The organism is Alkalihalobacterium alkalinitrilicum, assembly GCF_002019605.1.
Lineage (GTDB): Bacteria > Bacillota > Bacilli > Bacillales > Bacillaceae_F > Alkalihalobacterium > Alkalihalobacterium alkalinitrilicum.
The window spans coordinates 147,152-204,822 of the sequence record NZ_KV917368.1; the positions used below are offsets into that span (position 1 = coordinate 147,152).

Annotated in this window: 53 protein-coding genes and 3 pseudogenes; 32 read left to right on the plus strand and 24 right to left on the minus strand. The window is 36.5% G+C overall.

Features of this window, described 5'->3' with window-relative positions:
- Positions 1-323 precede the first annotated feature (323 nt).
- The 4 genes and pseudogenes from BK574_RS00735 to BK574_RS28025 form a co-directional block, all read right to left on the minus strand.
- A complete protein-coding gene (locus tag BK574_RS00735; protein ID WP_078427071.1) occupies positions 324-1,064 on the minus strand; it encodes a metallophosphoesterase family protein in 741 nt (246 codons plus the stop codon).
- A 71-nt stretch (positions 1,065-1,135) separates the two neighbouring features.
- Positions 1,136-1,936 (minus strand): S1C family serine protease, encoded by an 801-nt coding sequence (locus BK574_RS00740; protein WP_078427072.1) that lies wholly within the window; start codon positions 1,934-1,936, stop codon positions 1,136-1,138.
- A gap of 422 nt (positions 1,937-2,358) precedes the next feature.
- Positions 2,359-4,844: pseudogene (locus BK574_RS00745) on the minus strand (U32 family peptidase).
- A gap of 142 nt (positions 4,845-4,986) precedes the next feature.
- Positions 4,987-5,163, minus strand: coding sequence for a hypothetical protein (locus tag BK574_RS28025; RefSeq protein WP_218970521.1), 177 nt, complete (start codon positions 5,161-5,163; stop codon positions 4,987-4,989).
- Positions 5,164-5,233: 70 nt separating this feature from the next.
- On the opposite strand from BK574_RS28025, the gene BK574_RS00750 reads away from it, so the two are divergent.
- Positions 5,234-5,596, plus strand: a complete 363-nt coding sequence (locus tag BK574_RS00750; protein WP_078427073.1) for a DUF2512 family protein — start codon at positions 5,234-5,236, stop codon at positions 5,594-5,596.
- A 164-nt stretch (positions 5,597-5,760) separates the two neighbouring features.
- Here the strand turns inward: BK574_RS00750 and BK574_RS00755 are convergent, their stop codons facing one another.
- Entirely contained in the window at positions 5,761-7,356 is a 1,596-nt protein-coding gene (locus BK574_RS00755; protein WP_075386180.1) for an ABC-F family ATP-binding cassette domain-containing protein, read from the minus strand.
- A 130-nt stretch (positions 7,357-7,486) separates the two neighbouring features.
- Positions 7,487-7,651, minus strand: a complete 165-nt coding sequence (locus tag BK574_RS27230; RefSeq protein WP_158211468.1) for a hypothetical protein — start codon at positions 7,649-7,651, stop codon at positions 7,487-7,489.
- Positions 7,652-7,874: 223 nt separating this feature from the next.
- Here BK574_RS27230 and BK574_RS00760 point away from each other — a divergent pair, with 223 nt between their 5' ends.
- Positions 7,875-8,186, plus strand: coding sequence for a hypothetical protein (locus tag BK574_RS00760; RefSeq protein ID WP_078427074.1), 312 nt, complete (start codon positions 7,875-7,877; stop codon positions 8,184-8,186).
- Between the two features lie 51 nt (positions 8,187-8,237).
- On the opposite strand, the gene BK574_RS00765 is transcribed toward BK574_RS00760, so the two are convergent.
- From BK574_RS00765 to BK574_RS00785, 5 genes are all read right to left on the minus strand, one after another.
- Entirely contained in the window at positions 8,238-9,392 is a 1,155-nt protein-coding gene (locus tag BK574_RS00765) for an acyl-CoA dehydrogenase family protein (RefSeq protein ID WP_078427075.1), read from the minus strand.
- Positions 9,393-9,458: 66 nt separating this feature from the next.
- The gene (locus BK574_RS00770) at positions 9,459-9,971 is read right to left on the minus strand and encodes a CBO0543 family protein (RefSeq protein ID WP_078427076.1); all 513 of its coding nucleotides are present in this window, start codon (positions 9,969-9,971) and stop codon (positions 9,459-9,461) included.
- Between the two features lie 69 nt (positions 9,972-10,040).
- Entirely contained in the window at positions 10,041-11,750 is a 1,710-nt protein-coding gene (locus tag BK574_RS00775; RefSeq protein WP_078427077.1) for a GMC family oxidoreductase N-terminal domain-containing protein, read from the minus strand.
- 152 nt (positions 11,751-11,902) lie between these two features.
- Positions 11,903-12,640, minus strand: coding sequence for a hypothetical protein (locus tag BK574_RS00780; protein WP_078427078.1), 738 nt, complete (start codon positions 12,638-12,640; stop codon positions 11,903-11,905).
- A 489-nt stretch (positions 12,641-13,129) separates the two neighbouring features.
- Positions 13,130-14,686 carry an ABC-F family ATP-binding cassette domain-containing protein gene (locus tag BK574_RS00785; protein WP_078427079.1) on the minus strand — a complete coding sequence of 519 codons (1,557 nt, stop codon included), beginning with the start codon at positions 14,684-14,686 and terminating at the stop codon, positions 13,130-13,132.
- A 392-nt stretch (positions 14,687-15,078) separates the two neighbouring features.
- Here BK574_RS00785 and recQ point away from each other — a divergent pair, with 392 nt between their 5' ends.
- Positions 15,079-17,187: a DNA helicase RecQ gene (recQ, locus tag BK574_RS00790; RefSeq protein ID WP_078427080.1), complete on the plus strand. Its 2,109-nt coding sequence runs from the start codon at positions 15,079-15,081 to the stop codon at positions 17,185-17,187.
- Between the two features lie 161 nt (positions 17,188-17,348).
- On the plus strand, positions 17,349-18,041 hold the full coding sequence (locus tag BK574_RS00795; protein WP_078427081.1) for an AEC family transporter: 693 nt from the start codon (positions 17,349-17,351) through the stop codon (positions 18,039-18,041).
- Positions 18,042-18,085: 44 nt separating this feature from the next.
- Here the strand turns inward: BK574_RS00795 and BK574_RS00800 are convergent, their stop codons facing one another.
- Positions 18,086-18,565 carry a CarD family transcriptional regulator gene (locus BK574_RS00800; protein ID WP_075386188.1) on the minus strand — a complete coding sequence of 160 codons (480 nt, stop codon included), beginning with the start codon at positions 18,563-18,565 and terminating at the stop codon, positions 18,086-18,088.
- A 143-nt stretch (positions 18,566-18,708) separates the two neighbouring features.
- Between BK574_RS00800 and BK574_RS00805 the strand changes: the two genes are divergently transcribed.
- From BK574_RS00805 to BK574_RS00825, 6 genes and pseudogenes are all read left to right on the plus strand, one after another.
- Positions 18,709-20,892 carry a DNA topoisomerase III gene (locus tag BK574_RS00805; protein WP_078427082.1) on the plus strand — a complete coding sequence of 728 codons (2,184 nt, stop codon included), beginning with the start codon at positions 18,709-18,711 and terminating at the stop codon, positions 20,890-20,892.
- Between the two features lie 144 nt (positions 20,893-21,036).
- Positions 21,037-21,803, plus strand: a pseudogene (locus BK574_RS00810) (thiazole synthase).
- Positions 21,804-21,814: 11 nt separating this feature from the next.
- A complete protein-coding gene (locus tag BK574_RS00815) occupies positions 21,815-22,549 on the plus strand; it encodes a radical SAM protein (protein WP_238457907.1) in 735 nt (244 codons plus the stop codon).
- A 42-nt stretch (positions 22,550-22,591) separates the two neighbouring features.
- The gene (locus BK574_RS28145) at positions 22,592-22,927 is read left to right on the plus strand and encodes a hypothetical protein (protein ID WP_238457908.1); all 336 of its coding nucleotides are present in this window, start codon (positions 22,592-22,594) and stop codon (positions 22,925-22,927) included.
- Positions 22,924-23,187 (plus strand): prenylated flavin chaperone LpdD, encoded by a 264-nt coding sequence (gene lpdD, locus BK574_RS28030; protein ID WP_078427083.1) that lies wholly within the window; start codon positions 22,924-22,926, stop codon positions 23,185-23,187. Before BK574_RS28145 ends, lpdD begins: the two co-directional genes overlap by 4 nt.
- A 147-nt stretch (positions 23,188-23,334) precedes the next feature.
- Positions 23,335-23,787, plus strand: a complete 453-nt coding sequence (locus BK574_RS00825) for a hypothetical protein (RefSeq protein WP_142247848.1) — start codon at positions 23,335-23,337, stop codon at positions 23,785-23,787.
- 59 nt (positions 23,788-23,846) lie between these two features.
- Here BK574_RS00825 and BK574_RS28650 read toward each other — a convergent pair whose 3' ends face one another.
- The gene (locus BK574_RS28650) at positions 23,847-23,975 is read right to left on the minus strand and encodes a hypothetical protein (protein WP_274379384.1); all 129 of its coding nucleotides are present in this window, start codon (positions 23,973-23,975) and stop codon (positions 23,847-23,849) included.
- Between the two features lie 71 nt (positions 23,976-24,046).
- A complete protein-coding gene (locus BK574_RS00830; RefSeq protein WP_075386194.1) occupies positions 24,047-24,307 on the minus strand; it encodes a DUF2524 family protein in 261 nt (86 codons plus the stop codon).
- Between the two features lie 133 nt (positions 24,308-24,440).
- Between BK574_RS00830 and BK574_RS00835 the strand changes: the two genes are divergently transcribed.
- The 4 genes and pseudogenes from BK574_RS00835 to BK574_RS00850 all read left to right on the plus strand — a co-directional run bounded on the left by BK574_RS00835 (position 24,441) and on the right by BK574_RS00850 (position 28,771).
- On the plus strand, positions 24,441-25,739 hold the full coding sequence (locus BK574_RS00835) for a DHH family phosphoesterase (protein ID WP_075386195.1): 1,299 nt from the start codon (positions 24,441-24,443) through the stop codon (positions 25,737-25,739).
- A gap of 145 nt (positions 25,740-25,884) precedes the next feature.
- Positions 25,885-26,817 carry a DUF4349 domain-containing protein gene (locus tag BK574_RS00840; RefSeq protein ID WP_078427085.1) on the plus strand — a complete coding sequence of 311 codons (933 nt, stop codon included), beginning with the start codon at positions 25,885-25,887 and terminating at the stop codon, positions 26,815-26,817.
- A gap of 207 nt (positions 26,818-27,024) precedes the next feature.
- Positions 27,025-27,369, plus strand: a pseudogene (locus tag BK574_RS00845) (manganese catalase family protein); the annotation flags it as partial.
- Positions 27,370-27,907: 538 nt separating this feature from the next.
- Complete coding sequence (locus BK574_RS00850; protein ID WP_078427087.1) at positions 27,908-28,771, plus strand: CvfB family protein; 864 nt, start codon at positions 27,908-27,910, stop codon at positions 28,769-28,771.
- Positions 28,772-29,086: 315 nt separating this feature from the next.
- Here the strand turns inward: BK574_RS00850 and BK574_RS00855 are convergent, their stop codons facing one another.
- Positions 29,087-30,319: an MFS transporter gene (locus BK574_RS00855; RefSeq protein WP_078427088.1), complete on the minus strand. Its 1,233-nt coding sequence runs from the start codon at positions 30,317-30,319 to the stop codon at positions 29,087-29,089.
- 311 nt (positions 30,320-30,630) lie between these two features.
- Here BK574_RS00855 and BK574_RS00860 point away from each other — a divergent pair, with 311 nt between their 5' ends.
- From BK574_RS00860 to BK574_RS00875, 4 genes are all read left to right on the plus strand, one after another.
- Positions 30,631-30,981 carry a hypothetical protein gene (locus BK574_RS00860; protein ID WP_078427089.1) on the plus strand — a complete coding sequence of 117 codons (351 nt, stop codon included), beginning with the start codon at positions 30,631-30,633 and terminating at the stop codon, positions 30,979-30,981.
- A 552-nt stretch (positions 30,982-31,533) separates the two neighbouring features.
- Positions 31,534-32,385: a 5'-3' exonuclease gene (locus tag BK574_RS00865; protein ID WP_075386236.1), complete on the plus strand. Its 852-nt coding sequence runs from the start codon at positions 31,534-31,536 to the stop codon at positions 32,383-32,385.
- A gap of 194 nt (positions 32,386-32,579) precedes the next feature.
- The gene (locus BK574_RS00870) at positions 32,580-33,623 is read left to right on the plus strand and encodes a 2,3-butanediol dehydrogenase (protein ID WP_078427090.1); all 1,044 of its coding nucleotides are present in this window, start codon (positions 32,580-32,582) and stop codon (positions 33,621-33,623) included.
- Between the two features lie 169 nt (positions 33,624-33,792).
- Entirely contained in the window at positions 33,793-35,082 is a 1,290-nt protein-coding gene (locus tag BK574_RS00875; protein WP_078427091.1) for a glycoside hydrolase family 18 protein, read from the plus strand.
- Positions 35,083-35,191: 109 nt separating this feature from the next.
- Here the strand turns inward: BK574_RS00875 and BK574_RS00880 are convergent, their stop codons facing one another.
- Both BK574_RS00880 and BK574_RS00885 read right to left on the minus strand, forming a co-directional pair.
- Positions 35,192-36,046 carry a DegV family protein gene (locus BK574_RS00880; RefSeq protein ID WP_078427092.1) on the minus strand — a complete coding sequence of 285 codons (855 nt, stop codon included), beginning with the start codon at positions 36,044-36,046 and terminating at the stop codon, positions 35,192-35,194.
- Positions 36,047-36,343: 297 nt separating this feature from the next.
- Positions 36,344-36,862: a hypothetical protein gene (locus tag BK574_RS00885; RefSeq protein ID WP_075386202.1), complete on the minus strand. Its 519-nt coding sequence runs from the start codon at positions 36,860-36,862 to the stop codon at positions 36,344-36,346.
- 642 nt (positions 36,863-37,504) lie between these two features.
- On the opposite strand from BK574_RS00885, the gene BK574_RS00895 reads away from it, so the two are divergent.
- The 5 genes from BK574_RS00895 to BK574_RS00915 all read left to right on the plus strand — a co-directional run bounded on the left by BK574_RS00895 (position 37,505) and on the right by BK574_RS00915 (position 40,454).
- Positions 37,505-38,353, plus strand: a complete 849-nt coding sequence (locus BK574_RS00895) for a patatin-like phospholipase family protein (RefSeq protein ID WP_078427094.1) — start codon at positions 37,505-37,507, stop codon at positions 38,351-38,353.
- A 99-nt stretch (positions 38,354-38,452) separates the two neighbouring features.
- A complete protein-coding gene (locus BK574_RS00900) occupies positions 38,453-39,118 on the plus strand; it encodes a hypothetical protein (RefSeq protein WP_075386204.1) in 666 nt (221 codons plus the stop codon).
- A gap of 131 nt (positions 39,119-39,249) precedes the next feature.
- Entirely contained in the window at positions 39,250-39,558 is a 309-nt protein-coding gene (locus BK574_RS00905; protein ID WP_078427095.1) for a hypothetical protein, read from the plus strand.
- 75 nt (positions 39,559-39,633) lie between these two features.
- On the plus strand, positions 39,634-39,828 hold the full coding sequence (locus tag BK574_RS00910) for a hypothetical protein (RefSeq protein ID WP_075386206.1): 195 nt from the start codon (positions 39,634-39,636) through the stop codon (positions 39,826-39,828).
- Entirely contained in the window at positions 39,807-40,454 is a 648-nt protein-coding gene (locus tag BK574_RS00915) for an HD domain-containing protein (protein ID WP_078427096.1), read from the plus strand. The genes BK574_RS00910 and BK574_RS00915 overlap by 22 nt, the downstream gene beginning before the upstream one ends.
- Here BK574_RS00915 and BK574_RS00920 read toward each other — a convergent pair.
- Genes BK574_RS00920 through BK574_RS00930 form a run of 3 tightly spaced genes read right to left on the minus strand, consistent with a single transcriptional unit; the run spans position 40,451 to position 43,160 of the window.
- Positions 40,451-41,452 carry an aromatic acid exporter family protein gene (locus BK574_RS00920; protein WP_078427097.1) on the minus strand — a complete coding sequence of 334 codons (1,002 nt, stop codon included), beginning with the start codon at positions 41,450-41,452 and terminating at the stop codon, positions 40,451-40,453. The genes BK574_RS00915 and BK574_RS00920 overlap by 4 nt on opposite strands.
- Before the next feature lie 44 nt (positions 41,453-41,496).
- A complete protein-coding gene (locus BK574_RS00925; RefSeq protein WP_078427098.1) occupies positions 41,497-42,342 on the minus strand; it encodes a deoxyribonuclease IV in 846 nt (281 codons plus the stop codon).
- A 14-nt stretch (positions 42,343-42,356) separates the two neighbouring features.
- Positions 42,357-43,160, minus strand: a complete 804-nt coding sequence (locus tag BK574_RS00930; RefSeq protein ID WP_078427099.1) for an Fpg/Nei family DNA glycosylase — start codon at positions 43,158-43,160, stop codon at positions 42,357-42,359.
- Positions 43,161-43,431: 271 nt separating this feature from the next.
- On the opposite strand from BK574_RS00930, the gene BK574_RS00935 reads away from it, so the two are divergent.
- The gene (locus BK574_RS00935; RefSeq protein WP_078427100.1) at positions 43,432-44,199 is read left to right on the plus strand and encodes an SDR family NAD(P)-dependent oxidoreductase; all 768 of its coding nucleotides are present in this window, start codon (positions 43,432-43,434) and stop codon (positions 44,197-44,199) included.
- A gap of 358 nt (positions 44,200-44,557) precedes the next feature.
- Positions 44,558-46,006, plus strand: coding sequence for an IS1182 family transposase (locus tag BK574_RS00940; protein WP_078427101.1), 1,449 nt, complete (start codon positions 44,558-44,560; stop codon positions 46,004-46,006).
- Positions 46,007-46,163: 157 nt separating this feature from the next.
- Here the strand turns inward: BK574_RS00940 and BK574_RS00945 are convergent, their stop codons facing one another.
- The 4 genes from BK574_RS00945 to BK574_RS00960 form a co-directional block, all read right to left on the minus strand.
- Positions 46,164-47,126 (minus strand): ABC transporter permease, encoded by a 963-nt coding sequence (locus BK574_RS00945; protein WP_075386212.1) that lies wholly within the window; start codon positions 47,124-47,126, stop codon positions 46,164-46,166.
- On the minus strand, positions 47,127-48,182 hold the full coding sequence (locus BK574_RS00950) for an ABC transporter permease (RefSeq protein ID WP_078427102.1): 1,056 nt from the start codon (positions 48,180-48,182) through the stop codon (positions 47,127-47,129).
- On the minus strand, positions 48,179-49,708 hold the full coding sequence (locus BK574_RS00955) for an ABC transporter ATP-binding protein (RefSeq protein WP_078427103.1): 1,530 nt from the start codon (positions 49,706-49,708) through the stop codon (positions 48,179-48,181). The genes BK574_RS00950 and BK574_RS00955 overlap by 4 nt, the downstream gene beginning before the upstream one ends.
- A gap of 113 nt (positions 49,709-49,821) precedes the next feature.
- Positions 49,822-50,937, minus strand: coding sequence for a BMP family lipoprotein (locus BK574_RS00960; RefSeq protein ID WP_078427104.1), 1,116 nt, complete (start codon positions 50,935-50,937; stop codon positions 49,822-49,824).
- A 432-nt stretch (positions 50,938-51,369) separates the two neighbouring features.
- On the opposite strand from BK574_RS00960, the gene BK574_RS00965 reads away from it, so the two are divergent.
- The 7 genes from BK574_RS00965 (at position 51,370) to wrbA (ending at position 57,534) form a co-directional block, all read left to right on the plus strand.
- On the plus strand, positions 51,370-51,777 hold the full coding sequence (locus BK574_RS00965) for a VWA-like domain-containing protein (RefSeq protein ID WP_078430744.1): 408 nt from the start codon (positions 51,370-51,372) through the stop codon (positions 51,775-51,777).
- Positions 51,778-51,948: 171 nt separating this feature from the next.
- On the plus strand, positions 51,949-52,185 hold the full coding sequence (locus tag BK574_RS00970; protein WP_078427105.1) for a hypothetical protein: 237 nt from the start codon (positions 51,949-51,951) through the stop codon (positions 52,183-52,185).
- Positions 52,185-53,297, plus strand: a complete 1,113-nt coding sequence (locus tag BK574_RS00975; protein WP_078427106.1) for a GerAB/ArcD/ProY family transporter — start codon at positions 52,185-52,187, stop codon at positions 53,295-53,297. The genes BK574_RS00970 and BK574_RS00975 overlap by 1 nt, the downstream gene beginning before the upstream one ends.
- Positions 53,294-54,868 carry a spore germination protein gene (locus BK574_RS00980; RefSeq protein ID WP_078427107.1) on the plus strand — a complete coding sequence of 525 codons (1,575 nt, stop codon included), beginning with the start codon at positions 53,294-53,296 and terminating at the stop codon, positions 54,866-54,868. Before BK574_RS00975 ends, BK574_RS00980 begins: the two co-directional genes overlap by 4 nt.
- A gap of 1 nt (position 54,869) precedes the next feature.
- Positions 54,870-56,075 (plus strand): Ger(x)C family spore germination protein, encoded by a 1,206-nt coding sequence (locus BK574_RS00985; RefSeq protein ID WP_078427108.1) that lies wholly within the window; start codon positions 54,870-54,872, stop codon positions 56,073-56,075.
- 141 nt (positions 56,076-56,216) lie between these two features.
- Positions 56,217-56,663: a MarR family winged helix-turn-helix transcriptional regulator gene (locus BK574_RS00990; protein ID WP_075386240.1), complete on the plus strand. Its 447-nt coding sequence runs from the start codon at positions 56,217-56,219 to the stop codon at positions 56,661-56,663.
- Between the two features lie 259 nt (positions 56,664-56,922).
- Positions 56,923-57,534 carry an NAD(P)H:quinone oxidoreductase gene (gene wrbA, locus BK574_RS00995; RefSeq protein WP_078427110.1) on the plus strand — a complete coding sequence of 204 codons (612 nt, stop codon included), beginning with the start codon at positions 56,923-56,925 and terminating at the stop codon, positions 57,532-57,534.
- Positions 57,535-57,671: the final 137 nt, after the last annotated feature.

Consider the following 57,671-nt stretch of genomic DNA (forward strand, 5'->3'; position numbering starts at 1 on the left):
TTAAGACCCTCTCTTGTCGGTCTAGACCTTTCCATTTTAATTTCATTAGAACTACCTCCAAAATGGTTTGTTCTAGCCTATGAGGAAATCTAGCATATTATTCCTGCCTACAAGAAATCAAGTGAATTTACTAGTATTTAAGGTGAAGCTTATATTGCAATGGAAAATAAAGTGAATGAATGTCAAGAAAGAAGGTGTTTGCATAGCTGTTTCCTTAATGAAGCTAATTCAAGAGGAGTTGATGAAATTCGAGATTATCAATTCAAAATGGGGGATTAGCAAAAAAGATAAGTGGCTAACCACTTATCTTATCAGTTATATTTTCAATCTTTTAAACCGCGATAACGTGCTGTTGTGAGCTCTTTAATATAGTCTTCGAGTTCTGGCATATTTACATCTTTCGCTTGTTGTATCGCTAGCTCAATATCATAGGGAACTCGTACAAACTGAATTGAAAAGCTACTTAATTGCTCCGACTGATATTCTCCTTCTAAGATGGCATAAGATGCTTGCGTAATTTCTAATGGATTTCCGACACTACCACAATTAAATAATGTTTTTCCTTGTAAGTTTTGCACATAGGCATTATGAACATCACCATATCCGACAACATCTGGTTCTTTTTCACCTTTGATATTATCTGTTAGCTCGGAATTATTAAATAACGACAATCGCTTATCTAGTTCATCCCAAGGCTGAATTCTTTCATATAAACTTCTAGGAGACGCATGGAATAAGCGAACGAGTCTGCCGCTCATATAAAAATCAACAGAGAAAGGAAGCTGTTCTAGATAGGTCACCTGATCTTCCCTTAATTGTTGCTGATGCCAACGAAGTGTATCAAATTTTGTTTCCTTCGTAATAAAATCATCCCAGTTTCCCATTACGACAAGTTCACACGTTTCTTTTACTTTATCAATAGAATGACTAGAGTGAGGACCTTTTCCAACTAAATCACCAAGACAAATAATGTGAGTAATATGACGCTTGTTAATATCCTCCAAAACAGCATCCAACGCAGGTGTATTTCCATGTATATCTGATATAACTGCAATTTTATCCATCGTATCTCCTTTCCCACTTATCTAATTATCCCGTTAAACTGGCGCTAAGATTCCCACTGAATGAAATTACTTTATTGAGTAATCACTTTTTCTAATTCCTCGTTTACGTATTGAATTGGTATAGCTAACCCGACTGAGTCTTCATCATCCATTAACCGTGGAATCGTACGTGCATAAACTACACCAATCACTTTTCCATTTTCGTTGATAACGGGACTACCGCTATTACCACTATAAATAGGGGCAGAAATTTTTAACACATGTAAGCGCTCTTCGTTTTCTACTATTTGTCCGTCTGTCACGATTTGTGAGTGCATTAATGGATTCCCGATAACATAAATGTTGTCTCCAATCGAACCACTTTTATCGTCTAACGTCAGATAGGGGACATCACTAGTAGAAACCTTTACAAAAGCAAGGTCTAATTCCTCATTTGAGTCAATGATTGTTCCTTCATATAAATCACCATTTGGAAAGCTCACCACGAGTTGGCCTTTACCGTCAATCACATGATGATTTGTAATGATCATCCCATCAGGTGAGACCGAGAATCCAGTTCCTCTTGACTGATTCCCTTGGATAGTAACGACTGCCTCTTTATACCGTTGGATATCTTCTTGTTGAGAAAGCTCATTCGACGAACGTAAAAACTGAAGAGCATCTAAATTAAACATATTTAACCAGACACCTAACACATTGATAACTAGGAAAAAGGAAATGCCGATAGCGATCGTTTTGATAACAAATGCTTTACGCTTTTTTTGTTTTTCAATAACTTCTGGGTCTTCTTCCTCTTCTTCAAACAAGAAGTCCTCTGGTGAGGGTTCCTCAAATTTATTTTCTTCTACATTCTCCTGATCTCTATCGCTCATTTAGACCTCCACCCTTTATAAATACTATTCATATCATACCATTTTTATTAGACAAACAGAATTGATCATCATCGCTTTAACGGAAAGAATGTCCACTTCAACATCGTGCGTGTGTGTAAAAGAAAAAGAGACGAAAACAGTGTGATTTCCGTCTCTAAATATCATGTTATCCCGCAACAACTGGCAGTAATACTCCACTTCAAGACTTCGAAGAATTATAGAAGGATAAGTGGGGGGATAAACTGCCAGAAACAACTAAATGACCTAAATGAACACAGATTAAATGCGCCACATCCTGTGGACCTCAACTACCATCAGTGGGGGAAGAGGAAAATCCCTCACTGTGGAAGTTTCACTTTATACGATTTTTCTCCACAGTATCCCAGATCGTTAGTGGAGTATACTGGATATTTTATTCTACTTTATTTCTTAATTAGTTGCCCTCGTGTAACGCCAAGCTGATTCGTTGCCTTTAACTCTCTCCATACACTACTTCCAGACCGCTTTCCGTCTAAAGCTTCACGGTATAACGATAGAACTTCTATTACTTTTTCGCCTGTTTCTTCTAGAAATTCAACGCGATAATGTTGAATACCTAATTGTAAAAATTGGGGTAAATATTCAGCTCCAGATTGCTCAATTGCATTATATACTGTGTTTCTACAACCAATATCGACACGAACAGGGTGTGAAAAACCAACACGGTCTTGTAAAGAAATGCGATGCTCTTCACAAGGACGTCCGCAGTTTGTAAAATCGGTTCCTTCACTTAAGAAGGTACAATACACACAATGTTCTGTATGGAACATCGGTAAATGCTGATGAATAACAAGCTCCATTTGATCAGTTGGAGCCATCTCAAGCATTTCGACCATCTGTTGGATGTTTAAATCATAAGATGGTGTAACGCGATCTAACCCACGTCTTAAGAATAGTTCTGCCGCCTTATGATTAGCGATATTTAATGAAAAATCACCAAAAAGCGGCAGATTGATTTGTTGAGAAGTATAATACTGAACCGCTCCTAAACTTCTTACAAGAATGGCATCAGGTTTTGCTTTTAAGATACCGTTTAAGATTCCATTTTCACCTGGCATATGAATACGCGGTGTTGCAAGGGCGATCGGCTTATTATATTTTCTTGCTACTTTTACTGCATCAGGATAATCGGTCGTAAACTCAAAGTCTGCATAGACATAATGAACGTCTGTCTGACAAGCAGCTTCTACTTGTTCCATCGTACGACATAAAGCGATTAACTCACTATTTGTTATTTTTCGTGAGTGATTAGTACTTGCTGAAACAGTATTTTTTTTTCATTTATTTTATATTGACGGGGCTGTTCTCGAAGTTGTAGTAATTGATCAGCTGCCACACGACGCATGCGATTAAGTTCTTTTACAGGGACAATTAATACATCTTCTAATTTGAGCTCTAAATAGCTCAATTCAAAGATCGTTCCGCCTAAACGACCCCATTGTTCAGCTAAATACTCTTTCGTTAATGGGCGTTTCACCGCTTTCTCAAGTTCAACTTCTGAACGAACAATAACAGAATGACCATTTACAACGTCCGTCCATTTAGTCACAAGAGGTTGGCCCATTTCACCAGTTGCTTCGATAGTGACAGGGAATAGTTGATATGTTAATTCACCTTCATACGTTTTACGAAGACGATTTTCAAGTTCTTGGTCACTTGTTTTCCAAATTTTATTACCGACTTTAACCTTCGTTAAATTCACATCGTGACGTCCAGGGACAATTTCAATTAAACCAGAAGGAATTTCACCTGCCACTTTTTCGCCACGTATACGAAGGTCATATACTCGGCCACCTTCTTCTTTTCCTTCAGGTCGACCTGCATCAAAAACAATGCCATCGCCACGTTTCAAAGGAGCTTCTAAGTCACAAATGACCGCATCTTTTAGTACTTTCTTAACAGTCCCTAAATAGACGCCGCGTTTTTTGGGGAATGTCCCATCTAGAAGTTTTTTATGATTAGTCCCTTCTAAAAACCCATGTGTGAAGCCACGACTAAAGCTTTGTTCTAATTCACGAATATCTTCAACAGAAGGGCGATAATCTGTTCCTGCCATATATTCATCAATCGCTTTACGATATTTACTTACAACATTGGCAACATACTCAGGAGATTTAAGGCGTCCTTCAATCTTAAACGATGATACGCCAGCTTCGATTAACTCTGGAACTAAGTCGATCGCTGCGAGGTCTTTAGGTGATAGAACATAAGCAATGTTACCCATTTCTTTTCGTTCACCATCAACGATTAAGTCGTAAGGGAGACGGCAAGCTTGTGCACATTCCCCGCGGTTCGCTGAACGACCACCCCACATTTCAGACGTTAAACATTGACCAGAATAGGATACGCAAAGGGCCCCATGAACAAATACTTCTAGCGGCGTTTCGGTTTTATTCGAAATCGATTTAATTTGTTTTAAATTATTTTCGCGACCTAACACAACAACTTCAATGTCATAAGGAGCTAGGAACTCAACGGCTTCTGCTGATGTTACCGTCATTTGTGTAGAACCATGAATAGGGAAGTCTGGAGACATTTCACGAATCATTTGCATGAGTCCCATATCTTGTACGATTAGCGCATCAACTCCAGCTTCTATACAAGCAGTTACTAATTGTCTTGCATCTTCTAATTCATTTTCGAATACTAAAATGTTAAACGTTACATATCCACGTACATTATATTTGTGTAAATATGCCATAATATGAGGGAGCTCTTCCATTTGAAAATTATCCGCGCGAACGCGGGCGTTATATTTTCCAATACCAAAAAAAACAGCATCTGCTCCATTGGCAACAGCTGCACGTAAACATTCCCAATTTCCAACAGGGGCTAATAATTCAACAGTTTTTTGTGAAAAAGGATTCAAGAGTGAATCATCCTTTCGTTTCTATCCAATAATTTTTAATAATTAATCATTACAAATAGACAAGAATTCGTTGTCACTTTATATATGGAACCTTTTAGAAGAAGTTCAACATAATTAAAGTATTAACAAAGACTTTTCTATTTTAAACGAAAATCAGTGTATGTGTAAGCTTTTTTATTAGCTTCTTAAAGTATGCCAACAACGCCATCGCAGAATACGGGATCCGAGTGGAATTACCAACTTTTGCCAAGATGCAACCAACAAAGCGTTCGTCTTTTTCTGCTACTAGTATGGTCGAGTTTCCTTCTGTTATAAACATGTTTCGGTAACAATTGTACATACTAACGGTATTGAAAAAGATCTAAGGAGTGGTTATCATTTTTAAACATTTGAATCCTATCCTCATTAAAATGGCTATGACCATTATTGTATTACTAATTGTTATGTCGCTTGTCTATAACTACCCAGTATGGACACCAATTGGTATCGGCTTACTCGTTGCCGCTGTAAGTTATTCTGTTGGGGATTTGTATATTTTAAAAATTTCAAATAACGTTATTGCTACTTTAGCAGATTTGTTCATCGCGACTTGGCTTATTTGGATCATTGGCCCGTTATTTCAAGGCTTGAGAATACCATTTTTTGTTGCATTTATTTCGGCTCTTCTCATCACAGGAGGGGAGTGGTTCTTCCATAAATACATGGTAAACTATAGAAAAAATATTCACCACAACCCAAAATATCCTAATTAATGAAAAAGAAGACTACCCTTTAGCTAGGCACCCTCCATAAAATGAGTTCTATCTATCATTATTTATGGGAATGTCTGGTTTGGGGGTAGTCTTTTTTAATTCATTACGAGACGATAACTCTGTTTCAAGATATCTTTTATAAAATTTTATTAATAAGGTAGTTCTTAAGCTCCTACAGTTTCTAGGTACTCATCATAAGTCATCATCTTATCAATAATTGTTCCTTCAGTTGTAATGTCGATAATTCGATTAGCAATTGTTTGAATAAATTGATGGTCATGAGAAGTGAAAATCATCGAACCTTTATAATTAATAAGGCCGTTGTTCACAGCTGTAATTGATTCTAAGTCTAAATGGTTTGTCGGTTCATCTAATAAGAGAACGTTAGCACCGCTAAGCATCATTTTTGAAAGCATACAACGGACTTTTTCTCCTCCTGATAATACACTCGCTTTTTTCATGACTTCTTCACCAGAAAAGAGCATTCTACCAAGGAAGCCTCTTAAAAAGCTCTCCGTTTGGTCGTTTGGTGAAAATTGGCGTAACCAATCAACGAGGTTCAAGTCGCATCCTTCAAAATACTTAGAGTTATCTTTCGGGAAATAGGCTTGCGATGTAGTTAAGCCCCATTTGTACGTCCCACTATCCGCTTCCATTTCACCCATTAAAATTTTAAATAATGTTGATTTTGCAATTTCGTTCGTACCGACTAAAGCAATTTTCTCATCTTTATTCATTGTAAAGCTAATATTATCTAATACTTTAACACCGTCAATCGTTTTAGTTAAACCTTCTACACGTAATAAATCATTTCCGATTTCGCGCTCTGGTGTAAAGTGAACGTAAGGATAGCGACGAGATGAAGGTTTAATGTCATCTAACGAAATTTTCTCTAATGACTTTTTACGTGAAGTTGCTTGTTTCGATTTTGACGCATTCGCGGAGAAACGAGCAATAAAGTTTTGTAACTCTTTAATTTTTTCTTCTTTTTTCTTATTTTGATCTTGAGCCATTTTTTGTGCTAACTGGCTTGACTCATACCAGAAGTCATAGTTACCAACATAAACTTGGATCTTGCCAAAGTCTAAGTCAGCAATATGTGTACAAACTTTATTTAAGAAGTGACGGTCATGGGAAACAACGATAACAGTGTTTTCAAAATTCATTAAGAATTCTTCTAACCATTGAATCGCTTGGATGTCTAGATGGTTTGTCGGCTCATCCAGTAATAAAACATCAGGCTTACCGAATAAGGTTTGTGCAAGTAGTACTTTCACTTTGTCGCCACCTGTTAGCTCTGCCATTTTCTTATAATGAAGATCTTCACCAATACCTAGACCTTTTAATAGGATCGCCGCTTCAGACTCTGCTTCCCAACCGTTCATTTCAGCGAATTCGCCTTCGAGTTCAGCCGCTTTAATTCCATCTTCATCACTGAAGTCTTCTTTCATGTAGATAGCATCTTTTTCTTGCATGACTTCGTAAAGACGAGCATGTCCCATGATGACAACTTTTAGAACTTCAAACTCTTCATACTCAAAGTGGTTCTGTTTAAGAACCGCGAGACGTTCACCAGGATTCATATGTACATCACCTGATTGAGGTTCGATTTCTCCAGAAAGAATTTTAATAAACGTCGACTTTCCAGCTCCGTTTGCCCCAATTAGGCCGTAACAATTACCAGGTGTAAACTTAATATTTACTTCATCAAATAGTTTTCTATCTCCGTAACGTAAACCTACATTTTGTACTGTTATCATTTATTTAAAACCCTCCAAAAACAATGTCAATAAAATTATACCATTAATTAGTTCGATTAAAAACTAATGTTCATTAAGAGTGATATCTTTAAATGATATCGAGGACATTGAACTTGAATACTATATATTGTCAAAGAATGATTTCTAAAATTCCTGAATAAACGCCAAGAACCACTTTTACACGTAATGGTGAAGAAGGAGAGAGTGCACGATCTCTATTTAAATAACCTGCAATGAAAATAAATGAGGCTAAAATTGCTACATTGGCAAACATTTTGTGGATATAATGATACATTCGAATTCAATTTTCGCTTTCTTTGGTTAACATACACTAATTTCTATTATAGCCATATCTTTCTTTTTTTATAAAAAGTTCTAATTACAAGTTGACAGGTAGGAATTGTTTGAATAATATAGAATTATATAAATAATACGAGGGATTTAACTTTATGTATACTTGAACTTATACATTTGGTATATCATATAAGAATACTATGAATTAAAAGGGGATGGTTGTAATGTTTAAAGCGGTACTGACAAATTTACAAAAAATGTTTGTTGATCACTATTCTTCAATGGTTGCGCCATATCATCTTTTATTCAATGAACAGTTTATGGAACGTTATACGTCGTTTTATTCGTGGAAGCAGTTTATTCGGAATAGTTACTTAGATGCCGAGAACATTCAAGCGATGATAGAATCAAATAAAGAAGAGTGGGAACAATTTATTGTTAGAACGACACGTTTTAGCTCGTGGCGTGAAATGTTAGATAAGGCCGAAGAACAATACTTGTTAGAACGACCGCCTGGACCGTATCAATATATGTAAGAAAAAAAGCAAGACAACTCTTTTTTTTTTAAGTCGGTCTTGCTTTTTTGTTTACTTCTCAGAAAAAGACTTTATAGCACTTTGAGCGAGTAAGTGAAGGGTCGCATCGTCCATCGGGGGATTATGGAGTCCAGCTCGAACATCGCGATAGTAGCGCTGAAGCGGATTTTTCTCAGACAAGCTTCTTGCTCCAACAATGCGCATTGCTTTGTCAACGACAGTAATAGCCGAATTGGTCACGACATGTTTCACAGCAGCGAGGTCAGGAATTATTATTGTTTTATCCTGTAATTGCTCCCATTTGTCTGCGACAGACAACAAAAAGTGCCGAGCTTGCATCAGCTCAAGTTCCATTTCACCAATGTGTCTTTGGATGTTCGGTAGTTCAATAATAGGATGGCTAAGGCTATTGGGTTGATAAGAATTGGCAAACTCAATTGCATAATGACTAGCAGCTTGTGCAATTCCTAAATAGCAGGCAGGGATATGAAGCAACCAACCGTTTGCTCTTTGTTTAGGTCTTGCTGAAACAAATTCTAACAAGTGATCTTCACCAATTCTTACATCGTTGAGGATAAGATCATGACTTTCCGTTGCCCTCATGGCAATACTATCCCATGTTTCTTCAATCTGCACACCTAAAGTATCGCGTGGGATTAAAAACTCACCAACATCCTCAGTTTTGTCTATCGATGCCGACACTAAAAAGTAATCGAGTACAGGAGCCATCGTCGTAAAGGTCTTTCTCCCGCTAATTCGCCACTGATTTCCTTCTTTATAAGCTGTTGTTTGCGGCTTGCCGCCACGAGTAGGTGAACCTGTTTGCGCTTCGCTAGCCGCACGGTTTAATAATGCATTATCATTTACTTTTTTCATGATTTCGGCGTATTTTTCTTTTGACCACGGACGGGTTGTTGCTAAATCTAAAATAATTCCGACATGCCAACCGATCGAAAGGGCAGTTGGTCCACAGCCTTGAGCTAAACGCTCATGCAATAGGACAAATTCGTAAAGAGAAGCACCCTTGCCACCAAATTCAGTTGGTAGTGTTAAAGTTGTATAGCCGAATTTTTTTAAGTCATTAATATTTTCAACGGGAAAAGAACCTTCTTGATCATATTTTTGGGCTCGTTTTGCAAAAACATCTGCTAATTTAGCAATTTCATTAAATTGTTGTTTTTGTTCTGTAGTTTTAAAAAATAGCAATCATACCGCCTCCAGTTCCTTACTTATTAACTACCACGAGATGGGTGAGATTGCAAACTTAAAGGTTCATGAAACAATATTTGTGTTAACATTGTCTTGAATTTTTCCCCTTTTTCCATCTAAATAACGAACCCCTTCAATGAATAACCGAACGATCCAAAACGTACTAGAAAGGACCAATAGAGTATACAAGCTATTCCAGCCTTTACGGAACCGAACGAGATTAGTGTTTCTTTCAAGCCAGTGCTCAGCGATTGTCATCGGTACACTAAATAAAAAGACACTTAACATTGTTTTTACTGGCTTCATTTTGTATGTGAATTGATTATATAGGACACAAGACAAAGGGAAGATAACATAAAGAAATACAATATTTGAGTCAAACCAATTATTCATATATCGATTGGGATATTGCAAATATTTTTTCTTAATAACGGGTCCATCAATTAATGTAGAAATTAGCGTTTTAAATAAGTAAATGAGAAACCAATCCTTCAAGTCACCTTTTCGACGGAAAAAAAAAGCCAAACCACCGATTCCTAACATTGTTATTAAATTTAATATGTTTCTATCCTTCATATGATATGACCACCTCCTTAATTATAAAATGTTCTTTTTTTATTAAAATTATGTTATTATCCAGCGCTCTCAACTAAAGTATTTCTTGGCTAATTTTTCTGCAGTACGTGTTGCTAAGGCCTGGGTTGTCAGAGTAGGATTCGGACCGCCGATGCCATTATAATGGACGCTATTATCAGCAATAAAAAGTCTTTTTACTTGGTAGGCTTCACATATATCATCTACAACAAAACCCATCCGCATCGTCGATTCAATATGGACAAACAAATGAGCAGGCCAATCTGTCCTATGAATTTGTTTGGCTCCTGCTTTTCGTAAAATATCTGCAGAGATTTTGACTAACTGATCTCTCTTTTTTGCATCTTCCTTACTTGGTGTATAGCGAATAACAGGGATCGGACCATGCTCATCCTTCAAATTAAGGTCTAGTGTGACCCCGTTTCTTTTATGGGGCTGGTCATCAGTAAGGATCATGATACTTAACGTATTTTGATAGTTTTCCATCCAGTTTTTGAGTTCATTACCGACGACTCGACCACGAACATCCCAAGGTTCAGGCTCTGATGGTCCCTGTTTAAAAGAATAGCCGCTTTGAGTAAAGCCAAAAGTTAATGATGCGAATAAACCAGGACTTACTCCAGACGGTTGAATACATCCTAGCCCAGGGTAATCTAACCTTGCTCCTGATGTTGGTCCGACAAATGGGTTAATATGTTCTTGCCCTAAGATGCGCATGATGTCCTTCTCATCAAACACCCCTGTTACCCAATCCCAATAATGATGTGTCAATCCACGACCAACCCATGAATTATAGGGTAGATTGGAATTAAGCCAAAGTCTCGGTGATTCAATACAACCAGCTGCCATCACAATAACATTTGCAAATAATTCCCCTGTTTCTCCTGTCCAAGTATCTTTGTATTCAACACCAATCGCTTGTCTGTCATCCTTTAATCCACTCGTCGTTAAAATTTTAGTGGTATATGTATTAGGGCGTATTTCTACATTTCCTGTTCGAAGGGCTAGTGGTACATAGCTAATATTTGTTGGTCGTTTCGCAACTTTATCAACGGAAGGGCCGTGTGGACAGCCATTAATACAGTGACCACACAGAGTGCATCCTTCTATTTTTGATAACTCCTCTAAACTAAGGTCCGTGTCCATCAATCGTTCGTTTGGATGTAAAATCGCATTCGGTTGAGGCCTGTAACCTGGAGTTGTAGGGTTTAACGTATCTATGAATGACCAACCTGCTTTTTTCGCACCGAAATAAAACATTTCTTCTTTTGAAGTAGTTGGTGCGGGTCGAACTGGTAATGTTGCCTCCACTTTTTCGTAATAAGGAATTAACTCCCGAAATGAGAGGGGCCAAATGTCGTCAATGGCTGTTGAATAGCCACGAGGTGAGTTGGCCCAATAATGCTGGGTTGTTCCCCCAACACCAGTTGATTGCCAAAGCTGCCCATGATTGGGGATAATACGCTGCCATGGAGAGCGACGGCGGTCGGCAGGTCCCCAGCGAAACCGTCCAGATATCGAATCATTCATCGTATGTTCAGTTTTTGTATATTGTTGACGTAACAGGCTAATATCCAAATCGTCTAGGCTAGAGCTACTAACAGGACCGCGTTCTTGATTTGGCCGACTCCACTTTTTATTTCCGTACCAAGGCCCTGCTTCAAGAATAAGCAATTTAATTCCTAACTCACCTAATTCCTTGGCAGCAACAGCCCCGCCGCCACCAGCTCCAATTATAATTACATCTGCATCAAGGCTCATTCTCTCACTCCTTTTATCGTTTGATTATGAAAAAGAATATTGTTGATCATTATGATCTGGGCTCACCGTGTGAAAGGCTAGTTTCAATCTCCTTTCAATATACAGAAGATTAAAAATCTGAGTCCGAAATCAACAGTGAACATTAATAGAGCCTAATTTTTAAATTTTTTTACAAGAAATCCACGTAAGTCACGATAACCAAGAGCTGGACCTGGGTATTGAATCAGTTCCCAAGTAATATATGATCTATCTATTCTTCGCTCCTCTGGAAAAGCTAATCGTGTAGCTCCATAAGAAAACCATTCAGAATAGTAACCAAGCATTACTAATTGATGTAAGTTCGTAAAAGTAAATTTGACTAAACCAATGTTATTTCGATAGGTAGAAGGAAGGCTTTCTAAATCTACTCGGCTATTTTCTAATAAGTGAATAGCTTCAAATCGATCAGCAAATGAAAGAGCCGCAAAGGGTCCGCCTTCTGGGAAATTGGAATAGTTTGGTGCTTCGCTTATATTACCTGAAAGTATCAACTGCAAAGCCGCTGCATCAAAGGTTTGAGCGGTTACATGAGATAACTGAATGTTTTTCAATCCCCATTCTTTTTGAATTGAAAAGTTATGATCTAAAGACCATATGAGGAAATCATCTAGTCTTAAATCCAATGCCCCCAATGTGGATGGAATTACAGCATCCACAAATGCCATAAAGGTAGCTCGAGTATGAGGAATGCTATCTGTAGACATCATCTGTATCGGTAACTGTACTGTGTTGGTGGTCGATAAAGAAGAATGTTTTTTGGAAAAGGGATGAGTCAATGTATGGTTAAATTCGTCAGAAAAGACACTGTTCTTGTGTTGAGTAGAACTCGAATCTTCTTCAGGTTTGTTCATCATATTCTTCCTCTCTGAAAAATTAATTTAGAAAATTTAATTCTTACATAGAGTTCCCTTAATATGGGTTAAATATGAGGTGATCAAGTAAAGAGTCGTAGTAAAATTACTGAAGTAATTAAAATATTTAAATGTATTGATAAAGTGAAACTTCATACAGTGGGTGGGGGGCAAACACCCTCCGTAGTATGTTAGTTGGGGCCCTCACGACGTGGGTCACACAGACGTTGTCACAGGACGTGACGTTATTAGTCTGTGTTCATTTATGCATTTACTTAGTCTTTCTTGTTACCTCAAAGCCTTGAAGTGGGAGTCTTAGCGCCAGTTAAACGGGATAAATCGATAATAAAAGCAAAAAAATAGGTATCTCAACCGAGTAGTTGAAACACCTAAAGTCTTATATGTTATACACAAAAGTCGTCATGTAGATTATTATCAAATATTTAATAGTTTTAATTTACTAATTACAATATGAGTGCTTCAAAAAGATTAAATAACCTTTGTTGTCCAAGACTCACAATTCCATTTTTCAGTTACGATTTCATTATAAAATTCTGGTTCATGGCTAATGAGGAGAATACTACCTTTATATGCCTTTAAAGCACGTTTCAGTTCTTCTTTTGCATCCACATCAAGGTGGTTGGTAGGCTCATCGAGTACGAGAAGGTTTGTCTCGTTGTTAATCAATTTACAAAGCCTTACTTTTGCTTTTTCTCCACCACTTAAAACCATAATTTTACTTTCGATATGCTTAGTTGTTAACCCGCATTTCGCAAGAGCCCCACGAACTTCTGCTTGGCTATAAGAAGGAAACTCTTTCCAAATTTCGTCAATACATGAATTTTGGTTAGCATCTTTTGCTTCTTGTTCAAAATAGCCGATATGAAGATAATCTCCACGTTCAACAGAGCCTGAGATAGGTTTAATTTCACCTAAGATACTTCGTAATAATGTCGTTTTCCCGATCCCGTTCGCACCGTATAACGCGATTTTTTGACCGCGTTCCATGCGAAGGTTTAACGGTCTTGATAATGGTTCGTCATACCCGATGACAAGTTCTTTCGTTTCAAAAATTACTTTTCCAGAAGCGCGAGATTCTTTAAAGTTAAACTCTGGTTTCGGCTTTTCTCTGGCAAGTTCAATCACTTCCATTTTGTCGAGCTTTTTCTGACGAGACATCGCCATATTTCGCGTTGAAACACGAGCTTTATTTCTTGCGACAAAGTCTTTAAGCTCAGAGATTTCTTGTTGTTGTTTTTTATAAGCCGACTCTAATTGCTGCTTTTTCATTTCATGAACTTCAAGGAAGTGATCATAATCACCGACATAACGATTTAACTCTTGGTTTTCCATATGATAGATAAGATTAATGACACTATTTAAAAATGGAATATCATGAGAGATTAAGATAAAAGCATTTTCATACTCATTTAGATAGCGCTTTAACCATTCAATGTGTTGTTCATCTAAGTAGTTGGTCGGCTCGTCTAATAGTAAAATATCAGGCTTTTCTAGTAAAAGCTTGGCAAGCAAGACCTTCGTACGTTGACCACCACTTAAATCATCAACATCACGATCTAAACCAATATCAGTGAGTCCGAGACCACGGGCAATTTCTTCGACTTTAGCGTCGATCGTATAGAAATCATTATTTGTCAGTATGTCTTGAATCGTTCCTGTTTCTTCTAATAGTTTTTCTAGTTCCTCAGGAGAGACATCGCTCATTTTATTAAAAAGGTCGTTCATTTGTGTCTCTAAATCAAACAAATATTGAAACGCACTTTTTAAAACGTCACGCATCGTCATTCCTTTTGAAAGAACGGTATGTTGATCTAAATAACCGACACGTACTCGTTTTGACCACTCGACTTTTCCTGCATCAGGTTGTAACTTGCCAGTAATAATATTCATAAACGTCGATTTACCTTCGCCGTTTGCACCAATCAGTCCAATATGTTCTCCCTTTAAAAGTCGGAAAGAAACATCATTAAAGATCGCACGGTCACCAAATCCGTGACTTAAGTTTTTCACAGTTAATACACTCATGAATGACAACCTTTCTTTCTATATGAATTATAGATTATGATTGATTTTTTTTTCACACTTTTCCTATTATAAAACGAATGAAGATATTTTAACATACTTAGTAAATATACATCATTACTTTTTGTAGGTAATATATGTATGGCTTTAAAATAATAACAAAAGTAATTTTTTTGTAAATGCGCAGGGTTTTTATAAAAAATAGAGAAATTATTAAATTTTATCTCGTGTTCCTCAATTACGCGCGTCTAGCCATCGTCACTAAAAGAGGGAAAGTGGGGATCTCTCAACTACCTCTCTACTATATTTTTTTTCTATCAATTTTACCTCACCATTTATTAAATTTAAATTTTCCTTTAAAATAAAAAAAGCAGTCGTATGGAAGGAGTTCGGTTATGCAAACAAAAGCAGTTGAACTTTTAAAGCAGTATTTTGGCTATGAAGCGTTTCGTAAAGGTCAAAATGATATTGTGGAGAAAGTGTTAGAAGGCCAAAATACACTTGGAATTATGCCAACAGGTGGCGGGAAATCGATTTGTTATCAAGTTCCAGCCCTTATATATACAGGAGTTACAATCGTCGTATCACCGCTCATTTCATTAATGAAAGATCAAGTAGACGGATTAAATCAATTAGGAATTTCAAGTACATACATTAATAGCTCCTTATCTACAAGTGAATTAAATGAACGCTTAGAAAATATGAGAAACGAAGAATATAAACTAATTTACGTTGCGCCAGAGCGTTTAGAGGATGTTCGTTTTTTTCGTCTATTAAATGAATTGCCGATTACGCTCGTTGCAATCGATGAAGCTCACTGTCTTTCTCAATGGGGACACGATTTTCGTCCAAGTTATTTAAATATATCTACCCTCATTAGTAGATTACAAACGAATCCAATCGTTCTAGCATTAACGGCAACGGCAACGCCTCAAGTCAGAGAGGATATTTGTCGGCATTTAAATATTTCAGATGAGAATACCATTGTGAATGGTGCACGGAGAGAGAACTTGGCGTTACAAGTGGTGAAAGGGCAAGATAAATTTTCATATGTATCACAGTACTTAAAAAGGAATCAGGCTAGTTCTGGAATTATCTATGCTTCAACGAGAAAAGTAGTCGAGCAGTTGTATGAAAAATTAACGGAAAAAGGGATAGCGGTTGGAAAATATCATGCGGGATTATCGGACGGGGAAAGAGCTCAGTATCAGGATGATTTTCTTCGTGACAACATCACGGTCATGATCGCAACGAATGCATTTGGCATGGGAATTGATAAATCAAATGTACGGTTCGTTCTCCATTACAATTTGCCGAGAAATATTGAATCTTACTATCAAGAAGCAGGAAGAGCTGGAAGAGACGGTGAGGAAAGTGAATGTGTACTTCTGTTTGCTCCTGATGATATACGTATTCAAAAGTTTTTAATTGAACAATCGGATATTGAAGAAACAAGAAAAACGAATGAATACAAAAAGTTACAGCAAATGGTCGATTATTGCCATACTGAGTCGTGTCTACAACAATATATTGGTGATTACTTTGATGACGAAGAGTTTGAAGCATGTGATAAGTGTACAAATTGTTTAGATGAAGGAGAAAATACGGATGTAACGAGAGAAGCACAAATGGTCTTTTCAACCATTAAAAGGATGAGAGAGAAGTTTGGGAAAACGATCGTTGCTCAAGTATTAGTCGGGTCAGAAAGTAAAAAAGTAAAAGACTTTAAGCTAGATCAACTGACGACCTATGGTCTCCTGAAAACGTGGACAGGCAAAAGCGTCTCGCAATTTATTGATTACTTGACGGCAGAGCAATATTTAAAGCCATCAGAAGGAAATTTTCCAACGTTACGGTTAACAGAGAAAGCGGTATCTGTTTTAAAAGGAGAAATCCAAGTATATCGTAAAGAAAAAATCGAAAGTATAACAATTGAAGCAAATGATGAAGTTTTCGAAAGTTTACGAAAGCTGCGTAAGGATATCGCTGATGAAGAGAAAGTACCGCCATATTTAATTTTCTCAGATAAAACATTACGTGAAATGAGCCGGACTATTCCGACCAGTACAGAGGAGTTATTAAAAGTTAATGGTGTCGGTCAACAAAAATTAGAGAAGTATGGGGCACAGTTTTTAGAAACGCTACTTCCTTTTCAAGAAAAAAGGGGAGAAATTACTACATCGACGACAAAAAAGGGATCTTCGAAAATACCGAGTCATCATATAACATATGAAATGTATCAAGAAGGGCTTTCTGTAATAGAGTTGGCTGAAGGACGAGAGTGTTCACCGGAGACAATTCTCACGCATCTAGAAAAATGTCATGATGAGGGAAAAGACATCGACCTTAGGTCATTCGTAAACGCACATCATGAGCAGTTAATTGAAGAAGCAATTCAGACGATTGGAGCTGAACGGTTAAAACCGATCAAGGAAAGTTTACCAGAAGAAGTAACTTATTTTGAAATTCGTTATGTAATTAATAAAAAAGTTATTCAAAATTAGGTCTAAGAGGGTGCGTAGAGGCTGTTTTTATATGTTTAAGTTTTTATTGTTAAACACCGAAAAATATATAAGGACTTGTGAGTTATTTTTCTTATATATCGTGTGGTGATGGGATTCTTACGCTTATAAAATAGTCTCTAATATATTTAAGTTTATTTTTAATGGTTTTGTGTGAAGGTATTTCGAGATTAATGCAACTAGATAAAAGTATGGCAGCAACTTTCAAAAATTCAATTGTATTAATTAATAGTGGGAATTTTGGTATTCCAGTTAGTCAACTTGTTTTTATGGGGAATCCTTTAGGTGTATCCATTCAAATGTTCGTTATGATCTTTCAAAATTTACTTACTTTTACATATGGTTTGTTTAATTCGGTGGGAGTCGATCAAAAAAAGTTTAAAGCAATTGTCGAACTTTTTAAATTGCCCATTCTTTATGCTCTATTCATAGGATTGTTGTTAAACCTTTTAGAAATTAACATTCCTCCTTTTGTTTTTAATCCAATTTCAAATATAGCGAATGCATTTTTGGCGATTGCACTCATAACAATGGGAGCACAAGTAGCTTTACTTAAAGTACATCATTTTTCATTTTTATTATTGATCAGTATTTGTGGACGATTAATTGTTTCGCCCATATTAGCATGGTGTGTCATATCTTTTTTAGGAATAGAGGTTACCACTGCACAGGCGTTATTTATAGCTAGCTCATTTCCAACTTCAAGAAATAGTGCACTTTTTGCATTAGAATATAATAATCACCCAGATTATGCAGCACAAGCGGTACTACTTACTACATTAGCAAGTAGTGTAACAGTTACTCTCGTTGTTTTTTTATCCAGGATCATTTTTTAGACAAACAAAAAAACCTCTTCATTCATGAAGAGGTTTTTGTTCGATTAACCGTTTACTGCATTGTCTAAAAATTCAATCGCTTGTTCTTCTTCAAATCCTTTAACAAGAATGAGTTCGCTAATAAAAATGCGTCTGGCATTATCAAGCATGAACTTATCTTCAGTACCAAGCTTTTTATTTTTATTTAAGAACATTAAATCTCTAATGACTTGAGCACTTTCACAAATATCACCCGTTTTCATTTTCTTCATGTTTAAATGATAACGTTGGTGACGATTAACCGAATCGTCTGGTTCACCATCGTGAAGAATGGATAATGCCTTGTCTAATGTATCGTGATCTACGACTTCACGTATACCGATACTTGATGTTTTCTTCATAGGAACCATTACTTGCATCGTACTATGAGACAAATTTAAGACATAGTATTGTTGGGTTTCCCCAAGAATTTCTCTTTCTTCAATATCTTCAATCACACCAGCGCCGTGCATTGGATAAACAATCTTGTCTCCAATTTGAAACATAGCTCGACCTCCTAAATTTGAGTTCAACTCATTATATCACACTTGTCTGTAAATAGCAAATTTATAATTTTATCATTCATTAATTTAACTGTCAATAAAAATATGGTATAGTATTTTTTAGTTGTTGTTGAAAGGATGTTAACATGAATAAAACAGTTGTATTAGCAGAAAAACCTTCAGTTGGAAGAGACATAGCAAAAGTATTAAAATGTACAAAAAAAGGAAACGGATATTTCGAAGGTGACCGTTATATCGTGACGTGGGCGCTTGGACATCTAATAACGTTAGCTGACCCCGAATCTTATGATGAAAAATATAAGTCCTGGAATTTGGATGACCTTCCTATGTTACCCAAAAAATTAAATATTATAGTTATAAAAAAGACAAATAAACAATATCAGGTAGTAAAATCGCAAATGCACCGAAAAGATGTAGGACAAATCGTCATCGCTACTGATGCTGGCCGTGAAGGTGAGTTAGTTGCTCGGTGGATCATTGAAAAAGCAAATGTGAAAAAGCCAATCAAACGCCTTTGGATATCTTCTGTTACGGATAAAGCAATTAAAGAGGGTTTTCAAACATTACGTCCAGGTAAAGACTATGAAAACTTATATTCAGCGGCAGTTGCTCGTTCCGAAGCGGATTGGATCGTTGGTTTGAATGGAACGAGGGCACTAACGTCTAAGTACAACGCTCAATTATCATGTGGTAGAGTACAAACGCCGACGCTCGCGATTATTCATCAAAGAGAACGAGAAATTGCTGAATTTAAACCGAAAAAGTTTTATGGAGTTACTGTTGAGGGCGATCATAAGTTGAAGCTAACATGGCAAGACGGAAAGACAAATGATCTAAAAACATTTGATCTAAATCGAGTGAAAAAAGTTCAAGAAACGATAAAGAATAAATCGATACAAATGGTTAATATAGAGAAAAAGTTAAAAAAGACGTTTTCACCTCAATTATTTGATTTAACAGAGCTCCAACGTGAAGCGAATCGGTTATTTGGTTTCAGTGCGAAAGAAACGTTAAATACGATGCAAAAATTATATGAACAACATAAAGTATTAACCTATCCACGTACAGATTCGCGTTATTTATCTGAGGATATTGTTGAAACGTTAAAAGACCGTTTAGAAGCATGTGGAGTAGGACCTTACGCCAAACTGGCATTTAAGTTATTACAACGACCAATTAAAGCCAATCGCCATTTTGTTGATAATCAAAAAGTTACTGATCACCATGCAATTATTCCGACAGAAGTCGCCCCTATACTATCGTCGTTTAGTGAGAAAGAACGAAAAATTTACGACTTAGTCGTCAAGCGGTTTTTAGCTGTGCTTTCTCCACCTTATGAATATGAACAAACAACCGTTGTGACGTCCATCAACGGTGAAACGTTTGTTGCAAAAGGAAACGTCGTACAGTCGTTAGGTTGGAAAGAGATTTATGGAAATGATGAGAATGAAACAAAATCGATTGATAGTGAAGTTCTCCAATTAAGAGTTGGGGATACTTTAACCATTAAGTCCATCTCGCAAACAGAAGGAGAAACACAACCACCGCACTTTTTTAACGAAGGAACACTACTATCTGCGATGGAAAATCCAGCGAAATTTATGTCTGAAACAAATAATGAACTCGCAAAAACGCTTGGGAAGACAGGTGGGCTAGGAACCGTTGCAACGAGAGCTGATATTATCGATAAACTATTTAATAGTTTTCTAATTGAAAAAAGAGGAAAAGACATCGTTACCACTTCTAAAGGAAGACAGTTACTCGAGCTAGTACCGAAAGATCTGAAGTCACCAGCGTTAACGGCTGAATGGGAGCAAAAGCTCGAAGCAATTGCCAAAGGGAATTTAGCTAAACAAAATTTTCTCGTTGAAATGAAAGAATACACAAAAGCTATTGTTGACGAGATTAAGATGAGTGAGCGCAAATATAAGCATGATAATATATCAGGGAGAACCTGCCCTGAATGTGGGAAACATTTGTTACAAGTAAACGGAAAAAAAGGAAAGATACTCGTCTGTGAGGACCGTGAATGCGGCCACAGAAAAGCTGTCGCGAAAAAGACAAATGCACGTTGCCCAAAATGTTTTAAAAAGTTAGAGCTACGAGGTCAAGGTGAAGGTCAAGTATTTGCTTGTAGTTGTGGCCATAAAGAAAAACTATCAACATTTAATGAACGGAAGAAAAAAGAAAAAAATACGAAAGTTTCTAAAAAAGAAGTCAATCAATATCTAAAGAAACAACACAAAGAAGAAGAACCATTTAATCCAGCTCTTGCAGAAGCGCTAGCAAAGCTAAATTTGAAAAAATAAATGTGAGGTGCCAGGCATCTTTACCACTTTAAATAGGTAAAGGTGCCAGGCACTTTTGTTACTGTGATGAGAATCACTGAATATTTATTGTTGGGAGAGTAAGATGGCTATGTTATATTCATATTTTTGTGAGGAGGGTCCAACATGAGTGACTCGCTTATTATAGCAGGACATGAGTTAAAAAGCCGTCTATTGATTGGAACAGGAAAGTTTGCCAATCATTCCTTTATCCCAGGAGTTTGCCAACTTTCTGCAGCGGAACTAATTACGGTTGCGTTGCGCCGCGTTAATTTAGAAGATCAAGAAGATAACATTCTATCTTATATTCCAGAACAGATGCGTTTATTACCTAACACAACAGGGGCTCGTACAGCTGAGGAAGTAGTTAGAATAGCACAATTAGCTAAAGCGACTGGGATGGGGAATTGGATCAAAATTGAAGTAATTAAGGATCAAAAGTATCTTTTACCAGATAATTATGAAACGATCAAAGCGACAGAAATGTTAGCCGAAGAAGGTTTTATCGTATTCCTTATATGTCTCCTGATTTAATGGTGGCTAAACAATTAAAAGAGGTGGGGGCTTCAGCCATCATGCCTCTAGGTGCTCCTATTGGCTCTAATCGTGGCCTTCAGACTAAGGAATTAATTCAAATATTGATCAACGAAATAGACATCCCGATTATTGTTGATGCAGGCCTTGGTAAAACCTCACAGGCCGCTGAGGCGATGGAGATGGGAGCAGATGCAGTATTAGTGAATACAGCTATCGCTACAGCAGATGACCCCGTTCAAATCGCAGAAGCATTTAAACTAAGTGTGCAGGCGGGGAGAAAAGCATATTTATCAGGAATTCAATCGCCAAGCACTAAAGCACAGGCGTCTTCTCCATTAACTGGATTTTTATCGTAAGGAGTGATTTTATGAGCTTTTATCATCAGTATGAAGAGATGCAACGTTTTCCCTTTCAGGAGATTTTCGCATCTGTAACAGAACAAGAAGTTAAACAAGTACTCAAGAAAAACCATTTAAATGAAAAAGATCTACTAATATTACTCTCACCAACCGCTGAACATTTTCTTGAAGAAATGGCACAAAAAGCACATCAACTAACGGTTCGTCATAATGGAAAAACAATGTTGTTGTTCACACCAATGTACATATCCGATTATTGTGTCAATCATTGCACATACTGTAGCTTCAGTATAATGCAACAATTTAATAGAAAAAAACTGAGTCTTTCTGAAATTGAAATAGAATCAAAAAGTATTGCCGCAACGGGCTTGAAACATATCCTTGTTTTAACAGGGGAAGCCCCAATCCATACTCCAATCTCTTATTTTAAAGAAGTAATTTGCATATTAAAAAAATATTTTTCTTCAATATCTATTGAAATACATCCATTACAAATAGAAGAGTATAAGGAGTTAGTTCAATCTGGAGTTGATGGGTTAACGATTTACCAAGAAGTCTATAATGAAAACGTCTATAAGGAAATACATATAAAAGGCCCAAAAAGGAACTATAATTATCGATTAGATGCACCAGAAAGAGGTTGTAAAGCTGGCATGCAGCAAGTGACGGTCGGCGCTCTATTAGGTATGGATAATTGGCGGAAAGAAACCTTTTTCAGTGCTATGCATGCCAACTATTTGTAAAACAAATACTTGGAAACGGCGATTAATCTTTCTTTTCCTAGAATGCGTCCTTATGCGGGGAGCTTTAAACCTAACGATGATGTCGAAGATCGTCATCTAGTTCAAGCGATACTAGCCTGTCGCCTTTTTTTACCACATATAGGGATTACTCTTTCCACGAGAGAAAGCTCGTATCTCCGTGATCAATTAATCCCATTAGGTATTACGAAAATGTCAGCTGGTTCTTCTACCCAAGTCGGCGGATATACGCAGGATGGAGGAATGAATCAATTCGACATTTCGGACGAACGAGATGTTGAAGAGATTTGTCAACTTCTCTATCAGAAAGGCTATCAACCTGTATTTAAAGATTGGCAGTCTTTGGAAGTCACCTCGTGATTTATTACGATGTTAAAAAAATTGAAGAGGATTGGTTGCTAGCCGTCTATGGAGGAACCCGCCCCCATATTGGTGCGGTTTGCATAGTGAAGTGGCAAGAAGGTAAAGCTAATCTACTTCATTCTTATCAATTACCTCATCATAAGGAACAAGAAATTGCTGAAGAAATCGCTTTAGAATGGTGTTCGAAATTTCAACGTACAGTCGTACAGTCACCGTTACTGTTGGTATTCACGTCCCTGAAGCAACTCCAGATATGATTCAAACTTTACTAGTATTAACGAGAAAGCAACTTCATCTAGAGATACAAACTAAATCCAACAACGTCTAGTTTTTTTATTCAACCTCTTCTAAATTTACTAGTTTTGAATAGATTAATAGAAAAGAGGATGAAGCGAGGTGTGGGGATGGTTATCGTTCTACCATTTATTTTAATTATTTTTGGATTTACTTTTGCTTTTATTGGGGGCTCTATTACTAATAATATGAATCATGTCCCATTTTATCAAGTGGTTGATGAAATTGTGAACTACGTTCAATTAATCATCAGTGGGACAGGACAAGCCTATACGGTATTTAGTTTTGATCTCATTCATGATTTTATAATTCCTGGTTTCCTTTACTTCTTAGCCACCGCTTGCATGATTTCAGCGTGTAAAATGATTTATCTCCAACTTGAAACAGAAAAGCTTGAGGAGTCATTTTTACGAATTGCGATTATGACTGTAGTAGGGTTAATGACCGTTGTTTTAATTTATAAAGGGGGAGCAACTCTTCTTATTATTTCTGTCAGTTTTGTCTTCTTCATGAATATTTATCAATGGGGTAAATATTTATTTATAAAGAGAGTTCATGGATAATGTATGAAGCTGACTTAAGTGTTTAAAGTGTAATAACACTTAAGTCAGTCTCATTTTAATTAGCCTTTTTTATCAAATTGCTCTTCAAACCACTCCAATAAATGGTCTTCATTATGAAATTCAGTTGTGTTTTGAGCGTAATTATTATCTCTCGCTTTCAAACGACCGTCATCTATAAAAATTCCCATCCGATATCTTTTGCATCTTGTGTTAATAATACAATTTCCTTTAGTTGTTCATTATTCATTGAAAGTGCCTTCTAGAATATCCCTTTCACCATTACTTCTTGGATTTCTTTAATTTTTTGTTGAACGTCACTGAGTTGTTCATGCTGATCTGGAAACTTTTTCATTAACTGATCGGATTCTTCAACGAGTTCATGAAGTTGAAATTGTATGTATGAATAGTCTGACGGGTCATTTTCACGTATCATTTTTGTCTCTAGTAGTTCATCTAGCCCTTGATCAACGACAGATTGTACTTTGTTTAAAAAGTGTTCTAACTCATTGTTTGTAACCATCTAAAAAACCCCCCATGGACTGTTTGTTTTAACATGTGAAAAATTCACCTTTGTTATTCTTCGAGAATACTGATGGATAAACCATTTTTGTCACATAATAACGTCACACCTAAGATTGAGGAGATGAAACAGGATGTTTAATTTATTTACTCATAATGACTTAGATGGAGTCGGATGTGGAATCCTTGCAAAGCTGGCCTTTAGGGATCAAGTAAGGGTTAAATACAATTCTGTGAGTGGGTTAGATTTTCAAATGGGACGTTTTTTAGAGAGAGCCAAAAATGATGATTTTATTATCGTTACGGACTTATCCGTGAATGAACAAAATACGAAGAAATTAAATGAATTTTATAAGAAGAGTAGTAAAGTTAAGTTAATTGACCACCATAAAACTGCTCTTCATTTTAATGATTATGAATGGGGGAGCGTGCAGGTTGAATATGAGGATGGGAGACTCACAGCTGCTACTTCGTTGCTTTATGATTATTTAGTAAAAAACAAACAATTAAAGCCTACACCACCAATTGATGAGTTTGTTGAACTTGTTCGTCAATACGATACGTGGGAGTGGGAGAAAAATAAAAATGAAACAGCTAAACGATTGAATGATCTCTTTTTTATGATTTCAATTGATGACTTTGAAGAGCGAATGGTTCAAAGACTCCAACAAAGTGAACACTTTTCCTTTGATGAATTTGAAACGAAAATTTTAGATATGGAGGAAGATAAGATTGAACGCTATATACGAAGAAAGCGGAGGGAAATGGTACAAACTTTCATTGATGGAAAATGCGTAGGAATTGTTCATGCAGAAAACTACCATTCAGAATTAGGAAATGAACTGGGAAAAGAAAATCTTCATTTAGATTACATAGCTATTTTAAATGTCGGTGGTAAAAAAATTAGTTTGCGGACGACCCACGATGATATGGACGTATCGGAAGTTGCAGGTCAATTTGGGGGAGGAGGACATGCAAAAGCATCAGGATGTTCGTTAACAGATCAGGCATATCAGTTATTTGTTGCAGAGCCGTTCCGTATTGAACCAATGAAGCCAGATGCATTTCGTAATCAATATAATCTTAAAGCAACTGAGAAAGGTTGTTTGTATGAAAACCATTATGACGATCAGTTTTTTGTTTATCCAGTCAAGGAAGATAAATGGAATATCGAGCGTAATGGAAAGGTAATTGCTCGTCCTTTTCATTCGTTTTCAGAAGCGGAGTTTTATATAAAGAGATATCATGCTGCATGGTTAGCAAGGGACGAGCAGTATGTAGAGTATTTATCAGATACGTTTATTCGTACGATGAAAGAACAACAAACTCAAGACAATTCAGTAGATGTAATCATTGGAAGGGATAACCGTTTAATTTCGTACGAGCCAATTATACATTCGACTACACAAGAAGAACGACCATTTCCTCATTAGAAAAAGCATATAAAATATATTGCTGGGGTTTATTATTTTTAACTCCAAATGGTAGCTAGAATAAATCACTTCAAATCGAGATGTAACTTTTTTGTAGAAATGTTCGTCTATACTAGTAAAGGTAGACGAATGGAGTGTTGTATATATGCAAAACTTACGCAAGAGATCATTTATTATAGTAGCAATCATGATATTAGGTTTGTTCCTAACAGCATGTAGTAGTAATGAACATCGATCGGATGGCAGTGAAGAAGCTAGGGAAATGGGAATGGTTACAGAAGATGCTAGTTACGGTGGCGTCGCTAGCCGTGGTATCGTAGAAGAAAAAGAGATGGTCAACGAAGTTCCAGTCAGTGATGAACCAGTAAGCGTGGAAACTTCAGAACGAATGGTCATTTATCATGGAAATTTATCGCTTGAAGTAACTGATTATCACGAATCGGAAGCTGAAATTCAAAAAAGGGTCAACGAGCTCGGTGGTTTTGTTCTGGAATCATCGATTTATCGCTCAGGAGAACAGCAAATTCACGGCAATCTTGTTGTGAAAGTTCCGCAAGCCTATTTCCAATCGTTTATGAACGAAGTAGAAACCAATAGTGTAAGAGTTCACGAACGTTATGTGAGTGGTAATGATGTAACAGAAGAATACGTGGACCTAGAATCACGCCTTCGTTCAAAACGAGTAGTGGAAAAGCGATTGCTAGGGTTTATGGAAGAAGCAACAAATACAGAAGATTTATTAAAAATTTCTTCTGATTTAGGGAAAGTACAAGAGGAAATCGAAACCTTCCTTGGCAGAATCAATTATATAGAAAAGAATGTAGAGTTTTCGACAATTACGATTCATCTACAAGAAAATAAAGTTAATGTTCCTTCGATCCAAGGAAGCCAGGATTTAAACACTTGGGATAAGTCAAAAAGTTTATTTATGGCATCGATCAATAATACGATGGCTATATTTTCAGGACTGATCGTTTTATTTATCGGGTTATCTCCAATCATCATACCAATGGCGCTTATTGCACTGGTTATAGTATATAAACTTAGAAAAAGAAAAAAAGACATAGAGACATTATAGATATGAACTACATCACATTGTATCGTGAAAAATAATTCCTCATATTCAAAAATAGAAATGAGCAGGCGAATTTTTGAAAAAGAATTCAGTCTGCTTTTTTCTTTTCTTTGGTAACTTTTTCATTTGGTATAGAAGCAAATCCAATATTGCAGAAATTAGATACGTTAATAATTTGAAATGTGCTTGAACAAATAAGGAGGAGGTTCATTGTACTTTTACAGAGAAGATTTAATTAATATGATCGTGCCTGATAAACCAGACCCAGCAGCAAAAGTCCTTCAAGAAGCGTTAGGTGGGCGTTTTGGTGAAATGAGAACCATGATGCAATTTTCATTTCAAAGTGCAAACTTTAGAGGAAAGGGTAAGCAATATCGTGATCTAATTAGAGGGATCTTTTTAAAAGAACTCAGTCATAGCGAACTTATCCAAACGACGATCAACCAACTATTAAATCGATCTGGTGAAGAGGGAGTTGGAAGTGCAGGAGTCGGTGATGCACCATTAGATGAAGCGATTAAACACGCAAATCCTCATCATTATATTATGGGGGCCAACTTCAAGTCATTCCGCCCCCTCAAGGCCATCCTGTTCCTGAATTACCGGTAATGCCAAATGAACACAGCATTGGTTTGTCGGATTTGAATCGTTGAAATAAGCTTTAAATTTCACAAAACTATATTTAAAAATGAAAGTAGCTATGCCCGTATAAATGAGGTCATAGCTTTTTATTATGTAAAAAAGCTTGAATAAAAAAATAAATACTTCCGAGAATAACGGCAGGGAGCATGACGTAGTGAAACCAGTTTGCTTCATTTGAAGTGTAGATAATGGTATCTAAATACTTAAAAGAACTACTTAATAGCAGTAATCCCAAAATGATATAAAATACAATTTTTTCTTAATGTTTTTTCCTCTCCTTATTGGCGACTTAAAGGTAATATTCTTTATTTTAGTAGGGTAACTCTATGAAATAAAGAAAAAGCACTTATTCAATTGTATGCATGCTCGATTCTTTTGGTATAATAGGTAAGGCATTGGTCAAATATGTCATTAATGTAATTAAGAACGTTAGATAATAAGGGGTTTTAATATGAAAAAATTACAAGCAGGTTCCGTTGCCGAATTACGTGTCGAGAGAAAAGCAGAATTCGGTTATTTTTTATCAGATGGTGAACAAGATTTCTTACTACATACAAATGAAATTTCAGGTGAAATAACAGAAGGCGATACTGTCAAAGTGTTTTTATATAATGATAAAGAAGGACGTCTAACCGCAACGATGACAATTCCAAAAATTCAAATTGGAGAGTATGATTGGGTAGAGGTCGTTGACATTAATCCACGTTTAGGCGTATTTGTTAATATTGGTATTCAAAAGGATATTCTTGTTTCAGTTGATGATTTGCCAGCTTTTAAAACAGTTTGGCCGAAAGTAGGAGATCAATTACTCATTACCCTTAAACTTGATTATAAAGGCAGATTACTCGGGCAGCTTATAACCGAAGAAGTGGTTGAAGAGATTGAGAAAGCGGCCAGCTTTGATATGGATAAGCAACAAATTTCAGGACGTATCTACCGCGCACTGAAAGTAGGGTCATTTATGCTGTCAGATGACGGGTATCGATGCTTTATACACGAAAGTCAAAGACGGAAAGAGCCGCGCCTCGGAGAACTAGTAACAGGACGTGTAATTGATGTGAAAGAGGACGGCAGTTTGAATGTATCATTACTTCCGTTAAAGCAAGAGAGTCTAGGTGAAGATGCGGAAACGATATATGCTTATTTAGAGCGAAATGGTGGAAAGATGCCGTATACCGATAAAAGTGAGCCAGGAGATATTCGTTTAGATTTCGGAATGAGTAAGGCTGCTTTTAAACGAGCGTTAGGTAGATTGATGAAAGAAAAAAAAGTAGAACAAAAAGGCAACTGGACTCACCTTTTAAAAGGGGAGTAAAAAGTAGCCTGGTCTCACCCTTTACAATAGGTTTAAGATTATAAACTAGTGTGTTAGGACTATAAATTGTAAATATAAAAGACACCTCCTATCTCGTTATTGTCAAACGAATGAGGAGGTGTTTTTTGTTTATCCTGCAACAACGGGCAATAATACCCCCACTTCAAGACTTTTGAGGAATCAGGGAAGGATAAATGGGGATAAACTGCCAGTAAGTGCCCGATTGGTTCAACTAACGATCAGTGGGGAAGAGGTAACCCTTCACTGATGGAAGGTTCACTTTATGTAGTTGCCATTAGCTTTAAAAGGGAATCCTTAACCGTTCATCTCGTCTAATTTTTGATCTGCTGGTAAGAAGAAGCTTAAAATCCCGATGAGTGGGAGAGCAACAGTGAATAACATCGTGTTCGTTAACCCGAAGTGGTCAGCAAACCATCCTAAGGCAACGGATCCGATCGCTCCCATCCCAAAGGCAAGACCGATGATCAGACCAGAGACTGTACCAATTTTTCCAGGAATTAAAACTTGAGCATAAACAACGGTTACGGAAAAACTCGATAAAATAATGAAACCGATGACGCCAAGTAAAAAGTAAGTTGCTATTGGACTTGCATAAGGTAATACAAGGGCAAGTGGCGCAGATGCAAGCATCGATAACATGATCATATTTCGTTTTCCAAATCGATCAGCAAGTGGTCCACCTGCAAACGTACCAATCGCACCAGCCAAAAGAAAGACAAAAATGTAGCCTTGTGCTTGTGCAATCGTTAAACTGAATTTTTCAATAATGTAGAACGCAAAAAAGTTTGTAATACCTGCATGGAACCACGATCTTGCAAAAACTAAAAAGATTAATAGACAAATAGCAAATACCACCATTTTTCGATGCGCTGGACTCAATTTGACCGCTGCTTTATTTGTTTGTGGTCTTTTAGCAATTGCGATAATTTGAGCAGAATACCACCTAGCTATGTAGACAAGTAATCCGATAGCGAGGGCAGCAATAATTGTAAACCATATCGCACCAAATTGACCTAGCGGAACTAAGATTAATGCAGTAATGAGTGGTGCCATTGCTTGACCTGCATTTCCACCTACTTGATATATCGATTGAGCCATTCCACGGCGTTTTCCTGCAGCCATATAAGCGACTCGTGACCCTTCGGGATGAAAGGTCGCTGAGCCTAATCCTATAAAGATGACCGATAAAACGACATACCAAAATGATGGAGCGAAAGCGAGCCCGAGTACACCAAAGAATGTAAAACAAAGCCCAATCGGTAAAGCGTATGGCGAAGGCTTTTTATCGGTGTATAACCCAATGACAGGCTGAATAAGTGAAGATGTAATATTAAGAGCAAAAGCGATAATTCCGAGTTGAGTAAATGATAAGCCCATCGATTGTTCTAGTATAGGAAACATAGCGGGAACTAAAGCCTGTATAGCATCGTTAAGTAAATGAACAAACCCAATAATGAGTAAAATACGGTACAATGTTTTTTCTTGAGTTTGGACATTTTGTTGTTTAGCATGTGCTTGCATGGCAATTCCCCTTTCGCGTTACGAAATAATAATATCACCAAAATATAAAATTTGTTAGAGGTAATCGAGACTATTTTTTCTAACGGAATGTAAAATCTCCTTAAAAGTGCTGAAACTATTTTTTAAGATTAACGTATAGTAGATGAGGTGATGGGTATGTTTACGGAACTTAATGATAGATTGTACGAAGTGAAAGAAAAGAAACGAAAAAAATTAAAGTATGAGGAACATATTCTACATTATCTGCGCAACAACGCGCTATTCGTTCACTTGATAAAGCGAAAAATTGGTCAACATGGGATATGTTTGGGGGCGGAATGGTTACGACAGCGATTAAACATAGTCATTTAGATGAAGCGAGAAACCATGTTCATGATGCACAAAGCAAACTTCGCTTGTTTCAAGAAGAGCTACTTGACATTGAAAACCACTTTCAAATAAACATGGAAATTGGAACCTTTCTAACATTTGCGGATTATTTTTTCGATGGAATAATTGCCGACTGGTTAGTCCATGGCAAAATCAGTGATTCACATAAACAAGCAGAAGAAGCGTCAACAAAAGTCTGTGAAATTCTCACCATACTAGAGGATTATAAAAGTGAACTAACAGATGGGTATACAAGGGTTGGTAAAAAGCGAAAGGAGATGCTAGAGGCTGCAATGTAATTATTATTCTAATAAATCAACGTTTGTTTGTAATAAAACCTTACTACAAATCACTTTGAATCAAGATTTTAAATTATAATGAAACAAAGAATGAAGGAGTGGTTCAATGGAGACAAATAAATTTGACTTTTATACGGAAGAAGAATTACATTGGGCAATATTTCAAGAGGAGCAAATAGAACAAAAGCATGGGAATGAAATTTAATATAATTTTTATCCCGCAACAACTGGCAGTAATAGCTAAATGAACGAGACAAAATGCGCCACGTCGTGGGCGCATTTTGTCTGTGAGACCCACATCGTGTGGGTCTCAACCAACCATCAGTGGGGAAGAGAAAAATCTCACTGATGGAAGTTCACTTTATTGTTAACGTATTAATAATCTTATATCACAGGTCGGGGCAATGGTTTGTAATGGACGGAACTAATCAAGAGGGAGTGACAAATACTGGTCACTCCCTCTTTTCCCTATTCAATTTGCCAAAGGTTTGATAGTATAGATAAGTACGTTTTATTAAGTCAGGAGTGAATCCTTTGGAAAATAAAAAATTAATGCTTGTTGATGGAATGGCCTTATTATTTAGAGGTTACTACGCGACAGCATATAGAGGTTATATAATGAAAACAAGCTCAGGCGTTCCGACGAATGGAATTTATGGGTTTGTTAAATATATGTGGGATGCAATAAAGACATTTGAGCCAAGTCATGTGATTTGTTGTTGGGATATGGGCAGCAAAACGTTTCGTACCGAAATGTACCCTGAATATAAAGCCAACAGAGGAGAGCCACCTGAGGAATTGATCCCTCAATTTGATCTTGTTAAAGAAGTTGTAGCTAGTTTTGATATTCCGAATATCGGTATTGAGCAATTCGAGGCAGATGATTGTATCGGTTCGTTAGCTAAGCGATATAGCAATGATATGCATGTTCAAATTTTAACAGGTGACCATGACAGCTTACAGTTAGTCAATGAACGAGTTCACTCTATCATCATGAAAAAAGGAATGTCAAACTATGCAGTATATACGCCAGAAAAGCTTTTAGAAGAAAAAGGGTTAACTGCTGCACAAATGGTAGATTTAAAAGGATTAATGGGTGATACGAGCGATAATTTTCCTGGTGTCAAAGGTATTGGCGAAAAAACAGCAATTAAGCTACTAAAAGAATACGAAACAATCGAAGCGATTATTGAAAATTTAGCCAATCTGCCAAAAGGTATGAGAACAAAGATTGAAAATGAGTTAGAGATGCTTCACCTATCGCGAAAACTAGCAGAAATTCGCTGTGATGTTGAGATTGAGTTTGATTTTGAAAATGCTTTACTAACGATAGATGAAGAGAAAGTTCGTCAACAATTTGAAACACTAGAATTTACACGGCTATTAAAAGAAATGGGAATTTAAAGAAACGTATAGTATACGTATAGTAAAAGATGACTACTTAATCACTATGATTGAGTAGTTATTTCTTTTTTTTAAAAAGGCTTTATGAATATACCATTGATCTAATTTGTATAATTAATTATTTGAAATTTCTGAAATTAAGACTTATGCTATTACTAGTGTCGTCTAGTTGAAAGGAAAAGGAGTGATAAATGATGAAAGCAGTGAAATGGTATGGAAAACAAGATATAAGAATAGAAGAAATTGAGGAACCAATCCTTCGACCTGGCCAGGTAAAGGTAAAAGTGGAGTGGTGCGGTATTTGTGGAAGTGACTTGCACGCATATCAACACGGGGTTGGAGTTCAAGAGAATAAATTGCATCCACTGACTGGACAAAAGGCACCTCTCATTCTTGGTCATGAGTTCTCTGGTACGATTATCGAGGTCGAAAACTGTAACCGAAATGTTAAAGTTGGAGACCGAGTAGCCATTGAACCATTGTTATTCTGTCGTAACTGTCGTTATTGTCATCAAGGGAAATATAATTTATGTGATAGTTATGGATTTCTTGGCCTTCATGGAAATGGAGGATTTGCAGATTTTGTTGTCGTTTCTGAGGAGATGATACATAAATTACCTGATAATGTATCGTTAGAAGAAGGGGCTCTCATTGAGCCGACGGCGGTTGTTTTACAAGCCGTAAAAGAAAGTAGTATCAAATTAGGAGATCTAATTGCCATTTTTGGAGTAGGACCGATTGGACTATTAACGGTTATAGCAGCTAAGGCCGCTGGTGCCTCTACTATTATTGCTATAGATATTTCAGAAGAACGGCTTGAGCTAGCTAAAGGAATGGGAGCAGACTTTGTTATTAACGCGTCAGAGGAAAATGTCGTTAAAACGATTTTATCAACTTACGGCAGAGTCGATGTCGTCTATGAAGCTTCTGGGGTACAAGAATCATTTTTCAATGCAATAACCGTATTAAAAAAGGGTGGAGAAATGATGGTCGTTTCACTTTCTGCTGAACCAATTCAAGTCAATATGCTGCAATTTTTAACAAAGGAAATAAATTTAAAGGGATCACTAGCATATCGTCATATTTTTCCTCATGTCATCGCACTAATTAGTTCTGGTCAGTTGGATGTGAAAAAAATTATTACGAAAAAAATACCGATAGAAGCAATTGTGGAGGATGGGTTTAACCAATTACTAAGTGATAAAAGTCAAGCAAAAATATTAGTTAAGATGAATTGAGCGGTAGTAATAGAACTACTTGTTACAAGTGTAAATATTAAAGATACTAATTCATAGTAGTTGAGATTGTACAGATACGAGCTTTCACAAATCTTCTATTGGCCAGGCAATTAATTCAATCATTTGAATAAAGTGTTAGGGTAAATACTGGGCATTAGGAGGAGAAATTGTGCAAATACATCTTGTTTCACCAGGAGAGTCACTATTCGGGATTGCTCAAGCCTATAATACAACGGCAAATGCAATCGCTCAAGCGAATCAGTTACCTAATCCTGATCAACTCGTAGGCGGCCAAGCGTTAATTATACCGATTGTCGGTAGGTTTCATTGGATTCAACCTGGGGAAAGCTTATGGCAAATTAGTCAACTTTATGGAATTCCAGTGGAAACTTTACTTGAAGTCAACCAAATACAAGACACTCAAAACCTGTCCGTCGGATTTAGGTTATATATCCCAACTCAGTTTCTGGAAAAGCCGACCGTTGATGTTGGTGCATATGTAGATTTACAAATAACGGGTGAGGATTCTCCAGCTGTTGTCGATGCGGTAGGTGAGTACTTAACATTTGTTCAAATTTTTAGTTACGAGTTAAATGCGGATGGTACATTGACATCAATAGATGACCAAGCAATTATTAATACGGCTTATGAAAATAGAGTTGTTCCATTAATGGTTATTACAAATATTAAGGACGGTGCTTTTGATACTGAACTCGTAACAACGGTGTTACAAAGTGAACAATTACAAAATCGTTTATTAGATGAAGCGATTGCTATTATGGAGCAAAAAGGATATTTAGGACTAGATTTTGACTTAGAATATTTAGGTGCAGAAAATCGTGAACCTTATAATGAACTCATGCGTAAAGCAAAAGTTAGGTTAGATGAGAGAGGATATTTTCTTTCGAGTGCACTGGCACCACAAGTGGAGCCTGGCATGGTAGGGGTTTTGTACGAAGGTCATGACTATGCTGCCCATGGTGAGATTGCAGATTTTGTGTTTTTAATGACCTACGAATGGGGTTGGACAGGTGGACCACCAATGGCGGTTGCACCGATTGATCAAGTGAGACGCGTCATTGAATATGCAGCATCCGTGATGCCAAACGACAAAATTATGATGGGGATCCCGCTTTATGGATATGACTGGACATTACCGTTTGTCGAAGGTGAGACGAGAGCGCGTGCGATCGATCATCAAGAAGCAATCGAGTTAGCAACAACGTATAATGCAGTAATTGAGTATGACCCAGTGGCCCAATCGCCTTTTTTTAATTATATCGATGAAAACGGGTTAGAGCATGAAGTCTGGTTTGAAGACGCCAGAAGCATGCAAGCTAAATTCGATTTGGTAAAAGAGTTGGGTTTAGGAGGGTTTTATTATTGGGTATTAGGCTGGGATTTCCCACAAAACTGGTTACTGATTGACGAAAACTTCGAGGTAAGAAAACGAGTATAACATCACGAGGCTGACTATGTGGAAATCCTAAATAGTGAAATACTGTTGGATATCCTATGTCAGCCCTTTTAGTTGATACCTAAACTAGGCGTAAAGGAAATTAAATTGGCTATGATTTATTTTGCCAGATCACAGCCAATGTTCCTTCACCAGCGTGAGCTGCAATCGTTGAACTTATTTCACCGATTACGATATTCATATCTGGAAACTTGCTTTTAATGTCTTTTTCAAAAGCAACTGCTTTTTCCTCGATATTGCCATGCATAATTTGAACCTCACGTAGAGGCTGTTTATCATGTGCAAGTTGTATCATTTCTAATAATCTACGAATTGCTTTTTTCTCTGAACGAACTTTTTCAAAGACCTCGAACTCGCCATTTTGGTTTATGCGAATAATTGGTTTGATTTGTAGTAAGTTTCCTAATAAATACTGTGTTCCCGACATTCTTCCCCCTTTATAAAACTGTTCCAAGCTCCCTAAAAGAATATAGTTTTCTCCTTTATCTGCATCTTCACGAAGCTGTTGGGCGATCGTTTTTACATCCATTCCTTGTTCGCATAACGCAATTCCTGTTTTTAATAATGACGTTATCGCATAGGACATTGATTTTGAATCGATGAATTCAACAGGAAATTCAGCCATGTTACTTGCAGACATACTGCTATCTAACGTTCCACTTAGTTTGCTGGATATATGGACAGCAATGGCATGTTCATATTCGCCTTTTAGTTTTTCATAGAGCTCTACAAATCTACCTACAGCAGGTTGGGAAGTTTTAGGTACAGTTTTCGATTGATTGATTTTTTTGTATAATTCTTCGGTTGTTAAACTAATACCATCTTCGAATACGTCATCCCAAAAAATAATGGCAAGAGGAACTACATATACATCAGGATTGTTCTTTAAGTCTTCTGTTATATAGGCAGTGCTATCAGTAATCCAAGCAATTTTTTTCATACACATTCCCTTTCCTAATCTTAGTATTTGTATGTAAATGTTCGTGATCTAGGCTATAAAGTTTGGAGGAAATAAGAAAACAAAGAACATGTCAGTTCATAGCTTTTGTCTTTTTAAATATTACATTCACTTTTACCTACAGAATTAATATTTTCGATGAACTGGGCAATCGGAAAAGCGAATAAGTTTGTGTAATATGATGAGGGGATATTGTGGAGTTTCTTTTTTAGCTATGGAAAAAATTAGGGGCGATCCATCCTTAACGAACGAATTTGTGGAATAAGATGGATCTAATGTCGTCAACTATTTATAGTCTTCTAAAAACCGAAGAGATTGTAAGGTGAAGTGGAGAACTTGTTCAAAGTCATTGATTTGATCTTCATTAATTTTTCGTCCGAAGTTTATGTTAATTTTGTTTTTTAAAATATGATTCGTTGAATATGTATAAGAAATCTCTTGTGAAATAGTAGGGCGATTTTGCCAAATTTCATTTAACATTTTTTCAATTTCAAAGCAATCCTTCGTTGTGTCTTGAATATTTGTAAAAAAATTAACCTCAAGCACACATCCAGCTGTTTTATCATCACCATTAATTTTTTCTGTTGCAAAGTCTTGAAGTGTGGACCTTAGACGAACTTCAGCAATCGGGTATTGGCTTTTAGTTGTTGATGTTTGAAATTGCATCACAAACTCTCTTGCCATTTTAGCAAGATCCGTTACATCAGATCGATCGGTCACGATAATTTCGTTCGCAAAATCAAGATCATAGATAGCTCCTTCTAAAACCACTTTTAAATTTTCGTAAATAGTGGGATCAAACATTGGACCACTCCTCTTAGCAATAAACTACTAATAGTTTAACACTTAGTCTGCATTAGCTTAAAATAAGTTTGAAAATAGGAATGGTTTTAATTGATACTATGAGTAGGTGAAGTTGTGACTAAAACGAAGTGCATCTAAAAATAGGATAGTATTCATAATGTAAAAAAAGAGACCTAAAATCAGAATAGGTCATAATATTACCATTATAAGGAAGGAGTAGTGCTAAAAATCAGGATAGGCCATGATATTACCAGTATAAGGAAGTGATGAGTGCTAAAAGTTAGGATAGGCTAATATATTACCAATATAAGGAAGCGAAGAGTGCTAAAAGTCAGGATAGCTCATGATATTACCAGTATAAGGAAGGTATGAGTGCTAAAAGTCAGGATAGGCCAATATATTACTCAGTATAAGGAAGTGATGAGTGCTAAAAGTCAGGATAGCTCATGGTATTACCAGTATAAGGAAGTGATTAATGTTAAAACTCAAGATAGCTCCTGTTATATCCAATATCAGGAAGAATTAAGTTCAATAAAAAAAGTATTCGTATTTCTACTATTAGTAATAGACAAGCTCTCTAAGAGCTTAAGAGCTATTTAAAAAAGAAATAAGTCACGTATATTATAGTATCGAGGTTATGTTATGGAAACAACGGGATTAGTTTTAGAAGGTGGAGGTATGCGCGGTCTGTATACAGCTGGTGTTTTAGAGTTTTTCTTAGAACAGAAGCTGTTTTTCCCTTATGTTATTGGGGTATCAGCGGGAGCGTGTATGGGGGCGTCATATGTATCCAAGCAAAAGGGACGTAATAAGAAAGTTAATATTGGACTTGCCAGGGATCCCCGTTTTCTTTCGTTTCGTAATTTGCTTTTTAAAAGGCAATTGTTTGGTATGGATTTTCTTTTTGACGAAATTCCTAACAAAATTGTTCCTTTTGATTATGAAACGTTCAAAAAAGGGCCCGAACAATTTGTAGTGGGGGCGACGGACTGTGAAACGGGGGAACCACTTTATTTTAACAAACAGCAATATAACAATGATATTTTGACTATCATACGTGCATCAAGTTCTTTACCGTTTGTTGCACCTACTGTAGCTTATCGGGGGAAAACCTTATTAGATGGTGGCATCATCGATCCGATTCCGATTAGAAAAGCACAGGGAGATGGCTTTAAGAAAAACGTAGTCATTATGACAAAAGCCGAAGATTTTAAAAGGAAACCTAGCAGATCTGGGCAGGTCGCAAAACTTCTTTATCGTCGTTATCCTAAGATTAGTGAGCTCCTTGATAAACGGCATTTAATTTATAATGAAACAGTAGCTTTACTTGAATCACAAGAACAAGAGGGGACCGTTTTTGTTATAAAACCGAGTATAGAAGTTCCTGTCAGTCGAATTGAACGGAAGCCAGAGCGGCTATTGGCTTTATATGAGCTAGGATATGAAGATGCAAAAAAACAATATATTAAACTTTTCAATTGGTTGAGTTAACTTCTGCTAACTAGTGATGATTGGAAAAAAGTTCCACGAACAAAAAATGGCATGAAAGGGATAATAATAAGGAGAACTCAAGAAGGGAAGTGTTTCTTCATGTCATTAGAGTGGTTTGATCGAGTATGTGGAGAGTTACAAGACTATATGGAGTCTATTTGTGAAGAATATGATGAGATGGGGCATATTACCGTTGATCGAGCTGCTAAGCACCCAAGGATCGAATGTTTTGTTGAAATGGAAGATGATGAGCGAGAGTTTTTTTGCACACTTTTTTTTGACCCGCATAATGAAGAATTTTACATTGAAGAGTTTGATATCGATGCGGAACAAACGTCTAGAACTCTCCTTCCTGATATCGAGGACATCATTGAAGCTGTTCACGAATCATTCCATGACTATTTAGATGAATTTGAATTCGTTGAGGAAATAGATGAGGCAGAAGAAGATGATACCGTACTTCTTGAAGAAGCTGGTGAGCTCATTGATGATGAAGATGATTATGATGAAATTGTTGTCGACGTAGAGTGGACGACACCTGAGGTTATGGCTTATACGTACATGGATGAAGTAGAAGTATCCTATCAATTTGGTGTGATCCATGATACAGGGGACGGAATTCTCCGACGCGTAAACAGAATTAAAACAGAAGACAACGAGCTTTTAGAGGATGAAAGTAACTTTATTTTTAGTAAAGAAGAAGCTGGAACGATTATTGAACTCATTGAAGATAATATGGAAGCGTTGGATGGCTTCGATATGTAGTTGGTTACATAGCACTTTCTCTAGACTAGAAGTTCAGAGAAGGTGCTTTTTTGATGTCAATGGGAGAAAACTTATCCGCTGAATATCCTCTTATAAAATAGTACCTTTAAAAAAATAAGGAGGCTAACTACTTGGATAAAAAAATCGTAGAACTCGTAAGTGACGAACTAAAAGAACGTACAAATATTGAAATAGATAATGTAACGTTTACAAAAAAATTCCGTTCAGCAACGGCAGAAGCATGGTATGTTTTACTGAAAAATTACAAAGATCCTAAAACTGGAGGTGCGACTGGGAAAGCGATCATTCACTATGACCTTCAGGGTAATCGTGATATATTTATAAATACTACGATTATTTTTGATGATCCAAGACTTTATCCCGCAACAACTGGCAGTAATACCCCCACTTCAAGACTTCGAGGAATCAAAGAAAAATAAGTGGGGGATAAACTGCCAGTAAGTGCCCGATTGGTTCAACTAACCACCAGTGGGGGATAGGAAAACCCAGCACTGATGGAAGTTTCACTTGATCAAAATGAACTTCAACCTCTTGTCTATGCTATTTGTGATGAAATAGTCAACGGAATTGTTGGCTATGCGAACACATTATTAGCTGTACATGCAGGTGTAAATTCTTATGAAGCACAGAATACGTCAGATAGAAAATTTTTGTTGGAGATGATCCTATGGAGAAGCATGAACAGATAAAACAAACTGAAAACTTTGTACATAATGAATTAACTGGTGAGGCGAGTGGACATGACTGGTGGCATATTTATCGAGTCACAAAGCTTGCCAAAAAGATGGCAGTAGTAGAAGAAGCAGACCTCTTTATTTGCGAAATGGCCGCACTTCTTCATGATATTGCAGATGAAAAGTTGAATGATAGCGAAGAAGCAGGATTAAAAAAAGTAGAGGATTGGTTAAACGAAATAAATGTAGAAGAAAAGGATATAACACATATTATGGAAATCATCGCTTCGATGTCTTTTAAAGGGGGCGGACAACCTCCAGTAAGGACGTTAGAAGGGAAAGTTGTTCAAGATGCCGACCGACTTGATGCCCTCGGAGCGATTGGGATTGCAAGAACGTTCACTTTTGGAGGGGCAAAGGGGAATATTATTTATGACCCTTCTGTTAAACCTAGAGAAGGTATGAGTAAAGAAGAATATCAAAAAAGAGATAATACGGCTGTAAATCATTTTTATGAGAAGTTATTAAAGTTAAAAGATTTAATGAATACTTCCTACGGTAAACAACTAGCAGAAGCTCGCCATCATTTCATGGAACAATTTCTAGACCATTTTTATAAAGAGTGGGAAGGCGAGCGTTAGTTTTGACGCTCGCGACGACCTTCGTACTCAACTAACAAATGATAGATAGCTAGGATTTCATAAGCAACGGTTGTGCTTTTGGACAAAATTTCCTCTTTATCTCGATGATCATAAATGAGTGAATAAAGTAGTGACCTTACATTGGACTCAATATGATGATCCATAATTCTTTTTTCATACGCTTCTTTAATATGTAACCATGCTTTTTGTAGAATAGCTTTATCTTCTTTTGGCATGGATTGCTGTTCAGAAACGGATAAAATATCTCCAATATGGAAAGAAACTTTATGTAATAAATCAATTTGTAGTTCTAGGTCGTAAAGAGTTTTAGCATTTGCGACATTTCGTTTACGGTACCTTAAGTCTTCACGCTGTAGTCGTATTGTTTCATTCGTCCGTTCAATCCCTTTACTTAAACGTTCAAAACGGATTTTCAGAACTTGCCGATTGCGATCTTTCGTTAATTGATATTGCAAGGTATCTTCAATTAGCTCAATGGTTTCAGTAAACAGTTTGTGGCAATCCGCTGTTATTTCCTTCATAAAATTAGGAGGCCAAATAATTAAATTAACAAGAGTCGAAACGACAATTCCTATTGAAGTTGTTGCAATTCGTATTAAAAAAGCAATGAAAAAACTTTCAGAAGTCATCGGGATCATGGCAATGGCCGTTAATGTCGCAACTAAAATGGCATCATCCCAACGTAGTTTGTGGCAAATGTAAATAGTGAAAAAAGCTGATAGGGCAAATGTTAGTGGTACATTTCCAAATAAAAAATCAAAGCTCATCGCAATAGCAGCACCTATCGCAGCTGCAGGAAGTCGAATTTTTCCCTTTTGAATTGAAGCATGAACAGTCGGTTCAACAGTAACAATCGCTGCGATGACAGCAAAAACAACCGGCCAATCAAGCCACTGGCAAATTAAAGCTGTTAAAAAAACAGCGATTCCTGTTTTTAATAGGCGTTTTCCAAGAAATGATTGAATCCAACTAGTCATAACAATTCTCCGAATTATTTGTCTTTATATCATTGTAGTCCTATTCAATCTTTTTTTACAGTGCTTATCCACTTTTTAATGAATTGAATTTCGTTTTCATGAATGTTTGGTTCATCATTAGGTGTCTCAAGAATAAGAGGGATTTCTTTTATGAAAGGTGTGGAAAGGAAATCCTGCCACTGCTCTTTGGTTATATGACCATTAATAATGCTGGCGTGACGGTCTTTTCTTGAGGCATAGGGATATTTAGAGTTGTTAAAATGAATGGCTTTTAAATGAGCAAAATAATCCAATTCCATACCTCTCACTAATAAATCTTTCCAGTTATCCCCATCCCATAAACCACTCGCAAAAGCATGACAAGTATCAAAGCAAAAACCAATTTTTTCTGGGTAGTCTGAAAGATTGCGGATTTGCACCATTTCTTCAAACGTAAGACCCATTTCAGTACCAGCACCAGCGTTATTTTCGATGAGTAGTAATGTACTTCCCTCCCAATTGATTAGGATCTGATCTAGCATTTTAATCATTTTTTGGTATCCTTCTAAAGGTTCAAGTTTTTTTGTGGTCCCAAAGTGTACAACGATGCCAACCGAATTACATGCTTCGGCAATTTCTAAGTCGTTTTTTACAGAAGCTACTATTAACTCTTCTTCGTCTTTGGTTTCTGGTATCAGCTTAGTAGGATAAGGAGTGTGAGCAATTGACCTTATATCGTGTTTCATACAAAATTGGGCACATTGCTTCGCATCATCGATATCAAAATTTTTTACTTTAAGACTACGAGGGTTTTTCGGGAAGTATTGAAAGGCAGAAGCTCCAATGCTATGGGCTGTTTTGGCAGCTGAAAAATACCCGTTCCGTATACTAATATGACTCCCAACATACATAAAAATCACCTGCTTTATAATTGGCAAATTCGACAGTAAAACGTCTTTTTTGAAGACACGTGTTCTAATATGATAGGGGTATTACATCTTGGGCAAGGTTGACCTTCTTTATCGTAGACAAGTGTTCTGTAACCCCCAGTTAATGGATCGTTATTTGTGAATGGAGAATCCATATAACCTCCTTGCTGAATTCCTGATTGAAGGATTGTAATTATAGAATGATACAAATTTTTAGTTTGCAATTCATTTAAATCGTTAAATTTATTAGTTGGTTTAAGCTTTGCTTGAAAGCAAATTTCATCAGAATAGCAATTGCCGATTCCTGCAAGAAATGACTGATTAATTAATGTTGTTTTTAACATTCCCCTACGAGAAGCGATAAGCTGTAAAAATGAGTCGTAAGTAAAGTTTGGATCTAATGGCTCTTGACCAATTTCGCTTAACTTTCCTTGTAATTGTTGCGGATTTAATAAATGCAAATAGCCAAGTCGAAGTCCAATGAAATAAAGATTTCCTTCTGGAAATGACAGGATGACTTGTTTGGTCCGATCTGGTTCATCTTGTTCGTTACCGAAGTAAATCCAACCTCCTAACATTAAATGAAGGAGCAAATTCATTCCTGAATCGAGTTCAAATATTAAGTGTTTTGCCCTTCGTTTCACTTGAAGTACTTTCTTATTTAGAAGCTGTTGCTGAAAAGGTTCTACGTTGATATTAATTGTTTTTTCACGATTGACAATAACATGGGATATGACATTTCCACTTATTTTTTCGTTGAGTAACTTTTTATATGTTTCCATTTCAGGTAATTCTGGCATAAGTAAACTCCTTTCGCTTGCCTCTATAGTATTTGAAAGGGGTTCACTTTTTATAAAAAAGGATGGAAAGAGAAATCGTACTTTAAAATGATGTTTATTGGTGAAATCCGACAAAATTTGTAGAAAATTAATGAAAAATATTACTTGAATAATCAGAAAAGTCTATATATAGTTAACAATTGACAGACTTTTCGGTTTGCCGACTTTTTATTTAAAAGAATTTACGTAAAATGACCAAAATTAACGGAGTTTATGGAAGGGAGATACGGATATGAGTTTATTTGATTTAAGTGGAAAAACAGCAATCATAACTGGTGCAGGCAGAGGAATTGGGAGGAGTATTGCTTTAGGTTTAGCGGATGCTGGTAGCCAAGTAGTGATTTGTAGTAGAACAACAGAAGAGTTAGAAGAAGTAGCTGAAGAAATCAAAAGGAAAAATCGCGAAGTAGAAATTGTACCATGCGATATTACGATTCCAAGTGATATTGATCGAGTAGTAGAACGGGCAAAAGAACGTTTCGGAAAAATAGATATCCTTATTAATAATGCTGGAATTACTGTCAAAAAGCCTGCTGAAGAGTATACAATAGACGATTGGAACAAAATTATTGCAGTTAATTTAACTGGCGTTTTTCTTTTTGCTCAAAAGGTAGGAATCGAAATGCTAGCTCAGCAGCAAGGTACAATTATTAATATCTCTTCAATTGCTTCAAAAACTGCTATTACTAATTCTATTGCGTATGGAGCTAGTAAAGGTGGGGTGAATATGATTACGAAAACACTCGCATCAGAATGGGCTACAAGAGGAGTACGTGTTAATGGAATTGCCCCAGCATATATTGAAACTCCATTAGTGAAAAATATAAAAGATACTAAACCAGAATTTGTAGAAAATATTGAGCAAAGAACCCCGATGAACCGCTTAGGAAAGCCAGACGAAATTGTAGGAGCTGCCGTATTTCTAGCGTCAGAAGCTTCATCTTATATGACTGGTGAAACTATTTTTCTAGATGGTGGTTGGACGGCTATTGGAATGTAATAAATAAAATAGGAAAGTATAAGATATTTCCTAAACGTAGTGTTCCTTGCCGTAAATTTTCTAAATGGGCTCTAATTATAACGTTTTTTAAAGGTGGATATTTATTAGATGTCTGACGCTAAGACGTTATAGTCAGGCATCTTTCCTGATAACTATGGATAGTTGTCTCTTTTATAAACCGCTTTTAAACAGGGATCGTTTATATTCTTTCATTAAGATAAAAAAACATCCAAGGGTAATTATCGAGGCCACTGAAAAAGTACCTGAAATAATAAAAGATATAGCACCTCAATTATTTGAGAGTGCTATATCTTTTTTGCTGTATAATTAAAATATCAAATTTGAGTGGGTGGATACGATGATTCAACATCAACAAGTAAACTTAAGTCCTTATATGGCGATTTATGACATAGTAGTACCGAAGGATAATGTTTTAAGAAAAATCAATGACTTAGTCGATTTTTCTTTTGTATATGAAGAATTAGTAGATAAATATTGCCTAGATAATGGACGTAATGCGATCCATCCTATTCGCATGTTCAAATACTTATTATTAAAATGTATCCACAACGTATCAGATATTGATATTGTCGAACGCTCAAAATATGATATGTCATTCAAATATTTTTTAGATATGGCGCCAGAAGATCCAGTGATTGATCCAAGTTCCTTAACGAAGTTTCGAAAACTGCGATTAAAGGATGTAAATTTATTAGACATGCTAATCAATAAAACTGTTGAGATCGCAATCGAAAAAGAAATTATAAAAAGTAAATCTATCATTGTAGATGCTACCCATACTAAGTCTCGTTACAACCAAAAATCAGCTAAAGAAGTGCTGATTGATCGCTCTAAAAATCTAAGAAAGACCATTTATCAAATAGATGAAACAATGAAAAGTAAATTCCCAACCAAAACAACATCAGATGTATTAGAAGATCAAATTGAGTATTGTGAAAAGCTAATTAAAGTCATTGAAAAAGAAGAGACTATCTGTGAATTCCCCAAGGTGAAAGAAACATTAAACCTACTTAAAGAAACGATAGCTGATGATATTGAACATCTACAATTATCCAAAGATGAAGATGCTAAAACAGGACATAAAACATCGGACTCAGCATTTTTTGGTTATAAAACACACATTTCCTTAAGTGAAGAAAGAATTATTACTGCAGCAGTTATCACAACAGGAGAAAAGAATGACGGAAAGCAACTAGAAACCTTAATTGAAAAAAGTATGGAAGCAGGTATGGAAGTTGATACTGTGATTGGTGATGCAGCTTATTCGGAAAAAGGAAATATTGAATATACAAAAACAAACGAAATGAAGTTAGTAGCTAAACTCAACCCTGTTGTCACTCAAGGTAATCGAAAAAAAGAAGATGAATTTGAGTTTAATAAAGATGCTGGTATGTATGTTTGTAAGGCTGGACACATGGCTATCAGGAAAGCACGAACTGGAAAAAAAGGTGTAGCGAAAAACCAAAAACACACATATTACTTTGATATAGAAAAATGTAAGGTGTGTCCATTAAAAGATGGCTGTTATAAGGAAGGAGCAAAAGCCAAAACATATTCTGTTACAATTAAATCGGATGTACACACAGAACAAATAGCTTTTCAAGAAAGTGATTACTTTAAAGAAAAATCCTCAGAGCGTTATAAAATAGAAGCAAAAAATAGTGAATTAAAACACCGGCACGGGTATGATGTAGCGTCATCTTCGGGTCTCGTTGGCATGGAGATTCAGGGAGCCATGGCTATGTTTACGGTGAATTTGAAAAGAATTCTGAAGTTAATTGGATAACTATAGTATGGGATTGACTTAAATTATAAGCAAAAAGAGACACCCTTATCCATTTAATGGATATAGGAACGTCTCTTTTTTGTGTGTTTATTCTTTCATCTTGAAAAACGGAAGTTTTTCAGTGGCCTCGTAATTATCCCGTGAATGTTTTTCATTATTATCTAGAGCCTTTTTCATAGGGTTTTCCGATTGCTTTTGGAGAGTCTGCTCTACCTACAAGTCCAGCAAGAGCTAGAATCGTTAATACATAAGGTGCAATGAGTAAGAAGACTTGAGGAATGTCTTGTAACAGTGGAATTTGCTGTCCAACAATACTAATAGACTGAGCAAGACCAAAGAAAAGGGCAGCACCTAATGCACCTAGTGGGTGCCATTTTCCAAAAATTAATGCGGCTAGGGCCATAAATCCTTGTCCTGCAATGGTACCCCCTGCAAAGTTGCCTGAAATCGTTAAAGCAAACACAGCACCACCCATTGCTGCAAACGCACCACTAAGCATAACTCCAATATAACGCATTTTAATTACGTTAATTCCCATCGTATCTGCAGCCATCGGATGCTCACCAACTGAACGAAGGCGAAGTCCAAAAGGGGTATAAAAAACGATATACCATACGATGAATGCCATAAGGATTGCAATATAAGAAGTAACATAAGCATTGGAAAAGAATAACCTTCCTATTATTGGAATATCGCTCAATATCGGAACATTGATACGATAGATTAAGTTTTGAACAAAATCGGTTTGTCCTTTTTGATAGATGTTCTTAACTAAAAATACAGCCAATCCGAGTGCTAAAAAGTTAAGTGCCACTCCACTGACAATTTGGTCTGCCTTTAACGTAATAGAGGCAAATGCATGAAACAAGGAGAACAAAACACCTGCAACAATGGCAAATAAAAAGGCAATCCATGGGGAGGCAGCTCCTAAACCCATCCCTTCAAGAGTTAGGGTTGCAACAATTCCAACAAAGGCACCAATTACCATTAAGCCCTCTAATCCAATATTAACAACACCTGAACGTTCACTAAACAAACCACCGATTGCTGTAAATATGAGAGGAGCAGCAGAGAAAATCGCAGCTGGAATAATTAACGCTAGTATTTGAAGAAAATCCATTTAAATGTCCTCCTTTTTCAACCGGCTAATAATCCAACGAACTAAGTAGTTTGATGCAACAAAGAAAATAATAAGTGCGATGACAATATCAACGAGTTCGGTAGGTACGCCTGCTTGGGACTGCATATTTAAGGCACCGATTTTTAAGCCACCAAACAATCCTGCAGCTAATAGAACGCCGATCGCCGTATTTGCACCTAAAAGGGCCACCGCGATACCATCAAATCCAACCCCTGTAAATCCAGACATGACCGTCATATATTGATATGTACCTAATCCTTCCATCGCTCCACCGACACCTGCGAAGCCACCTGAGATAACCATAGATAGAACGATGTTCGTCTTAACATTCATTCCTGCGTATTCAGAAGCATGCTGGTTAAATCCAACCGATCTCAATTCAAAACCTTTTGTCGTTTTCCAAAGAACGAACCAAAGAACAAAACAAGCGGCAACGGCAATAATAAAACCATAATGTAATCTTGAAAAATCAGTTAGCGTTTGTAAAAAAGGTGAAGCTAATGATGCAGATGGGTTAATAGTACTCGTACGTTCGCCTGGTACTAGTAAGAAGTTTCGAATGATATAGTTAACGACATGAAGAGCAATATAGTTCATCATTATCGTTACGATAACCTCATGGACGTGAAATCGAGCTTTTAATAATCCTGGGATTAACCCCCATAACGCTCCCGCGATCGCCCCTGCACCTATCGCTAAAGGAAGATGGATGATTGCGGGTAAATCAAATGCAATTCCAACATAAACGGAAGCTAGCCATCCGACGATAAGCTGACCTTCAACCCCGATATTAAATAAACCAGTTCGAAAGGCAAAAGCTACTGCTAAGCCTGCGAGGATGAGAGGGGTCATCGTTCTCAATGTCTCACCGATATAATAAGTGTCACCGAAAATTCCACGAATTAAAGCGGAATAACCCGTAAAAGGATTATGCCCACTTAGAAGCATGATAATAGCTCCAATCAATATTCCAAAAAAGACAGCAATGAGTGGGAAGAGTATAGGTGAAATTTTTGAACTTAGCCCTTTTTTCATGTTGTTTCACCTTCCTTTTTTGCTGAACCACCTGCCATTAATAATCCAAGTTCATTCTCATTTGTTTTATCAGCATCGACAATGGCTACAATTTTCCCTTCATATATAACGGCAATGCGGTCACTAACATTTAATACTTCATCTAATTCTAAAGAAATAAGTAATACTGCTTTGCCTTTATCCCGTTCTTTAACGAGTCGATGGTGAATTGATTCAATTGCGCCAACATCAAGACCGCGAGTTGGTTGAGCTGCGATCAGTAAATCAGGGGAGCGGTCCACTTCACGGGCGATAATCGCTTTTTGTTGATTACCACCAGAAAGTGCTCTAGCTAATGTATGCTCACTAGGTGTACGAACATCGTAGTCTTCGATTAGTTCATTTGCTTTTTTATAAATTTCATTAAAATTTAATACACCTGACGTAGAATAAGGCTTTTGATAATAAGTTTGAAGAACGATATTTTCGCCGACAGTAAAGTCAAGGACGAGTCCGTGCTTATGGCGATCTTGAGGAATATGGCCAACACCAGCTCCCGTTATTTTGCGCGGAGTAAGTCCCGTGATATCCTGTCCATTGAGTTGAATATTTCCGCCAGTTGGTTTTCTTAATCCAGTAATAGCTTCAATGAGTTCCGTTTGACCGTTCCCATCAACTCCAGCGACTCCTAGAATTTCCCCAGCGTGAACTTCTAAATGCAAGTCGTTAACAGCAGTTATATCTCTCGAATCTTTTACAACTAAATCTTTAATTTGAAGGACAGCATCTTTAGGTTGTGCTGGATCTTTTTCAACAGAGAAATTAACTTCTCGACCGACCATCATTGCTGCAAGACTATCGGGAGTTGATTCTGATATATCTACCGTTCCAATTCCTCGACCACGACGAATAACAGTACAGCGATCGCAAACTTCCATTATTTCTTTTAACTTATGTGTAATTAAAATGATGGATTTTCCTTCAGATACTAGCTTTTTCATAATTTGGATCAGTTCAGTTATTTCTTGTGGTGTTAAAGCTGCTGTTGGTTCATCAAAAATCAAAATTTCTGCACCACGATAAAGTGTTTTTAGGATCTCAACCCTTTGTTGCATGCCAACAGAAATATCTTGAATTTTTGCATAAGGGTCAACAGCGAGACCATATTGTTTTGAAATGGTTTCAACAGCTTTCGCAGCTTTTTTTATATTAATTTTGCCGCCTGCAGTAGGTTCTTTTCCTAAAATAATATTTTCAGTTACCGTGAATTTTTCCACGAGCATGAAATGTTGGTGAACCATCCCTATACCTAAGCGGTTAGCGACATTTGGATCTGTTATTTTAACGGGTTTTCCTTTCACAAGGATTTCACCTTTTTCAGGTTGATACAAGCCAAATAGAACATTCATTAAGGTCGATTTTCCTGCACCATTCTCACCTAAAAGCGCATGAATTTCTCCTTGTTTGACTTGAAGAGTTACATTATCATTCGCAACGATTCCAGGGAATTCTTTGCGAATATCTTTCATTTCAATGACGTAACTCAAAATAATCACCTCCAACAAAATGCTACTAAAACTAAAAAAGAGAAGGATGCATGTTCATAGCTAAAGAAAGGCTAGTTACGCTTTAACTAGCCTTTTCCCTAGGTCAATTGTGTCTATAGATTTGTAAGAAATTCTTCATACTCTTCATCTGTTTGTGGTACGTCAATGTCTGCTGCTTGAATTTGTTGGATATACTCTTCGACAGTTGAAAGTGCTTCTTCAGAAACATTCTCAGTTGTAGGCGCAATACCAACGGCCTCTTCTTCAAGTCCGAATTCTAGAACTTCACCACCAGGAAAATCTCCGTTCATCGTTTGTTCATTTACAAGGTATAATGCGGTATCTACACGTTTAATCATTGAAGTTAACGTTACATTTTCAGGAAGACCTTCTTCGTGCTGGTCGCGGTCAACACCAATCGCCCAAACATTTTCGTTATTTCGCTTACGATTTTTCGCTTCTGTAAACAATCCGTTACCCGTACCGCCTGCAGCATGATAAATAATGTCAGCACCTTGTGCATACATACCATTTGCAATTTGTTGTCCTCGAGAAGCGTCATTAAATGATTCTGCGTATTGGACAATAATTTCAGCATCTGGATTTACGGATTTAACACCAGCTTTGAAACCATTTTCAAATTTCTTAATTAATGATCCTTCAACGCCACCGATAAAGCCTACTTTATTACTTTCTGTTTGCATGCCCGCAACGACACCAACTAAGAAAGAACCTTGGTGTTCTTTGAACGTAACATTTGCAACGTTAGGAATAAGTTGTTCATCATCATCAGTAACGACCATATCAACAATTGCAAATTGTGCTTCAGGACGTTGGGTAGCTACTGTTTTAATGTCACTAGCCATTAGGAAACCGATTCCCCAAATAAGATCATAGTCTTCACGTACAAGAGAATTTAAGTTTGGTGCATAATCAGCATCAGTTGATGATTGAAGATACTTGAAATCAGTTCCTTCATTTAATCCAAAACTTTGTCCAAATTCTATCATACCTTCCCAAGCGGATTGGTTAAATGATTTGTCATCAATACCACCAACGTCTGTAACCATTGCTACTGTGAAATCTTCTGTAGCTTCTTCTGCGGGAGCACCAGTTAGCCCGTCTGTTTCTGGAGCAGGTTCGGCAGTGTCACCGCCAGTACCACAAGCTCCTAATAAAGTTCCGCCTGCTAAAATGATTGATAATAGTAATGATTTGCTTTTTTTCATTTCTTTACCCCCTAAATAAAATGAGTTAAAAATTGTCGGACTTGAGGAACCAGATTTATAAACCTTTATATGTATGTAAATGCTTACATATTTGTTTTTAAAATAAATTACTAATAAATGACATCTGTCCTCTGACGTTCGACGTGTTTCGAGTGATAATATACCATTTAACTTTAAAATAGACAATAAGTTTTCTTTACTTTTTCTTCGTTCAATATTATTTAAATTTCACAAAAATAACATAGAGTATACAGTCTAATTTTAATCCTTCATTTAGATGATCATCTTGGCGGTTATGGTCACTCCAATGCATTCACTAAAATTAACTTCGTAAAGTGTTGTGAAAAATATACGTTTTGATATAACATATTTCTAGTGCTTTAATGTAAAATTAATGGTGGTTGGTTTTACTTGAGAGAAGGAGATGAGGCAATGAGATGGCAAAAGGACTTATTAATTATTCTATCTAAGCGTGAAGATAAAAAGATAGCACTGGCAGTGGATACATCAACGACGGATTATCCGACGGAAACAATTTCAAATATTGTAAAATTGGTTCAAGAACTAAGACCTGGGACACCTTTAATCCAGGCCGATTATAAAATACGTGAAACAGCAACAACGGCCAATCATGACATTCAGTACTACACTCATGGCAAGTCCTCTTACACAGAAGTATTAGAGTGGGCAAACGAAAATGAAATTGAAACTCTTTTTTACATAACCGATGTGACGGGTTATGTCCTTGAAGAAATGGAAATTAATTATGAGCTTTTTTGGTTAATTCCTGGAGGTTTTTCTCCTAAAGTTCCATTTGGTAAAAAGCTATTGATAAAATAATGTGAGATGAGAGTGTGAATCCGAGAGATTCACACTCCTTTTTTTTGCTAAGTTAAATCACAAGTCAATTTTAAGGCTTACCATGAGGTTGAAATACAAATGTTTCCAAAAGTACATAAAAGCATGTAGTAATGAAAATAATAGAAAAAATAGAAACAAACAGGTGGGTAAATGGTAACTTTAGCTTATTTTCTTGTACTTATATCTATTATTTTGTTAATGACGGTTCTAAACATGTATACCTATAGTTCTTCTTTTATCGAAAGTATCTTACTTTTAGTCTGGTTAGAAGTTGGTTCACGAAGAAGTATTGTTGTCGTTGCGGCGTCTATTGGTTTATTCGTTGCAATTGCTCATGATTTGCACGTTAGAAAAAAGACTACTCAACATAAAAAAGTGAGGCAGTAATGAAAGAGAGAATATCGCTTTGGCAATTATTAATGGTCTTAACTATTTTTTTAACAGGTAGTGCAGTTGTTGTAGGTGCTGGTGAAGAAGCGAAACAAAATTATTGGATTGCTGAAATCATAGCGACGGCAATAGGTGTTTTAATTTTGTTTGGTTATTTTTTTCTTATGAGTCGAGATCGAGAAAAAACTATCTTTGAATTAATCGAAAAAGGTTTCGGTAAATATGTTGGAAGATTAATTATCTTCTTATATGTGATCTACTTCATTTATATTGCAGCGCGAGTTCAAAGAGATTTTGCAGAATTAATTTTAACAACGATTTTACCGTTAACTCCACTTGAAGTCATACCATTAGTGATGAGCTTATTGATAGCATACGGACTTTACCTTGGTATTGAAGTATTTGCAAGGATGACAGAGGTTATCGGGCCTGTAGTTATTTTAGCTTTATTTTCCTTAGGGGTATTTTTATTTATTGGCGAGGATCTTCATATTACGTTTCTCTTACCTGTCTTGGATGAAGGTTTTGGACCGATCGTGAACGCTATTTTTCCAACATTGCTGACATTTCCTTATGGAGAACTCATTGTTTGTACGGTTTTAATGAGTCAAACGAATCACTTTAAGTATGTAGGAAAAGTAGGAGCTACTGCTGTTGTTTTAAGTGGCTTGTTAATCACGTATTCTAATATGGTACAAATCGCTACGTTAGGAGTAGATATAAAAAACCGCTCAAACTTTCCCCTTTTAGTTGCCGCTCGAGAAATAGAAGTTTTTGATTTTTTTGAACGGGTCGATATTCTCGTCGTGTTCATTTTAATGTTTGGAATAATAGTAAAAGTAGGTATTTTTTTGTATGGAGGGTTAAAAGGTTTAGAACATTTATTTGAAATTTCGTATCGGTCTTTTTTATTTCCTACTGCCATGTTACTGTCTTTCTTTGCGGTCATTCTTGCTAACAATATAGTAGAGCATTATGAAGAGGGCTTAGAGCTAGTGCCGTACTTACTCCATTTACCGTTACAATTTGGGATTCCATTCGTACTGTATTTACTTCTTCTCATTAAACAGAGACGAAACCAATCAAGTACTGGGGGGATCGAAGCATGAGTTTGCTTAGAAATTTAGGGGTAGGAAAGCATCGTGTGAAAAGGACGGAAGCTCATAATCTACAATCACCTGATGAACTTATTGAAAACGACCAGGAACAAAAAGAGATATCAACGTATTTAAAATTTAATAAAAAACAAGTGCAAAACACTTTTGAAGGGAACTTTGACTTTCTTCAAGAAGAAATCACATTTGGTGAACAAACCGGTGTCATCATATATTTGAAAACGATGGTTGATTTAGCGATGATGACTAAACAAGTGAAAGAAACATTACTCGCGATTAAGGACGATACGGTTCTTCGAACAACCGACCAATTCAATTCTTTTTTTAAAGTGTATTTTTCTAATCATGAATGTTATGTCATTAAGTATGAACATGAAGTCACTTGGTATGTGTTATCTGGTTTTGCTGTTATTTTGCTAGAAGGTATTCATCAAGGGATAGCAGTTAATGTTGCGACTACAAACGATCGTGATATTACAGTTTCAGAAACACAAACGATCGTTCGTGGGCCACAACATAGTTTTACTGAGGCGATTAATACAAATGTCAGCTTAATTCGTCGTAAGGTAAAAAATCCACATCTAAAATTTGAAAGTTGTACTATTGGCACCGAAACGAAAACAGATGTTTATATTGGGTATATAAATAACATTTCAAACTCAGATATAGTGAACGAAGTGAGAAAGAGAGTAACACAAGTTAAAATTAATGCTATATATGATTCAGGAAATCTTGAAGAGTTAATAACTGATCAAACATTAACTCCTTTTCCACTTACGTATCATACCGATCGGCCCGATACTATTGCCTCTCATTTAATTGACGGCAAGGTCATTATTTTAGTAGATGGGAGTCCTTTTGTAATTAGTGCTCCCGTCGTATTTGTCGATTTTTTTCAAGTAAGTGAAGATGCTTATCAAAGATTTATGTTAAGTACGTTCATTCGTTTGATAAGATATTTAGCCTTTTTCCTTGCCCTTGCTTTACCAGCTATTTATGTTGCCTTGACAACTTTTCATCATGGATTAGTTCCGACCGATCTTTTAATAAGCATTCAAGCGCAACGAGAAGGTTTGCCATTTCCTGCTGTTTTAGAATTACTATTAATGGAAATTACGTTTGAAATCTTAAGGGAAGCAGGGGTTCGTATGCCTAGAGTGGTCGGGCAAACGGTATCAATTGTTGGGGCACTCGTTATCGGACAAGCCGCTGTAGAAGCTGGAATTGTTTCTAATTTTTTAATCATTATCGTTGCACTTACAGCAATGGCCAGCTTCGTATCACCGATTTATAGCTTTGCTAATTCAGTCCGATTAGTTAGGTTTGGTTTAATATTGATTACGGCAGCATTAGGAATGTTTGGAACATTGGTTGGTCTTATAGCACTTCTCCTTCATCTAATTAGTTTACGTTCGTTCGGTGTACCTTACTTTGCTCCATTGGGTCCGTTTATCATCGAAGACCAAAAAGATGTGTTTATACGACTTCCATTTCAAAAAACAAACCGTCGTCCAAGCTATATAAACCCGCAGACTATGGATAATAGTAAGGAAAGTGGGGGATAACATGAGATTAATTCCAAGGAAAAATGCCCTCCTATTCTTATCGTTAATAATGTTATTAACGGGATGTTGGGACCGCTTTGAAATGAATGATGTAACAATCGTTAGTGGGATTGCCCTACAAAAAGGAGAAAAAGAAAAGTATCGTATTTCTATAGAAGGCATTAACGCTAGACAAATTTATCAAGGGGAGAGTGGAGGAGGAGTTCCTGCTATTATTTATAGTATAGAAGGAAATACGATTTCAGAATTAGTCGACCGTATAAATGTAGGGGTTACGAGAAGAACAATTTTTTCTCATCTCCAAACATTTGTTATAGACGAAGAGTTGGCTCGAGAAGGTGTAGGTGAATTTCTTCAATACTTAGAGCGGAATAGTGAGTTTCGAAACGACTTCAACATCATTGTCGCACATGGAGTAAGTGCAAAAGATATTATCACTACTACATACCCATTGCAGAAAGTACCGTCGTTCAAAATAAGTACTCAAATAGATACATTTCTAGACGAATGGGGAGGGGAGCCTAAAGTTCGTTTAACAGATTATATCCGCGCATTAACATCAGATGGTCGTCATCCTGTAAGTGCATCAATGTCGATTGAAGGGCATCCTAAAAAAGGACACAACTTAGCTCACAACGAAGAGTTACAGCCTGAAGCGATGGTTGTCATGGATGGAATGGCTGTGTTTGAAGAAGATCAACTCATAGGTTTTTTATCGGTTGAAGATACTAGAAATTATTTATGGACGCAAGATATTCATTTGACAACTGTAAGTGTTCCGTGTGGTGAGGACAAATATTTAGGGGTAAGAGTAAAAAATTCTAGAACAAAAATTAACACTTCTTACATAAATGAAAAACCTCACATTACCGTTGATATTTTACTTGAAACTGAACTTCAATCGTCCCATTGCCGTAATGATTTAACATTGGTTGAAACTTATAAACATTATGAGAAATTAATTGATCAATATGTATCCGAAAAAATCGCAGATACAATTAGCAAGGTTCAAGACGAATTTGGTGTTGATATTTTTGGTTTTGGTGATGATTTTTATCGACAACATCCAAAGAAATTTAAAGAATTAAAACAAGATTGGGATGCTGAATTTGCTAAAGCAGAAATTAATGTAGAAACGAGTGTGTACATTCGTAGAGCAGGAATTAGGACGAAAGGGTTTTTACAAGATATGAAGGAAGGAGAATAATGTCATTATTTTCAGAGTTGGAGAAATTTTCTTTCTCCAACTCTGAAAATAAATAAATAATGCGTGAAATAGTTGACATTAGAAAAAGCAAGGTATATAATATATCTTGAATTCAAGATATAGTTGAAGGATATGGTCAATATGAATAACGAACAAATTAAAGAACAAGATCAAGAGCTATCGCTCAAATCATTTATCGTATTATCCCGAGCACATCGTGCGGTTTCCGATCGTGTCGAGGAAGACATTCGACGCTATGGTTTAAATCCGACTGAATTTGCTGTCCTAGAACTCTTGTATCATAAAGGAGATCAACCAATACAACAAATCGGGAAAAAGGTATTATTAGCAAGTGGGAGTATTACGTATGTTGTAGATAAATTAGAAAAAAAGAACTTACTCGTGCGTAGATCGTGTCCGAAAGATCGGCGTGTGACTCATGCTGCTATAACTGAGGATGGTATCGATTTAATGAACAAAATCTTCCCAACTCATAAAGAAGCAATTGAAAAGATATTTTCGAGCTTAAGTAGCGATGAAAAATTGACAATGATTAACTTACTAAAGAAATTAGGGACGAATGCTTAAAGAGCTCTAATTTTTTTGGATTAATATCCTTAATTCGAGAAAAATATTATAAAAATATTTTAAATAAGAATAAAAAGTGGTTTAATGTATCTTCTGTTTGATACAACAGTTCTTAGGGTATTACTTTCTATGAATATCTGTTAAAGCTAAACATTCGTTCAGATTAGTTGTTCGCTTAAATATCTTGGAATTACAGTATATGATTTCAAGGTTTAAGATAAAATATTTTGTCAAATCAAAAGGAGTGTGCCATTTAATTATGTCAAACATTAATTTAGCGATTATTTATTACAGCTCTACAGGTACGAACTATCAATTAGCAAAGTGGGCTGAAGAAGCTGCACAAGAAAATGGTGCAAATGTAAAATTGCTAAAAGTTCCTGAGTTAGCTCCACAAGAAGCAATTGAATCAAACCCTGCTTGGAAAGCTCACGTAGAAGCCACAAAAGATGTAGCTGAAGTCACTCTTGAGGATTTAGAATGGGCAGATTCAATTATCTTCAGTGTCCCAACACGATTTGGTAATATGCCAGCACAAATGAAACAATTCCTAGATACAACAGGTGGTCTTTGGTTCCATGGTAAACTTGTGAATAAAGTAGTTAGCGCAATGAGTTCTGCACAAAATTCGCACGGTGGTCAAGAAGCTACAATTTTATCTCTTTACACAACAATGTACCATTGGGGTGCCATTGTTGCGGCACCTGGTTACACAGACCCAGTTCTCTTTACAACGGGCGGTAATCCTTATGGAGCTAGTGTAACAGTTGACCAAGAAGGTAATATGGTTGAAAATGTGCAACCAGCAGTTCAACATCAAGTTAAACGTACATTACAAATTGCACAAATGGTAAAACAGGGAAATGAATAATTAGAAACGAAGAAGCTGACGAAAAAGTTAGCTTCTTTTTTTGACGTTTTCACTAAGCTGGACTTTCATATTTGGGGTTTATCCCGCAATAACTGGCAGTAATACCCCTACTTCAAGACTTCGAGGAACCAAAGAAG

Coding starts and splice junctions, on each gene's coding strand:
- BK574_RS00735 (WP_078427071.1), bottom strand. CDS start 1,064: ATGGATAAAATTGCAGTTATATCAGATATACATGGAAATACACCTGCG.
- BK574_RS00740 (WP_078427072.1), bottom strand. CDS start 1,936: ATGAGCGATAGAGATCAGGAGAATGTAGAAGAAAATAAATTTGAGGAA.
- BK574_RS28025 (WP_218970521.1), bottom strand. CDS start 5,163: ATGTTTATAACAGAAGGAAACTCGACCATACTAGTAGCAGAAAAAGAC.
- BK574_RS00755 (WP_075386180.1), bottom strand. CDS start 7,356: ATGATAACAGTACAAAATGTAGGTTTACGTTACGGAGATAGAAAACTA.
- BK574_RS27230 (WP_158211468.1), bottom strand. CDS start 7,651: ATGTATCATTATATCCACAAAATGTTTGCCAATGTAGCAATTTTAGCC.
- BK574_RS00760 (WP_078427074.1), top strand. CDS start 7,875: ATGTTTAAAGCGGTACTGACAAATTTACAAAAAATGTTTGTTGATCAC.
- BK574_RS00770 (WP_078427076.1), bottom strand. CDS start 9,971: ATGAAGGATAGAAACATATTAAATTTAATAACAATGTTAGGAATCGGT.
- BK574_RS00775 (WP_078427077.1), bottom strand. CDS start 11,750: ATGAGCCTTGATGCAGATGTAATTATAATTGGAGCTGGTGGCGGCGGG.
- BK574_RS00780 (WP_078427078.1), bottom strand. CDS start 12,640: ATGAACAAACCTGAAGAAGATTCGAGTTCTACTCAACACAAGAACAGT.
- BK574_RS00785 (WP_078427079.1), bottom strand. CDS start 14,686: ATGAGTGTATTAACTGTGAAAAACTTAAGTCACGGATTTGGTGACCGT.
- recQ (WP_078427080.1), top strand. CDS start 15,079: ATGCAAACAAAAGCAGTTGAACTTTTAAAGCAGTATTTTGGCTATGAA.
- BK574_RS00795 (WP_078427081.1), top strand. CDS start 17,349: ATGGTTTTGTGTGAAGGTATTTCGAGATTAATGCAACTAGATAAAAGT.
- BK574_RS00800 (WP_075386188.1), bottom strand. CDS start 18,565: ATGTTTCAAATTGGAGACAAGATTGTTTATCCAATGCACGGCGCTGGT.
- BK574_RS00805 (WP_078427082.1), top strand. CDS start 18,709: ATGAATAAAACAGTTGTATTAGCAGAAAAACCTTCAGTTGGAAGAGAC.
- BK574_RS00815 (WP_238457907.1), top strand. CDS start 21,815: ATGAGCTTTTATCATCAGTATGAAGAGATGCAACGTTTTCCCTTTCAG.
- BK574_RS28145 (WP_238457908.1), top strand. CDS start 22,592: ATGCGTCCTTATGCGGGGAGCTTTAAACCTAACGATGATGTCGAAGAT.
- BK574_RS00825 (WP_142247848.1), top strand. CDS start 23,335: ATGGTTATCGTTCTACCATTTATTTTAATTATTTTTGGATTTACTTTT.
- BK574_RS28650 (WP_274379384.1), bottom strand. CDS start 23,975: ATGGGAATTTTTATAGATGACGGTCGTTTGAAAGCGAGAGATAATAAT.
- BK574_RS00830 (WP_075386194.1), bottom strand. CDS start 24,307: ATGGTTACAAACAATGAGTTAGAACACTTTTTAAACAAAGTACAATCT.
- BK574_RS00835 (WP_075386195.1), top strand. CDS start 24,441: ATGTTTAATTTATTTACTCATAATGACTTAGATGGAGTCGGATGTGGA.
- BK574_RS00840 (WP_078427085.1), top strand. CDS start 25,885: ATGCAAAACTTACGCAAGAGATCATTTATTATAGTAGCAATCATGATA.
- BK574_RS00850 (WP_078427087.1), top strand. CDS start 27,908: ATGAAAAAATTACAAGCAGGTTCCGTTGCCGAATTACGTGTCGAGAGA.
- BK574_RS00860 (WP_078427089.1), top strand. CDS start 30,631: ATGGTTACGACAGCGATTAAACATAGTCATTTAGATGAAGCGAGAAAC.
- BK574_RS00865 (WP_075386236.1), top strand. CDS start 31,534: ATGCTTGTTGATGGAATGGCCTTATTATTTAGAGGTTACTACGCGACA.
- BK574_RS00870 (WP_078427090.1), top strand. CDS start 32,580: ATGAAAGCAGTGAAATGGTATGGAAAACAAGATATAAGAATAGAAGAA.
- BK574_RS00880 (WP_078427092.1), bottom strand. CDS start 36,046: ATGTGTATGAAAAAAATTGCTTGGATTACTGATAGCACTGCCTATATA.
- BK574_RS00885 (WP_075386202.1), bottom strand. CDS start 36,862: ATGTTTGATCCCACTATTTACGAAAATTTAAAAGTGGTTTTAGAAGGA.
- BK574_RS00895 (WP_078427094.1), top strand. CDS start 37,505: ATGGAAACAACGGGATTAGTTTTAGAAGGTGGAGGTATGCGCGGTCTG.
- BK574_RS00900 (WP_075386204.1), top strand. CDS start 38,453: ATGTCATTAGAGTGGTTTGATCGAGTATGTGGAGAGTTACAAGACTAT.
- BK574_RS00910 (WP_075386206.1), top strand. CDS start 39,634: ATGGAAGTTTCACTTGATCAAAATGAACTTCAACCTCTTGTCTATGCT.
- BK574_RS00915 (WP_078427096.1), top strand. CDS start 39,807: ATGGAGAAGCATGAACAGATAAAACAAACTGAAAACTTTGTACATAAT.
- BK574_RS00920 (WP_078427097.1), bottom strand. CDS start 41,452: ATGACTAGTTGGATTCAATCATTTCTTGGAAAACGCCTATTAAAAACA.
- BK574_RS00925 (WP_078427098.1), bottom strand. CDS start 42,342: ATGTATGTTGGGAGTCATATTAGTATACGGAACGGGTATTTTTCAGCT.
- BK574_RS00930 (WP_078427099.1), bottom strand. CDS start 43,160: ATGCCAGAATTACCTGAAATGGAAACATATAAAAAGTTACTCAACGAA.
- BK574_RS00935 (WP_078427100.1), top strand. CDS start 43,432: ATGAGTTTATTTGATTTAAGTGGAAAAACAGCAATCATAACTGGTGCA.
- BK574_RS00940 (WP_078427101.1), top strand. CDS start 44,558: ATGATTCAACATCAACAAGTAAACTTAAGTCCTTATATGGCGATTTAT.
- BK574_RS00945 (WP_075386212.1), bottom strand. CDS start 47,126: ATGGATTTTCTTCAAATACTAGCGTTAATTATTCCAGCTGCGATTTTC.
- BK574_RS00950 (WP_078427102.1), bottom strand. CDS start 48,182: ATGAAAAAAGGGCTAAGTTCAAAAATTTCACCTATACTCTTCCCACTC.
- BK574_RS00960 (WP_078427104.1), bottom strand. CDS start 50,937: ATGAAAAAAAGCAAATCATTACTATTATCAATCATTTTAGCAGGCGGA.
- BK574_RS00965 (WP_078430744.1), top strand. CDS start 51,370: ATGAGATGGCAAAAGGACTTATTAATTATTCTATCTAAGCGTGAAGAT.
- BK574_RS00970 (WP_078427105.1), top strand. CDS start 51,949: ATGGTAACTTTAGCTTATTTTCTTGTACTTATATCTATTATTTTGTTA.
- BK574_RS00975 (WP_078427106.1), top strand. CDS start 52,185: ATGAAAGAGAGAATATCGCTTTGGCAATTATTAATGGTCTTAACTATT.
- BK574_RS00980 (WP_078427107.1), top strand. CDS start 53,294: ATGAGTTTGCTTAGAAATTTAGGGGTAGGAAAGCATCGTGTGAAAAGG.
- BK574_RS00985 (WP_078427108.1), top strand. CDS start 54,870: ATGAGATTAATTCCAAGGAAAAATGCCCTCCTATTCTTATCGTTAATA.
- BK574_RS00990 (WP_075386240.1), top strand. CDS start 56,217: ATGAATAACGAACAAATTAAAGAACAAGATCAAGAGCTATCGCTCAAA.
- wrbA (WP_078427110.1), top strand. CDS start 56,923: ATGTCAAACATTAATTTAGCGATTATTTATTACAGCTCTACAGGTACG.